Genomic DNA, 57,538 nt, shown 5'->3' on the forward strand with positions numbered 1-57,538 from the left:
GTATTGGCGCCGTGTGGGTACCGCTGAACCCCGACCACCCGACGGACGAGACCGCGCAGCTGCTCACACGCTTCGGCGTCGAGGTGCTCATCTACCACCCAGAGCTCGGCGATCAGGTGGCGCAGATTCGCGGTGCGGCACCGGACGTCAAGCATCTGCTGTCGCTCGGGCCGGCCCGCGATGACGTCGCTGACGTCGACCTGACTGCCCGGGCGGCGACGTATCCAGACACCGCGCCTGACTTCGACGTCAGCGCCGATGACGTCGCGGTCATCGCGCCGACGGGCGGCACGACGGGCCTGCCGAAGGGCGTCATGAACACCCACCGCAACGTGTCCGTGATGGTCGCGCACCAGATGCTCGCGCTGCAGTACGGGCAGCACGACAGGCAGGTGAATCTCGCCGCCGCGCCGATGACGCACTCCGCAGGGTTCTCGTCGCTGCAGGCATCAGCGCGCGGCGGGACGACCGTGATCATCCCGCGAGCGTCGACCGATGCTGTGCTCGACGCGATCGAGACGTACGGCGTCACCGAGCTCTTCCTTCCGCCGACCGTTATCTACCGGCTGCTCGATCGTCTTGAAGACGAAGCGCGGGAACTCTCGTCCCTGCGCTATCTGCTGTACGGTGCGGCCCCGATGTCGACGGAGAAGCTCCGGCGCGGCCTCGAGCTGCTCGGGCCTGTGTTTCTCGAGGTTTACGGGCAGATGGAGGCAGTCGCGGCGATCAGTTTCAAGCTCCCGCAGGATCACCTCACTGCGACCGGGGAGATCGCGGACGCCGAACGGCTCGCCTCCTGCGGGCGCCCGGGGCCGCTCATCCAGGTGTCGGTCCGAGACCCGCTCTCGTTCGTGGAGCTGCCCACGGGAGCGACGGGCGAGATCTGCGTGCGCGGCGATCTCGTCATGAAGGGCTACTACGAGGATCCTGAGAAGACCGCCGAGACGATCGTCGACGGCTGGCTTCGCACTGGCGACCTGGGCCACCTCGATGCTTCGGGGTTCCTGTTCATCACCGACAGGTCGAAGGATCTCATCATCTCTGGCGGTTTCAACGTCTACCCGAGCGAGGTCGAACAAGCGCTCTGGGGGCACCCCGCAGTGCTGGACTGCGCAGTGATCGGGGTGCCTCACCCCGATTGGGGCGAGCAGGTCACCGCCATCGTCGAGCTGCAGCCGGGAGGGAGCGCGTCGGAAGCTGAGCTTCGCGCCCACTGCCGAGAGCTCCTCGGAGGGGTGCGCACGCCGAAGCGGGTGTACTTCACCGAGCTGCCGCGGAGCGCGAACGGCAAAGTGCTGAAGAAGGAGCTCCGCAGCACGGGCGAATGGATCGCAGACACGGCCGTGCGCTCCGAGGCCGCAGCCGCTGAGGGCCGCAGCGCGCGGCGGAACGGAGACGCACATGCGAGACCTTGACGGGAAGATCGCGCTCATCATCGGCGCCGGAACCGTCGGCGACGAGATCGGAAACGGGCGGGCGACCGCGCTCCTCATGGCGAGGCACGGCGCGCACGTCGTGTGCGTCGACCGCGACGAGCGCTCCGCGCGCCGCACCGCGGAGATGATCGGCGCCGAGGGCGGGACTGCGGAGAGCTTCGGGGTCGACGCGACCGACGAGGCGGCCGTCGCGGGCCTCGCGGACTCGGTGATTCGCGCGCACGGGCGCATCGACGTGCTCGATAACAACGTCGGGATCAGCCTGCTCGGCGGGGTTACAGAGGCCTCCGCCGAGGACTGGGATCGCGTGCTCGCGGTGAACCTCAGAACCGCTGTCAACGCGATGAAGCATGTCATTCCGCACATGGTCAGGCAGGGCTCGGGAGCAGTCGTGAACATCTCCTCCATCGCCGCGCTGCGGTGGGGTGGAACCGCGTACGCGACCTACTACACATCGAAGGCGGCGCTCACGCACCTCAGCCGGACCACGGCCCTCGAGTTCGCGGCGGCGGGGGTCCGCGTCAATACGGTCTCCCCGGGCCTCATCAAGACGCCGATGGTCGCGAACACCGCCGGCCTCGCGCATGCGTACGGCGCGGAGAGTGTCGAGAAGATGTGGGCCGAACGGGACCGCCAGGTTCCCCTCGGACACATGGGCGAGCCGTGGGACGTTGCCGAGGCCGCGGTCTTTCTCGCGAGCCCGCGCGCGAAGTTCATTACCGGGGCGGACCTGGTTGTCGACGGCGGCATGACCGTTCGCGCCGCCTAGCCTCAGAACGCGAACGGGGTGCCTGGGCCTATGCCCGGCACCCCGTTCGCGCTCTCAAAGCGCCCCAGCTAGCTCGTCTGCGTCGCCTCGACCCAGGCGAGGTACTCTTCGTCAATGTTGCCGGCGATGTATTCGCCCGTGAAGCAGCTCTCCTCGAGCTTCGTGACGGTGTCCTGGCCCGCGAGGATCGCGCGGTTCATGCCCTCGACGGTCTGGTAGATGAGGTGATCCGCGCCGAGTTCCGCCGCGATTTCTGCTGGGGTGCGCCCGTGGGCGATGAGCTCGTCGCGTGATGGCATGTTGATGCCGTACACGTGCGGGAACAGCACGGGAGGAGCCGCGGAGGCAAAGATAACCGAGCGGGCACCTGCGGCGCGCGCCATCTCGACGATCTCCCGCGACGTCGTGCCGCGGACGATCGAGTCGTCGACGAGCAGCACGTCCTTGCCCTTGAACTCGATGTGCATCGCGTTGAGCTTCTGCCGCACGCTGCGCTTGCGCACCGCCTGGCCGGGCATGATGAACGTGCGGCCGACGTAGCGGTTCTTAAAGAAGCCCTCACGGTATTCGATCCCGAGGTTGCGGGCGAGCTGCATCGCGGCAGGGCGACCCGAGTCAGGAATCGGCATGACGACGTCGATGTTTACGCCGGGCAGTTCCTCGCGGATCCGCTCGGCGAGGACGTCACCCATCCGCAGTCGCGCGTCGTACACCGAGATGCCGCTGAGCACCGAGTCGGGCCGCGCGAGGTAGATGTACTCGAACGCGCACGGGACGAGGCTCGTGTTCGGCGCGCACTGCTGCGACACCATGGTGCCGTCGGCGCGGATCAGGATCGCTTCGCCAGGTTCAACGTCGCGCACGATCTCGTATCCGCCGGACTCGAGCACGAGCGACTCTGATGCGACGACCCATTCGTCTGAACCGCTTTCGGAGGTACGGTGACCGAGCACGAGGGGGCGGATGCCCTTCGGGTCGCGGAAAGCGACAAGCCCGTAGCCCGCGACGAGCGCGATCGCTGCGTATGATCCCTCGACGCGCTCGTGGAGCCTGGTCACGGCCTGGAAGACCTGCTCGGCGTCGAGCGACAGGCCCTTGATGCTCGTCTGGAGCTCGTTTGCGAGCACGTTGAGCAGGAGCTCGGTATCGGAGTGCGTGTTCAGGTGGCGGCGATCCACGTTGTAGAGCTCGGCGGTGAGCTCCCGGGTGTTCGTGAGGTTGCCGTTGTGGACGAGGATGATCCCGTATGGCGCTCCCACGTAGAACGGCTGCGCCTCTTCCTCGCGGGCGGCGTCGCCCTTCGTCGCGTAGCGCACGTGGCCGAGGCCGACGTTCCCCATGAGCTGGCGCATGTCGCGGGTGCGGTACGCCTCGCGAACCTGCCCCTTCATCTTTGACATGTGGAAGAAGTCGCCCTCGAGGGTGGCGATGCCGGTTGAGTCTTGACCGCGGTGCTGCAGCAGCAACAGGCTGTCATAGATTTGCTGGTTGACGGGTTCGGACGAGACGATACCGACGATGCCGCACATGTTGCGAGTTCGCTCCACTGGGTAGATGTTGGCGCCAGGCGACGCAGCTAATAGTTTCCCACAACTTCCGCCCTGTAAATGATGGGTGAATGCCGCGTGCGCGATCGGTGTGCCGAATCTCACGCCCGGGGCAGGGTACCCTTGTCGTGTGAGCGAAAACTCGTCGATCTATGCCCAGTCCGGTGTTGACACTGCCGCCGGAGACCTCGCTGTCGAACTCATGAAGTCGGCGGTCCAGCGCACCCACGGGCCGGAGGTGCTCGGCGGGGTCGGCGGGTTCGCCGGTATGTTCGATGCGTCTGCGCTGACCGGGTACAAGCGGCCGCTGCTTGCCTCGTCGACGGATGGCGTCGGGACCAAGGTCGCGATCGCCCAGGCGATCGACAAGCACGACACGATCGGTCAGGATCTCGTCGCGATGGTTGTGGACGACATCGTCGTTGTCGGCGCGAAGCCGCTCTTCATGACTGACTACATCGCCTGCGGCAAGGTTGTTCCCGAGCGCATCGCCGACATCGTTCGTGGTATCGCCGAGGCGTGCGAGGCGACCGGCACCGCCCTCGTCGGCGGCGAGACGGCGGAGCACCCGGGCCTGCTCGGCCCGGACGACTATGACGTCGCGGGCGCCGCAACCGGCGTTGTCGAGGCCGACCGCATGCTGCACCCTGGGTTGGTTCAGGACGGCGACGTCGTCATCGCGATGGCCGCTTCCGGCCTCCACTCCAACGGCTTCTCACTCGTGCGCCACATCCTGACCGACAAGGGCATCGGCTACGAACAGCACTCGGCGGAGCTTGGCGCCACCTACGGCGAGGCCCTCCTCACCCCGACCGCGCTCTACACGGCGCCGCTGCTTCGCGTGCTCGAGGACCCCTCGACCCAGGGCGCGATTCACTCGCTCAGCCACGTGACCGGTGGCGGGATCGCGGCGAATCTCGCGCGCGTGCTGCCCGTTGGCTCGTGGGTCGAGGTCGAGCGGTCGAGCTGGTCGCCGCTTCCCGTGTTCCGCCACCTCGCGGACCTGGGCGGCCACACGCTTGAGTCGCTTGAGGGCGCCTGGAACCTTGGCGTCGGCATGTTTGCGGTTGTCGCCGCTGACAAGGCCCCCCTAGTCGCCACCGCCCTCACCGCAGAGGGCCTCGACCCGTGGGTCGTCGGCACGGTCTCGACGGCTGCACGCGACTTCACCGGATTTGAGCAGGGCGCGAAGGGTGTCGACGGTGGCGCGGTCCGCCTCGTCGGTAGCTACAAGAACTAGCGAACTCACTCCCTACGATCAGGCGGGGCCGGGACTTCGGTCCTGGGCCCGCCTGATCGTTTTTGCGCGCACACCAGACTTATCCACAGATTCTGTTTTCCGGTCTCAGGCAGCACGCGCCCCTCGTAGCCTGGTGGCATCGCTCGTAAGCGACAGTCGGGAGCCGCCCGGCGCTGCGAACCAGGGGGCTCTTCGCAATCTGACAACAGATTGGACGTGCGAACATGGCGAACATCAGCATCTCGTATCAAGAGATGGAAGGCGCGGCGGCGCAACTCGGCGTCGGCCGCGATGAGATTACGGCAAAGTTGCAGCAGCTTCAAGGCCAGATTCAGGGGCTTGTCGGTTCCGGCTTTGTCACTGACACCGCGTCGAAACGGTTCGAGGCCTCGTACACCGAGTACACGGCGAGCGCGAACCGCGTCATCGAGAAGCTCACCGAGATTCAGCAGTTCATCACGCACGCCGCAGCCGCGCACCGGGCGATGGACGACGAGATCGCTGCCCGGATCCGCTAGCGACCGTGCGGGAGTGGACCGGTGGCAGACTCGTTGCGCTTCACGGGCGCCGCGCTTGACGAAGCAACGGAGCGCCTGGCGGGGGCAGTAATTGATATGCGGGAGAGCACACCTCTCCGGCACCGGGCGATGCCAACCCTGACCGGCGTCTCAGCGGAGATCGATCGGTTTGCGCAGGGGCTCGCGATCGCCCAGGCGGCCCTCAGCGACGCCGCACGCTCGGCCCTGGTGACGATTGCGGGGCTTCGCGAGAGCGGCGCCGACCTCGACGTGCTGCTTGCAGCCGCCCTCGCAGGCGGGCCAACCCTGGCCGGTGACAGCCGATGACGACCCACGTGCCGACGGTCGCTGACGTACTGAATGAGCGCGTCAGCGTTGGCGCGGCATCGGAAGCCCGGAGCATCGCCGGCGAGATCGCGAATGTCAGGAGGAGCGCCGACAGGTTTGGCATTGCCTGTGTTCAGGCCCAGGCAGCGCTGGAACAGTGCACCGGGCGCTCCGTTGGCGCGATTGCGCGTCGGCTGCAGGGGTCGCTGATTCCCGGAGCCGCAATTGTCTCGGATGCTGCAGCGAGCGCGGCGCGAGCGTTTGAACGCTACGCGGGCCGCATTTCGGAGCTTGACGATGAGGCTCGGCGGGTGCGTCAAGGAGTGGTCGCGTGGCTGGACAGCATATCGGGTGCCGTGACTGAGATCGAGCGAATCTGTGACGCGATCCTGGCCCCGCCCGACTTCTCCTGGGACCGGCCGCCCAGCCCAACCCTGCCCCAGCCTCGGCTGCGCGAATCCGTTGCGCGAGCGGAACCGGTGGACAGGGAGGCCGCGCTCGCGTTGCTCCAGCAGCATTACGAGGCGCTCTGGCGCAACACCGTGCTGTGCTGGCAAGGAGACGTGCACGACGTGCGGGCGGCCGCGGACCGATGGCGAGAGCTTGGGGCCGAACGTAGAGCGGCCGAACGAGCGCTCGCGGCCGCCCTCGGCGACACCTCGATCGGGCACCTTATCGCGGTGAGCCCTGCCGGCTTAGGCGAACGGGCCCGGGTGATCGCGGTCGGGTTGACTGGCGAATTCGCGAGCGTGCGCGCTCCTGCCGTTGCTCCCGGCATGGAGCACGAACTCCTCGCAGGGCTTTTCCCAACGACAGACGGCTCGAGCGTGTGGCATTCTCCGCCGGACGCGAAAGCTGTCGCCGCCTGGTGGCAGGAACTGGCGCCTGAGCAGCGGGCCGACCTCATCGCCTCCGTCCCGCTCGTCATCGGCAACTTGCCGGGACTGGCTGGCGCGGTGCGGGACAGCGCAAACAGACTCATGATCGAGTTCTATCGGACCAACCCTGGCCTCCTGAGTGTCGACCAGCTCAAGCTCGTGGCCGAGGTGCAGCGCATTCTCGACAGAACCGGCAACCAGGCGAGACCGCAGCCGCCCGTACACCTGTATTCCTTCTCGCTCACCGAGTCCGCCCCGATGGTCGCAATGAGCTATGGCGACATCGACAGTGCGACCCACGTCACCGTGCAGGTCGCAGGCATGGGCAACGACGCGCATGAGGGCCTCGCGACCTGGGATGTCGCTGCCTTGGAACTCTACGACGCGCAGCGGGCCCGGTTACGACGGGGCCTAGTGGGCGGCCCAGCAGTTGTCGCCTGGCTCGGGTATGACACCCCTGGGCTTCCTCCTCGACTCGACGTGCTGAGTTCGACGGCAGCGGAGGCCGGTGCCGGCCGGTTGCGGGCTGAGCTCGACGGAATCGCTGCGCTTCCGGAGACCGTTCCTCGGGCGACGAGCGTCGTCGCGCACTCATACGGGACCACGCTTGCGTCGATTGCGCTCACGAAGGTCGAGACCCCGGTGGATACGTTTGTGATGCTTGGTTCGGCCGGAATCGATGTCGCAGTGGTGCCGACGATTGATCGCCTACGCGTCAGGTCGCGGGGCGGGCAACCAGCGGTCTACGCCACCACGGCGCCCGCAGACAAGCTCGCGCCAACGGGCGCCGGGCTGTCCCGGAGAGCGCTCCCCGAAGCCGGAACCGTTGGGCTCCTGGGGGTGCAGCGGCGGTCGAGCGTGCTCGAAGGAGTCACGTCGTTTAAGTCCAGCGGCGACCCGGCCGCCGGATATGTGGGCACGGATGGGCATTCGATTATCGGCTCCGGCTCGGACACAGCATTTCTGGGAGCGTCCGCATCGACGGGGCGGGGGTACGGGGACCGGACCACTCAGGCGCTCGCCATGACCGCACAACTCACGACGCAGTCGGCGAGCCCACCAACACGCCAGCTTCGCGAAGCGGTCGCGTCCGACCGTCCTGTCGCGTCCGAAGTCTGTGCTGTGGGCGCCGAAACTGCGAGGAACCCTCAATGAGCCAGTCGCGGCGCGCACAGTGGGATTCGGTGTTCCTCAGACTTCTTGCTGTGCTGAGCGCGGTCGCAGTTGGCGTCGTCGGGTGCGCTCGTAGTGAGCGGCCAATCATTTCGGAACCCGACGACTACGGAGGCGGAACTCTGGTCGAACACCTGTTGTGGTTGGAAGAGGAGACTGACCGAGCGATCGCTGCGAGCGGCGTTGAGAGTGACTGGCTCTACCTTTTCGACGACGGAGAAGTCCTTTGGGGCGGTGGGCCGCGAGCACGTTTCGAGACGCTTGGTTCCATGTTGCCGCGAGCGTGTGGCGACGGCGGTCGGATCGTTAGTGATCTCATGGTTCGGGACGTGCCGAACGCGGCGTCCGCGGCGGCACGCGTCCGATCTGGCTGGGAGCAAGACGGATGGACAGTGACTGATGTGTTCGAGCCTGCGGCGAGTCACAGAGCGTACTTCCGTGCTGCTCGCGAGGATGGGGCGTTGCTCACCTGCGAGGCAACGAATAGTACGTTGACTCTGACGTTGGCCAGCGACTGCTCACTCGACCCCACGATGTCGCCGAGGCTTGAGGATCTGAGCGAGCGCGACGCCTTTCTGGAGCACATCATGATGGGGGAGCGCCCGTGAGACTGAAAGTGACCCTGACCGTGCCAGGCGGGCGCGACGAAGACGTCGAGGTCTCGTGCGATACGACAACGACGGTGCGAGAAGTCGCGCGGTCGCTGACGCTCACAGGCAGATACCCGTCGAGTGACCAGACGACGGCCCGACTGCGCCGACTTGGAGACCTCACACTCTCGGGTGGGCGGGAGCACGCCGAGGAGTACCTCCTTGACCCTGCGGCCGCGGTCGGCGAATCGGGGCTGCAATCGGGCTGGCGCATCAGGGTGACCAGAGAATTCGAAAGTAGCGCCACTCGGGTGCACCCGCTCGTTGGCATTGTCGAGGTACTGAGCGGACCACAGGCGGGCATGCGGGTTGGCCTCGTTGCCGGCGGGAACTCGGTCGGTCGTTCTCGGCACAGCCGTGTCGTCTTGCGAGATCGGAGTGTGTCGCGGCGGCATGCGGTGATTGAGGCGGGCAGCACGATGCTGCTCCGAGACCTCGCGTCTGCGAACGGTGTTGAGGTCGGCGGTGAGCTGGCCGAAGCCGTATCAATCGAGGGCCCGACCAAATTGCAGCTTGGCCAGGTCACGGTTCGAGTCGCTCCGCTCGGCAACGGCGTTGCGGTCGGAGGGTCGAAGCCGAGCCATCGGCACATCCATACGCGGTCGCCGGCGATGGACCCGCCGCCTCGCGAAGCGCTCTTCGAGCTCCCTGTCCCGCCGAGGCCGAAAGAAGGGCCACGACTTCCCGTGCTCGCGATGCTCGCGCCCGCGCTACTGGGCGCGGCGATGTTCGCAGTCACCCGATCCCCCTTGAGCCTCATGATGATCGCGTTCTCGCCACTCATGATGTTGGGGTCGTGGCTCGACGGCATGCTCAGCGCGGGGAAAGCCGGACGGAAGAACACGCGCAGATTCGCCGACCAGCTAGACCGGGAACTTGCTCGGGTTCGCGCCTCGCAGGAGAGGGAAGAGGCTGAACGCCTCGCGGAGGCCCCGAGCCTGGACACGGTGCGCGACGGGATCGCCCGCCGAACCCCCATGCTGTGGTCACGCGGGCCACGCGACCGGTCATTTCTCGCCCTACGGGTTGGCACTGGAAAGCTGCCGAGCAGAGCGCGAGTGGTGCTCCCCCAGCGAGGGGAGGCTGCCGCCACCCAGTGGGAGCTCCTGGAACGGGCCGAACGCGACTTTGCCTCTGTCGATCCCGTGCCCGTCACGGCACAACTCACCGACTGCGGCAGTCTCGCGATCGTTGGCGACGGCGAGACCACGGCGGGCCACGCGCGAGCGCTTCTGCTGCAACTCGCGGGGCTGCACTCGCCAGCGCACCTGGCCGTCGCAGCGATCGTCGCCGACGGAGGTCGTGCCGCAGCGTGGGAGTGGCTGAAATGGCTCCCTCACGTCGACGCGGCTGTCGGACCCACTCCCCGCGGAAGCGGGCGCGGGGGGACTCTCGCGAGCGACGCGGACGCCGTGAACAGACTGCTCGGTGACCTCGAAACCGCCCTCAAAGATCGCGAGGCGGCTCGGAATGGTCCTGCAACGAAGCCGGGGGCACCGCCCGGCAAGCGCGCCGCGGGCGGGCTTGCGACCGTGTCAGCTGCCGTGGTGCTCGTTGACGACAGCGGAATCGACCCCACCCACCGGGCTCGGCTCATCGCCCTTATCGAACGCGGAGCCGATGCCGGCATGCACGTGATCTGGCTGTCGACAGAGCTTGCGGGAGTCCCCTCAGGATGTCAGGTGATTGTCGAGGCGGACGCCGCCGGCGCGGAGGTGAGCTTCGTCCCCGAGGCACGGCGAGTCGCGCTCGCGAGCCTGGAGAGCGCGAGCGAGGAGATGGCCCACCAGACCGCGCGTGCGCTCGCACCGGTCGAGGACGCTGGCGCACTTGGGAATGACGAGAGCGATCTGCCAGCATCGGTAGCGCTCCGCGAGATTCACGCGGTTGACCTGTTGGGCGGGGCGCGGCCGTTCCTTGCACAGTGGGGGCGTAGCGGCAGCCTCAGATCGGGCGGGGAGAGCGGGGCAGCGGGCACCCCGATCCCGCTCTCTGCCGTGGTAGGGCAGGCGGAGTCGGGGCCGGCAGTCATTGATCTGCGCGCCGACGGGCCGCACGCACTCGTCAGCGGGACAACGGGGGCCGGAAAGTCGGAGTTCCTGCAGAGCTGGATCCTGAGCCTTGCCGCAAACGTCAGCCCGGAGCGGCTGACGTTTCTTCTCATCGACTACAAAGGCGGCTCCGCATTCGCCGAATGCGCGCGGCTGCCGCACGCGGTGGGGCTGGTCACCGACCTCTCGCCCCGCCTCGTGCGGCGGGCTCTCACCTCGCTCCGGGCAGAGCTCAGGCGCCGCGAGGAAATCTTGGCCGCGTGCGGTGCGAAGGATCTTCAGACGATGGAACAACGCTCAGACCCCGCGGCGCCTCCGGCGCTCGTCATCGTCATCGACGAGTTCGCTGCGCTCGCGCGCGAGTCTCCCGGGTTCGTGGATGGCGTCCTCGATATCGCCCAGCGGGGCCGGTCCCTCGGCCTCCACCTTGTGCTGGCAACGCAGCGGCCCGCGGGCGTTGTCACCGACAGCATCCGGGCAAACACGAATCTGCGGATCGCCCTCAGGACGGCCGACACCGCCGACTCCACCGACGTCGTCGGCGTGCCTGACGCCGCGCACTTCGATACCAGTTCGCCAGGCCGCGGGGTGCTGCGCGTCGGGCAGGGGGCTGTCGAACACTTTCAGGCCGGGCACCTCGGCAGTGCCGCAGCCGTCAGGTCGGCGGCAGGCGGGGTCGACCTGCGGACCCTCGGCTTCGCGCTCGTGCCGCGACGGCACGGCGAATCGGACGAGTGCTCGCGTGCGCAGCATGCGACGCCAGCGGCGGGAGCCCGCGCCGTCGCGGAAGGTGACGCACCCCGCATTATCGAGGGGCTGGCAGCAGCGGCGAAGGACGCGGGGATCGCACCACCACGAAAACCCTGGCTGCCCGAGCTGCCAGTTCGAATTCGGCTCGACGGTCTCACGAGCAAGGCGGCCGCCGCCGGATGGCAGGGGAGCGGCCTCGCCGTCGGCCTTGTTGATATCCCGGCCAGCCAGACCCAGAGCCTTGCGACCCTCGATCTCGCCGGCTCCGGCAACGTCGCGCTGTTTGGCGCGAGCGGTACTGGCAAAACCACTGCGCTCGTCACGGTCGCGATGGCGGCGAGCTCGGAGACCGTGTCAGACCCGGTGCACGTGTACGGGATCGAGGCGACCGACGGCGGCCTGTCCACCCTCGCCGCGTTGCCGACGGTCGGCGCTGTCGCGTCCATCGCGAACGGGGAACTGACGCGGCGCGTCATCGAGCACGTCTGGGGAGTCATGCGCGAGCGCGCGGCCCGCTTTGGTGCCGCGCACGCGGAGAGCCTCGCGGCGTATCGGGAGAGCGGAGTCCCTGGGGCCCCGACGGAGCCGAGAGTATTGCTGCTCATCGACGGCTTCGCGCAGTTGGCTGAGAGTCTCGAGGGACCTCGGCGGAGCGCGGTGGCCACTCAACTCACGGAGATCATGCAGCAGGGGAGGGCGAGCGGGGTACACGTGATCCTCACTGCGGACCGGCCGGCCGCGCTCTCGGGCGCCCGTGCCGCGAGCGTCCAGTTGCGGCTTGTATTTCGCCTTGCCACGGCTGCCGACTACGGTCAGTCCGGTGTCCCGGCGGACATCCTCGACGCCGCGACGGCAGGGCGCTGCGTCGCGTCGGGCACCACGAACGAAATCCAGCTGGCCAGCGTCGGGGAGACCCGCGAGAGCCAGTCGCGCGCGATCGGCGCGCTGGCAGCTCGACTGCGGGCCGCTGAGGGGCCGCTGCAGGGACGCGCCCCCACTCGCGTGCAGACCGCTCCGGACCGCGTGGCCCTCGCGAGCCTTGGCGCCGAAAGTGCGGGGAGACCAACCTACGGCATCGACACGCGCACGTTCCGCCAGGTTGGGCTCCCTGTCGCCGGGCTTGGCGTGATCGCGGGCCCGCCAGGGTCCGGGCTGTCGTCGGCGCTCACCACCTGCACGGCGGCGGTGAGTCGCTGGGCGACGTCCGTGGATCGCCCCGCCACCACTGTGCTGCTCAGTCTCGCGGGATCGGGCGGGGCGAGCCAGTGCGCCACCGCGGTGGCCTGGGATCGGGTCGCACGGGGAGAGGAACAGGTTGGCGCGCTCGCCGCCGAGCTCGCTGCCCGGCTGACTGCCGCAGCGGTGGCCGCCGCGCCAGATCCGGCCGCTGCGGAATCAACCGCACCCCCTGGCCATCTCATTGTCGCGGTGGAGCGGGCGAACGACGCCGGCGGCCCGGCGATCGCCAGCCTCGCCGCGCTCGCGCGTGCAGCTCGCCGGTCAGGATCCCTCGTGCTCATCGAGTGTGAGCTCGGTCGGGCGGGCGCGTCCTGGGAACTCCTGACCGCGCTCAAACAGCCAACGTGGGGGCTCGCGCTGCAGCCCGATGACCGGGACACGCAGACGCCGTTCCGAGAGGATCTCGGCAGGTCGTCTCAGGCTGACTCACCGCCCGGTCGCGGCTTCGCAATCGAGCGCGGGCGCGTGACACCGATTCACGTCGCGCACCTCTGACGGGCGTGTGCGCCCGAGCGCGCTATCTCGCGATGAGGGCCGTCGCGATCGCCGCGATCCCTTCGCCCCGACCGGTGAACCCGAGACGATCAGTGGTTGTTGCGCTGAGCGAGACCGGCGCGCCAACGAGCTCGGACATGACGCGCTGCGCCTCATCGCGGCGAGGCGAGAACTTCGGCCGGTTGCCGATGACCTGCACCGAGACGTTCACGGGGCGAAAGCCCTCGGCGGCGAGTTTCGCGAGCGCGAGCCGCACGAACCCGGTGCTCGCGGCGCCCTCCGTGTCTGGTTCGTCGACGCCAACCAGACCGCCAATATCGCCGAGCCCCGCGGCGCCCAGCAACGCGTCAACGATTGCGTGGCAGACGGCGTCGCCGTCACTGTGGCCGGAGAGACCCGGCTCGCCCGGCCAGAGCAGGCCGGCGAGATAGAGCGGCGCGTCGTCGTCGTAGGCGTGGACATCGAAGCCCGATCCCACGCGAATATCTGGGAGGTTTGTCATCGTGCGTCTCCGTTCTGGGCCGCGAGCAGCGCCTCGAGTAGGGCGAGGTCGCCGGGAGTCGTGAGCTTGTGGGCGAGGGACTCGCCAGGAACCGTGCGGACCGTCCCGCCCGCGCGCTGCACGACCTCCGCATCATCGGTCGGATGGTCAGCAGCGTCGTGCGCTCCGGTGCCGAGCCTGTCGTGTGCCGCGGCCAAGAGTTCTCGCGGAAAGCCCTGCGGCGTCTGCACCGCGACGAGCGGCGCGCGATCCACCGTCTCGTGAACGATCGAGTCCGCCCCCACTCGCTTCAGCGTGTCGACCACCGGCAGCGCGGGGATCACGGCGTCCGTCGTCCGCCGGACCTCCGCTGTGACCCGGGCGAACAGCGCGGCAGGCGTGAGCGGCCGCGCGGCGTCGTGCACAAGTACCACGTCGGCGTACTCCGGAAGCGCGTCGACGCCGAACTTCACCGACTCGTGCCGCTCGCGCCCTCCCGGGGTCACCGAGACCTCCCAGTTCGCACCCGTCGGCTCCGCTGCGGCGACGAGCCGGAGCGTCTCCCCGGCGAGGTGCTCGGGCACCACGATCACGAGGTGCCCGCCGCTCGGGAGCGAGGTCACCGTGCGGAGGCAGTGCTCAACGAGCGTGCGACCGCCAAGCTCGACGAAGGCTTTCGGCTTGCCGGCGCCGAGGCGCTCTCCGCGCCCCGCCGCGACAAGCACCACGCCGATCCGCGAGACTTCGTGTGGCTCGCCTGTCAACGGCTGGTGATCCTGGGCGCTCGTCATGCTGCAAGCGTACCGGGAGGTGTTCCCGGGCCTCGTGGGTTATCCTTATTCACTACCCGAGCGGGAAACCGCCGGGACATCTGAATAGACATCTCAATATCCAGGAGGACACCGTGAAGATCGATCTTGCCATGCTGCGAGGGCTCGAACGTGAGAGGGAGATTCCTTTCGAGGAGCTCGCTGAGATCATCGAGCAGGCGATCCAGACCGCATACGTGCGTCACGCCGAGAACCAGGCGCTGCCCGTTCCCGCGACTGAGGACGTACGCGTATCGCTGGACCGTAAGAACGGTGAGATTTCTGTGCTCGTGCCCGAGCACGACGACGACGGCAACGTCATTGGCGAAGCGTACGTGACGACGGACGAGTTCGGCCGCGTCGCCTCGAGCGCGGCGAAGCAGGTCATTAACCAGCGTCTCCGCGACCTCTCCGACGATGCCGTGCTTGGCCAGTTCAAGGACAAGGAGGGCCAGGTCGTCTCCGGCGTCATTCAGCAGGGCCCGAACCCCCGCATGGTGCACATCGACCTTGGCGAGGTCGAGGCGATTCTGCCGCCCGAAGAGCAGGTTCCTGGCGAGGACTACGCGCACGGCACCCGCGTGCGCGTCTACGTGACGAGCGTCTCGAAGGGGCTCAAGGGGCCACAGATCGTCGTCTCGCGCACCCACCCGGGCCTCGTGCGGAAGCTGTTCGAACGGGAAGTTCCCGAGCTCGGCGAGGGCCTCGTTGAGATCGTCTCGCTCGCGCGTGAGGCCGGCCACCGCAGCAAGGTTGCCGTCCGTGCCAAGCAGGCAGGGATCAACGCGAAGGGCACGTGCATTGGCGAGATGGGCAGCCGTGTTCGGGCCGTCATGAGCGAGCTCGGCGAAGAGAAGATCGACATCGTCGACTACTCGCCCGAGCTGCCCAAGTTCGTCGCGAACGCCCTCTCCCCGGCGAAGGTCACCGACGTCTTCATGATCAATGAGTCGCTCAAGCAGGTTCGCGCGCTTGTGCCCGACTTCCAGCTGTCGCTGGCGATCGGCAAGGAGGGGCAAAACGCCCGCCTCGCCGCGAAGCTGACGGGCGCGAAGATCGATATTCAGCCCGACTCGATCATGAACGACTAGGCCCCGCGCCAAGAAAACCTTGCGTGTCCCGGGCAGGGAGGCTGAAAAGCCGCCTGCCTGGGGATGCGCGCAGCGGGAAGCTGGTAAGATGGATCCGATTCGGACTTGCGTTGCCTGTAAGACACGGGCAACGCGCGCGGAACTCCTTCGAGTGGTAGAGCGTGACGGTCATCTGATTGTTGATGAGCGTGCGGTGCTGCCAGGACGAGGTGCCTGGGTGCACGAGACCGCAGAGTGCATGAATCTTGCAGTGCAGCGTGGGACCTTCACGCGGGCACTTAGAGCGTCGAGGAAACTCGATGGTCAATCACTAGAGAACAGGCTGAAAACGCTGATGGACAAGTAATGAGCGGCTCACGATGAGACCCGTCCGTTAATTTTGGTTCTCGCCTGTCTGGCGTGAACCCAGACAGGAGAAAAGTGGCTAACCCACGCGTAAGCGAGATTGCCAAGAAGCTCGGTATCGAGAGCAAGAAGGCAGTCGAAATTCTGAACGATGAACTCAACGAGTTCGTCAAGACCCCGTCCTCGACGATCATGCCGCCGACCGTGCGCAAGCTCGAGGCGTTCGTCAAGGACCACCCCGAGCTCGTGAAGAGCGACGAGGGTGCCTCCGAGGCTGCCCCTGCGAAGGCTGCAGCCCCGAAGAAGCCCGGTGCCGCGCCGAAGCCCGGCCGCCCCGGCCCGAAGCCCGGCGCGCCCGCACCGGCTGCACCGGTCGCGGAGACCCCTGCGGCTCCTGCAGCGCCCGCTGCCCCCAAGGCGACTCCAGCCCCGGCCGCTCCCGCAGCGCCCGCCGAGGCTGCGAAGCCCGAGGGCGGCGCAAAGCCCGGAGCTCCCAAGCCCGGCGGCGCCGCAAAGCCCGGCGCGCCGAAGGCCGATGGCCCGCGCCCCGGAAACAACCCGTTCGCCTCAAGCCAGGGCATGGGGATTCCCCGCCCGCCGCGTCCGGGAAACAACCCGTTCGCCGCGAACCAGGGCATGGGACGTAACCGTCCGAACCCCGGCAACATCCCGCGTCCCGCCGCTCCGCGCCCGGGTGGCGCTGGTGCGCCCGGCGGCCGTCCTGGCGGTCCCCGCCCGGGTGGCGCTCCCCGTCCCGGTGGCGCTCCGCGTCCCGGTGGTGGCGGCTTCAACCGCCCCGGTGGCGGGCCCGGCGGTGCAGGCGGCCCCGGTGGCGGCTTCGGCGCACCGCGCCCCGCAGGTGGATTCGCAGGTCGCGGCCGTGGTGGCCGCGGCGCTGGCACGGCTGGTGCGTTTGGTCGCGGCGGCTCCAAGAGCAAGGCACGCAAGTCGAAGCGGGCGAAGCGGGCAGAATTCGAGATGCGCGAGGCGCCGTCGCTTGGCGGCGTCAGCGTACCCCGCGGAAACGGCTCGACGCCGATCCGCCTGCGCCGCGGCGCATCGCTGTCCGACTTTGCGGACAAGATCGATACGAGCGCGTCGAACCTCGTGACTGTCCTGTTCCACCTCGGCGAGATGGCGACGGCGACCGAGTCACTCGACCAGGCAACGTTCGAGATCCTCGGCGAGGAGCTGGGCTACAAGATCCAGATCGTCTCGCCAGAGGACGAGGATCGCGAGCTCCTCGAGGCCTTCGACATCGACATCGAGGCTGAGCTTGAAGAAGAGGGCGATGACGTGCTTGAGGCGCGTCCGCCGGTCGTCACCGTCATGGGTCACGTCGACCACGGTAAGACCAGCCTGCTCGACGCTGTCCGCAAGGCAGACGTTGGCGCTGGCGAGGCCGGTGGCATCACGCAGCACATCGGTGCGTACCAGGTGCACACCGAGCACGAGGGCGTCGATCGTGCGCTGACCTTTATCGATACGCCGGGTCACGAGGCGTTCACCGCCATGCGTGCCCGTGGTGCGCAGGTCACCGATATCGCAATCCTCGTGGTTGCGGCCGATGACGGCATCATGCCGCAGACCATTGAGGCGCTGAACCACGCGCAGTCGGCGAACGTGCCGATCGTTGTCGCGGTGAACAAGATCGATAAGGAAGGCGCGAACCCCGACAAGGTTCGTCAGCAGCTCACCGAGTTCGGTCTCGTGTCTGAGGAATGGGGCGGCGACGTCATGTTCGTCAACGTCTCGGCGAAGAACAACATGGGTATCGACGACCTGCTCGAGGCAGTGCTCCTCACTGCGGACGCGGGCCTCGACCTCCGTGCGAACCCGAACAAGGAAGCCCGCGGCGTCGCGATCGAGGCGAAGCTCGACAAGGGCCGCGGTGCGGTTGCGACCGTGCTGATCCAGTCCGGTACGCTCCGCGTCGGCGACGCGATCGTTGCTGGCACTGCCTACGGCCGCGTTCGCGCGATGCACGACGAGAACGGCGAGCCCGTCCTCGAGGCGCTCCCGTCGCGTCCGGTGTCGGTGCAGGGCCTGTCGTCGGTGCCGCGCGCTGGTGACACCTTCCTCGTCACCTCCGAGGACCGCACCGCACGCCAGATCGCTGAGAAGCGTGAGGCAGCGGAGCGCAACGCGATGCTCGCGAAGGCACGCAAGCGCATCAGCCTTGAAGAGTTCACGAAGGCGCTTGAGGATGGCAAGGTTGAGTCGCTCAACCTCATCATCAAGGGTGACGTGTCGGGTGCCGTCGAGGCGCTCGAGGAATCGCTGATGAAGATCGAGGTGGACGATTCGGTCCAGCTCCGCATCCTGCACCGCGGCGTCGGCGCGATCACCGAGTCGGACGTGGATCTTGCCACGATCGACAACGCGATCGTCATCGGCTTCAACGTGCGCCCCGACGTCAAGGCTCGCGAGCGCGCTGCGCGCGAGGGCATCGACATCCGCTTCTACAACGTCATCTACAACGCGCTTGATGACATTGAGGCATCGCTCACGGGCATGCTCAAGCCAGAGTACGAAGAGGTCCAGTCGGGCGTCGCGGAGATCCGCGAGGTCTTCCGCTCCTCGAAGTTCGGCAACATCGCCGGCGTCATCGTGCGGTCGGGAACGATCACGCGAAACGCGAAGGCACGCGTCATCCGCGAGGGTGTCGTCATCGCCGATGGCCTCGCCATCGAGTCGCTGCGTCGCTTCAAGGACGACGTCACCGAGGTGAAGACGGACTTCGAGGCTGGTATCGGCCTCGGCAAGTTCAACGACATCCAGCCCGGCGACGAGATCGAGACCACCGAAATGGTCGAGAAGCCGCGCGGCTAACACGTCGCTGAATTGGAGAGGCCGGGGGAGCGAAAGCTTCCCCGGCCTCTCGCGTCTCTGAGGGGTCTCGGCGAGCCCTATGCTCGAAGCATGAACGAATCTGAACTTGCCACCCGTGTCCGCGCGCTCGTCGAGACGATGTACGGCGGATACATCGGGGGCGACCGCGACGCGATCGACGCGCTGCTTGATCCTGACCTGACGATGTTTGACTCCGCGAGCCCCGCGCTCATCAGCGGAATGGATGAGCTCAATGCGGTCCGCGCGGCGCGGGGAAACCCGTCCGACGACGCTCCGGCGGCACACACCGAGACCGGGCTCACTGCGGGGCTGTTCACCGCGCGCCGCATCGGCGACGTGATCTCCGCGACGTGGTGGCTGCGCATCGACGCGGTTGACGCGGCCGGCGCTCCCGTGATCCCGGAGGTGGTTCGCAACTCGGCCGTGCTTGTTGACACGGACGGCCCGCTCCGCATCGTGCAACTCCACGAGGGCGTCGTCCAGCACTTCGGGGGTCCCGAGGTCGCCGGGTTGCCAACGGTCTGACTGGTCGCCCGATGCAGCCGAGATGGCGTCAACGCGGGTAGGCTTAGAACATGAGTAATCCACGTGCAGGGAAGGTCGCCGAGCGGATCCACCAGATCATCGCTCGCCGGCTCGACAAGGGGCTTCGCGACCCGCGGCTCGGGTTCGTCACGATCACGGATGTGCGAGTGACGGGCGATCTGCAGAGCGCCAGCGTGTTCTACACCGTCTACGGCGATGACGCGACCCAGACGGACACCGCGGCCGCGCTTAAGGCCGCCACTGGCATGCTGCGCAGCGAGGTCGGCAAGCAGCTCGGGACGAGGCTGACGCCAACGCTCGAGTTCATCCACGATGAACTGCCGTCTTCCGCGGAGCACCTCAACGAGCTGCTCGCGGAAGCGAAGCGGCGAGACGATGCAGCGCGCGAACTCGCCGTTGGCGCGAACTACGCGGGGGAGGCAGATCCGTACGAGAAGCCGCGTACCCACGAGGACGTCGCCGAGACCGACGATTTCGATGACGAGGACGACGACACCGAACTCGACGACGACTTTGACGAGGAAGACGAGGACGGCCTCGACGAGGAAGAACTCGAAGACGACGAGGAGCGCGCCTAGCGTTTCACTCTCGGATCGGCCCCCTGGGAAGCACCAGGGGGCCGATCTGCGTTCCGGGGCCCAGCCCAGTCAGACGCTACGTGCCGATCTCATTCTCTTCGCCAGGCTCGACGTAGCTCGCGATGCGTGAGACGCCGATGACAGTGTCGTTCTGCAACTCCAGCTTGGACCGGAGAGCGCGGCCCGCGAATCCCGCTCGGAGGTTCACCCGATCCCACTGCTCGTCCATGATGAACACCGTCTCGGTCGATTTGATGCAATCCCACTTTGCGAGATTCGTCGCGACGAGTTCGTGGATCGCGGCGACGTCGGCGGCGCGCACGAGCAACATGCCGTCGTGGCTTCCGGCCGTCACCGCGAAGTACTCGAGCTCCTGAACTGTGGGCAGTCGCTCGCGGAACTCCTGCCAGCGCTGCTGCTCAAGCGAGACGAATACGAGCGCCGCGACCCCGAACCCGGCCGCCCGGAAGTCGAGCGTCGCGGTGAAGCCTGTAATGACGCCGGCCTCGACGAGCGCGTCGTAGCGCTGGTAGGCGTTCGAACGGGAGACCCCCAACTGCTCGGCCATCGCGGCGATGGACAGTCGCCCATCTCGCCGCAGCAGATCGACCATTTGAATGTGGATGTCATCGAGTTGCATTCTGTACTTTCCGTGTCGTCCTGCGTCGTTGCAAAGTGGAACTTCTGCACAATATACATGCTGAGGGTGGACGGATTTCGTCTGGGGCTTTTCAAGTTGACACAATAATCGCGGATCGCGTAATTTCTGTAAAGAGTTATCCAAAGAGGGATAGCACGATGGAAGGCCACAAATGAAGCACTCGATGAAGCGCGTTTTCGCCGCGACCGGCCTGGTCGCCGCAGCTGCGCTTGTCCTCTCCGGCTGTGCCGGGGGCGCACAACCCACTACCGGTGAAGCAGCGGGAGGCGGCAAGTCGATCGTCGTCGATGCGTCCTTTGACCTGAAGACCGCTGACCCGGGCCGCCAGTACGAGACGACCGGATCGATCGTCGCGAAGGCACTGTACGAGACCCTCCTCACGTTCAACGGCGAGGACGTGACGAAGCCCGTCGATGGGCTCGCGAGCTACGAGATGAACGAGGACAACACTGTCCTGACACTCACGATGAAGCCCGGCGCGAAGTTCTCGGACGGTAGCGACGTGACCGTCGACGACGCAGTCTTCTCGCTGACCCGCGTGCAGGGCATCCTCGGAAACCCGTCGTTCCTGCTCGAGGGCGTCACCGTTGAGAAGACCGGCGACGACACGCTGACGCTGACCTCGGAGACCCCGAACCCGGCGCTGCCCTTCATCCTGCCCAACCCGGCACTTTCTGTGCTGAACCAGGAGGTCGTCGAGGCCAACGGCGGATCGGCAGACGAGTCGGATGGAGCCGAGGCGTTCCTCAACGGCGAGTCCGCGGGGTCCGGCCCGTACATGCTCGAGTCGTTCGACGCTGCGGCCCAGGTCGTCTTCAAGGCTAACCCGGAGTACGCGGGGGACAAGCCCGCATACGACCGCGTCGTGCTGCGCAACGTCGAGGGTCCCACGCAGAAGCTCAACGTCGAGAAGGGCGAGTCGCAGGTCGCGCTCGACCTTAACCCCGATCAGGTCGCGGAGCTCGCAAGCGCTGACGTGAAGGTCGTCTCGAACCCGTCGCGCTACATGATCTTCCTGCTGCTCAACCAGAACCCCGAGATCAGCGAAATCACGAGCAACCCCGACTTCCTGCAGGCTGTGAAGCTCGGGCTCGACTACGACAAGATCGTCAGCCTCGCAGGCGAGGGCTCGGTGCGCCCCGGCGGGCCGATCCCCTCGCTCTTCGTCGGCGCGATCGACGCGAAGCAGGGCAACCAGCGCGATGTCGACGCCGCGCAGGCCGCGCTCGCCAAGTCGGGCTACGCTGGCGAGAAGGTCACGCTGAACTTCCCGAATGACATCACCGTGCAGGGTCTCTCGCTCCAGAACGTTGCGGAGGCGGTGCAGGCGCAGCTCAGCGAGGTCGGCATTGAGGTCGCCCTCGCGCCGGCACCGGTCGCGACCGAGCTCGACGCGTACCGCAACGGCACCGAGACCATCGGTCTCTGGTACTGGGGCCCGGACTTCCCGGATGCATCGAACTACACCGTGTTCTCGCCGGGCGAGCTCGTTGGGCTGCGCTCCGGTTGGGCCGCAGACGCGAACGCGAAGGTCACCGAGCTCTCGAACGCTGCGAAGGCTGCGACCGGCGACGACCGCGCTCCCGCCTACGAAGCGTGGCAGGACGAGCTGAACGCGAGCGGGCCGTTTGTGCCGCTGCTCCAGCCCGCACAGAATGTGGTGACGTCGCCGTCGATCGAATCGATCACGACGAACCCCGTGTGGACTGTGGATCTTGCCCTCATCAAGTAACAACAGCACCGTCGCGATCCGGACGGCCGAACGTCCCACACGGCGGGGTATCCCCCCGTTCGTGCGGTACGTGGCCGTCCGGCTCGGCCTGACGGTCCTGCTGATGTTCGGGGTGACGATTGTCACCTTCGTGCTCACCAACCTCGTGCCCGCCGATCCGGTGCAGGCTGCGCTTGGTGAGCAGGCAGCAGCGAACCCCGAGATCGTCGCGAAGTTCCGCGCTGAGAACGGCCTCGATCAGCCGCTCATCGTGCAGTACTTCACGTACCTTGGCAACGTACTGCAGGGCAACCTTGGCGTCTCGACGCAGACCCGGATGCCCGTCGCAGACGAGCTCGCCGCAGCATTCCCTGCGACGATCGAGCTCGCGCTGTCCGCGATCGTGTTCTCCGCCCTCATCGGGATTGGCCTCGGACTGTGGGCCGCGCTCAAGCGTCGCACATTCGTCGACCAGGTGATCCGAGTCGTCAGCCTCATCGGACTGAGCTGGCCGACGTTCTGGCTCGCGCTCGTCGTGTACTACGTCTTCTTCTTCGTGCTCGGAATCTTCCCGGGGTCCGGCCGGCTCGACCCGACGGCCATCGCTCCGCCGCACGTCACGGGCCTGTACACGATTGACTCGGTGCTCGCCGGCCAGTGGAGCACGTTCTGGGACGCGCTCTACCACCTCGTCCTCCCGGCGTCGGTACTCGCGCTCTATACGATCGGCCTGCTGACCCGCTTTGCGCGTTCCGCGGTGCTCGAGGTCCTCGACATGGACTACGTGAAAGCGGCAACCGCGAAGGGCCTTCCCCGGCGCACCGTGGTGTTCGGCTACGTGCTCCGCGGCGCGATGGTGCCCATCATCACCGTGCTCGGCCTCGCGTTCGGCTCGCTGCTGTCCGGCACCGTGCTCGTCGAAAAGGTGTACTCCTGGCACGGCCTGGGCGAGTACTCGTTCTCGGCCGCGACCAAACTTGACCTGCCCGCGATCATGGGCGTCGGCCTCGTCGTCGGCATCGTCTACATCGGACTGAACTTCCTCGTCGACGTCCTGTACGGCGTCATTGACCCGAGAGTGAGGGTCGCATGAGCACCGACATCCTGACCGAGCGCGCCAAGCGGCGCCGCTGGCTGAAGATCTCGCCGGCGTTCCGCACGCCGCTCGCGATCACGGGCGTCTCGATTGCCCTGATCTGGCTAGTGATCGCGATCTTCGCGCCGATCATCGCCCCGTACGACCCGCTCGCCCAGGCATTCGAACGCCTCCAGCCGCCGAGCGCCGAGCACCTGTTCGGCACCGATGCGGTCGGCCGTGATGTCCTCAGCCGAGTGATTAGTGGCGCGCGGATCTCTATGCCGCTCGCGCTCTCACTCGTCGTCGCATCGATGGTTGTCGGCGGCACCCTCGGGGCGATCGCCGGGTACTTCGGTAAAGCCGTTGACGAAGTGATCATGCGCATCGCCGATCTCGTATTTGCGTTCCCGACGATCATCCTGGCGATGGTCATCACCGCGGCGCTCGGCCCGAGCCTCACAAACGCTGTCATCGCGATGCTGATCGTCTCGTGGCCCGCGTACGCTCGCGTCACCCGCTCGCTCGTGCTGTCGGCTCGCACGCAGGAGTACGTGATCGCCGGTCGGCTGCTCGGCAACGGCCCGTTCACCTCGCTGCGGCGAGACATCCTGCCGAACGTACTCTCACCAGTGTTCGTGCTCGCGATGCTCGACGTTGGGACGGCGATCCTGCTACTCGCGGGCCTGAGCTTCCTCGGGCTCGGCGCCACCCCGCCGACGCCGGACTGGGGCGCGATGGTGTCTGACGGCGTGCAGCAGTTCTCCTCCTGGTGGATCGCTGCCTTCCCCGGCCTCGCGATCTTCACCGTGGTCATGGCATTCAACTTCATTGGGGACTCGCTGCGCGATTCCCTCGATCCGCGCGCACAGGACGCGGTGCAGGGGAGGGCAATGTGAGCCACTCAGCAGTTACCCACGACGGAGCCCGCGAGGTCTCGGTTGATGACGGCCTCGCGATCCGCGACCTCACCGTGGCGATCGGCGAGCGCGAGATCCTGCACGGGATCAGCCTCGACCTGATCCCCGGGCAGATCACGGGCCTCGCGGGCGAATCGGGATCGGGCAAGTCAATCACCGGGCTTGCAATGCTCGGGTTGCTTCCCGCGAATGCTCGCACGGGCGGTGAGATCAGGTTCGGCGGGCGCAACGTGCTCGCCCTGCCCGAGCGCGAGCTCGGTAAGCTTCGTGGCCAGCGCATCGGCATGGTGTTCCAGGACCCGACCGCGAGCCTGCATCCGATGCTCACGATCGAGCGCCAGCTCACCGACCACCTCCGCGCCCACACTGGGGTGTCGAAGGCCGAGGCACGCGAGCGCGCGCTCGACGTGCTGAACAAGGTCAAGGTGCCGCTGCCGGAGACGGCGCTGAAGAAGTACCCGCACCAGTTCTCGGGCGGGCAGCTGCAGCGCATCGCGATCGCCGTCGCGATCATCTGCGAGCCCAGCATCCTCATCGCCGATGAGCCGACGACAGCGCTCGATGTGACCGTGCAGGCAGGCGTGCTGCGCTTGCTTCGCCAGCTCTGTGACGAGATGGGCCTCGCCGTGATGCTCATCACCCACGATCTCGGCGTCATGTCGAGTCTCGCGGATCGGATCGCGGTGCTGCGCCAGGGCGTGATCGTCGAGGAGGGCACCAGGTACGACGTGCTGCGAAACCCTCAGCACGATTACACCCGCGCGCTCATCGATGCCCTTCCCAGCCACGACGGTGCGGGTGCAGGGCCGGCCGTTGGTGCCGTCGACGAACAGGAGACACGCAATGACTGAGGCCAGCGCGCAGCTCGCGAACCCCGCCCTGCTCAGGCTCGACTCGCTGTCGGTGCAGTACAAGCTCCCCGGTCGGGGCGTTCTGACCGCCGTGAACGACGTGAGCTTCGAGCTTCCGACGCAGCGGGTGCTCGGCCTCGTCGGCGAGTCCGGCTGCGGGAAGTCTACGCTCGCACGCGCCGTGTGCGGTCTTGAACCAATCCACTCGGGAAGCATCCGATTCAACGGCGAGCCGATCCGTACCCTCGGGATGCGCACGCGCCCGAAGGAGCTGCTGCGCATCCAGATGGTGTTCCAGAACCCGTATGCGTCGCTCAACCCTCGCCGCACCGTCGGCGCCCAGATCGCGGATGGACTGCGGATCAACCCGCAGAAGGACTCATGGTCGGTGTCGGGGCTGCTCGACGAGGTCGAGCTTCCCGCGGACGTCGCGAGCCGCTTCCCACATCAGTTCTCCGGTGGCCAGCGTCAGCGCATCGCAATCGCTCGCGCGATCGCGTCGGGCCCGCAGCTGCTCATCGGTGACGAGCCGATCGCATCGCTCGACGCGAGCCTGCAGGCCAAGGTGGCGAGCCTCATGCGACGGCTTGCCCTCGAGTCCGGGGCGTCAATGCTCTTCATCAGTCACGACCTCGCGGTTGTGCGCACCATCGCCGACGAGATCGCGGTGATGAACAAGGGCGAGATCGTCGAGCACGGTCCCGTCGAGCAGGTGTGGCGCTCGCCGCGAGATCCCTATACGCAGCGGCTACTCGCGGCGATCCCAGCGATCGACGGGTTGGGTACACTGCCCGGTCTGCCCGACGCCGCGTAGCCTGCGGTGAGGCCTGGGGAGGACGCGGTCCTTCCCGGGCCTCACGGCTATCTTGCCTTAGAAGCGAATCACCTGACGCAGCGCGTCGCCGGTGGCGAGGTCATCCATCGCCTCGTTGATTCCGTCGAGTTCGATCGTGGCTGAGATGAGCGACTCGAGCGGGAGCTTGCCGTCGCGCCAGAGCTGCGCATAGCGCGGGATATCGCGACTGGGAACTGCCGAGCCGAGGTAGCTGCCGATCACCGTGCGCGCCTCGGCGGTCAGGCTGAGCGGCGAGATCTCGCTCAGTTGTCCGGGAGCTGGCAGCCCGACGGTCACCGTGCGGCCGCCCGGGGCTGTGGCCGCGTAGGCGGTTTCGAACGCCCGCGGGTGGCCAGCGCATTCGACGACCACCGGAAAGCGGAGGCCGCGTTCCATCACCTCTTGCGGGGTCATGCACTCAGTCGCTCCAGCCGCGATCGCGGCCGGAAACTTGTGCTCATTGGCGTCGATGCCGACGACCTGGTGGCCCTCGGCGAGAGCGACGAGCACCGCCGCCATACCGACCCCGCCGAGGCCAATCACCGCGACGGTGTCGCCGTCGGCTGGCCGTCCCGCGTTGACGACGGCACCGCCACCGGTCAGCACCGCACAGCCGAGGAGCGCAGCGATGTCAGGTGGCACGTCATCGTCGACCGCGACGACGGAGCGTGCATCAACGACCGCGTGGGTGGCGAACCCTGAAACCCCGAGGTGATGGTTGATTGATGCGGTCCCGTCGGTGAGGCGGCGGTCGCCGTTCATGAGCGTGCCGGCACCGTTCGCAAGACTGCCGGGCTCGCAGGGCAGCAGCCCGTCGGTGAGGCAGGCGGCGCAGCTCCCGCAGCGAGGAAGGAACGTCATCACGACCCTGCGCCCGATGAGCGCCGTATCCGCTTCAGAACCGACCGCTGTGACTCTGCCAGCCGCTTCGTGCCCGAGCAGCATTGGAAGTGGGCGCGGCCGCGAGCCGTTCACGACGGAGAGGTCGGAGTGGCAGACGCTCGCGGCCTCGATGCGAACGAGTAGCTCTCCCGGACCGGGATCTTGCAGCTCGAGTTCGCGCACCTCGATAGGCCGAGACTCGCTCCACGGCTGAGTGCTGTCGGAGGTGGTGAGGACTGCGCCACGGATATTCGTCATTGAGAATTCCTTCGGGTTCGGAGACAACGTACGCGACAGTGCGGGAGCCGAACAGCAGCAATTCCGCTCACAGTGCACGCACGAAAGAATGAGACGCGTGAATCTGGAGGTCTAGAACGCTGATCCCATAGTACGAAACTTATGAGCTCGAGGAAAGCCTGTGGAATCGCATTTGGAATTGACGACGGCAAGCATTGGGTGCTAACTTCAGGGCAACAGGGCAAGAATCAAAGAATTCCTGGTATGGAGTCTTTGTCTTGCCCTCTTTCTGTTGTGACCCCTTGCCAGGTATGACAGAGAGGTCATTCACATGGCAACACACGTTCTACGGGGCATCGGCGACGTCGTCTCGTACATCGATTCCCGGACGCGGATCAGCGGCCGAGCTGGCTGGATCTGGTGGCTCGCGCTCGGCGGCCTATTCCTCGACGCTTTCTCGAACTCCGCGCTCTCGGCCGGGCTTGGCCCGATGACGCGAGATCTTGATCTCAGCGCTGGCCAGATCGCGCTCCTCACGTCGATGGCGTCGTGGGTCGCGCTCGTGTTCAACCCGATTGGGGGCTGGCTCGCTGATCGGTTCGGTCGTGTTGGCCCGCTGCTCGTCGCAAAGGTACTCGCGCTTGCGGGCGCGTTCATCGCGGCCTTCGCGCCTACGTTTGAGCTTGTGGTCGCCGGCCGTTTCTTCGTGGGCGCCGCATACGGCATTGACTTCGCGATCGCCATGGCGCTGCTCGCAGAGTTCACACCGGCGAAGTTCCGCAGCCGCATCAACACCTGGCAGGGCATCTGGTACACCGCGGTGTCATCGAACCTCATCCTTGCAATTGGCTTCTGCAAGATGAATGTCGGCGACTCGATCTGGCGCTGGGCGGTCGGAGCGGCCGGGGTCGTCGCGCTGCTGTTGTTCATCGGACAGGCGACCAAGCTCGTCGAGAGCCCCAGCTGGTATGCACGCAAGGGCAGGCTCGACGATGCCGCCCGCTCGATGACGAAGATCTACGGCGAGACCTTCCAAGCCGCACCAGAGGGGGACCGGGTGCCGCTTGAAGGTGTTGCGACTAAGGGCATCGGCAATGTCGCGCTGATCTTCCGCGGGATCTACCTCCCGCGAACGATACTCGCGTCGACCGTGCAGATGGGCCAGTCACTCCAATACTTTGCCGTCGGCTGGTACCTGCCGATCATCTCAATTGCGATCTTCGGCGAGGGCGACTTCGTTCTCGCAACAGTTGGGACACTCGTGTTCAACCTGTTCGGTATCGTCGGTGGCTTCGCTTCGCCAATCATTGCGCGTAAGCTCGGCCTGCGCCGCGCGTCGGCCATTGGCTTTTCGCTCGTATTCGTCATGCTCGTGGTGCTCGGCCTATTCTTCGACACGATGCCGCTGTGGCTCGCCTTCATCGTTCCGTCGTTGTTCATCCTGTTCCACTCGGGAGGACCCGGAGCGAATGGCAAGAGCCTCTCGACGCTCTCGTTCCGCAGCGAACTACGCGCGACAGCGAATGGATTTATCGGCGCGATCGGCAGCCTCGGGGCCGCGCTCGGACTCGTCGTGTTCCCGATCCTCAAGGAGGACCTCGGCCTTGGGCCGACGTTCCTCATCCTGTCGGCAGTGCCGTTTATCGCCGCCATCGTGTGCTGGGTCATCAAATGGGAGCCAAGTCGAGCTGATTTCAACCCGGATGCTGAGCCGGAGGCGCCGCAGTTCCGCGACGCAGACATCGTCCGGTAGCTAGCGCAGCCAAACGAACGAAGGAGTATGCGGTGAAGCAGGCGATTCTCGCAATTGACGAGGGCACAACAGGAACACGTGCAGCCTGGGTGACCGCCGACGGTGACGTGGGCGGGCTCACCTACGAGCGATTGACAGTGAGCTCGCCACGCCCCGGGGTTGTTGTACAGAGTGCAGCGGAGATCCTCGAAAAGACGGTGCGAACGCTCAGGTCGGCGTACGCTTCCGCCGTCGATCACGGTCTTGAGGTGACTGCCGTCACCATCGCGACTCAGCGCGCGACAGCGACGTTGTGGGACACGGAGACGGGCGAGCCAGTCGCGCCATCAATGGTGTGGCAGGACACGCAGTACGCTGACGAGCTTGCGAACATGGCGGGTGCCTGGGACGACACCTTATGGCGCAGCATCGGCCGCCCCACTGGCGTGCGCTCCGTCTACCTCTGGGCAGCTAAGACTCTCGCCGACCCCGCGCAGACGCGCGCCAGGGAGTGCCGCCGCAAGGGAACTCTTGGGTTCGGAACGGTTGACACGTGGCTGCTTTGGTCGCTGTCGAACAGACGAGAGTTGAGCGTGACTGCCACGAATGCTGTGAGCTCGGGTGCGTACCTGTTGACCGATCACGCCTACCACACTGGGTTCGTCGAGGCGCTTGGGTTCCCCCTTGAGCTCCTGCCCGAGCTGCGAGATGACTCAGGCGACTTCGGCACGCTTCGCCCCGACATCCTTGGCATCGAGCTGCCCATCGTCGCCGCGGCCGGCGACCAGCACGCTGCGATGATCGGGCTCGGGGTGATCGATGCTGGCGACGTGATGTGTGTCCACGGAACGGGGTCGTTCGTCGATCTCAATCTCGGCACTCACCTGCCAGACAACGACGGCCGCTACCAGGGTGCGCTGAGTCTGGTCGCGTGGCGCACCGGGGGAGTATCGCGCTACTCGATCGAGACATTTACCTCGACAACCGGCTCCGCAATTGACTGGCTCGTCGACAAACTCAGACTCTTTGAGTCGGGCGCGCACATCAGCGAGCTCGCCGCACGGGGTACACGCGGCGCAGTGCACTCTGTTCCCGCACTCACGGGCGTGAGAATGCCCCGTGTGAACGCGGGCGTTGGTGCCCTGATCGGCGGCATGAGCATGTCCACGACGCGAGAGGACGTCGCTCTCGCCGTGCTCGAGGGAATCGCCCAGTCGGTGGCCTGGAGCATAGACGCCGACCAGGAGGTCGCGGGAATCGAGATCGGCAAGGTGAACGTTGGGGGCGGACTCTCTGGTTCCGACCCCCTCGTGCAACTGCAAGCTGACATCACGGGCGTGCCACACTACCGATTCCGCGACACCGACAAGGCCTCGCTGCGGGGGATCGCGTTCCTCGGCGGAGTCGATCTGGGGATGTGGGACTCGCTTCACGACACCCGAGAGCTCCTCGGAACCCCCGACGTCTTCGAGCCGACGATTGGCGCCGACGAACGTGAAGAACGGGTGGACTGGTGGCGCCGCCGCGTGCTCACTGAAATGGACCTAGCCGATGCAAGAAAGGATTCGACGACGGAATGAAGTTTCCTGAAAAACGTGCGAACAAACAACGCCAAAGCCTCTCGCCTATTGACGCGCCGAGGCTCAGCAGGGCGACCGCGCTACGCCGCATGGAAGACGAGGTATTCGACCTCGTCGTCGTGGGTGGCGGGATCACCGGTGCCTACACGGCGCTCGACGCGGCGCTCCGCGGACTCAATGTCGCATTGATTGAGAAGGAGGACTTCGCCTCCGGGACATCGAGTAAGTCCTCGAAGATGATCCACGGTGGGCTCCGCTATATCGAGCAGGGCAACCTGCCACTCGTGCGGCACTCGCTTCTCGAACGCCAGCGGCTGCGCCGTAACGCTGGCCATTTGGTCCAGCGCCTCCCGTTCCTCTTTCCGATTCTCTCCGAGGATGGGATCTTCGACCGCAGGCTCGCCTCCGGGTTTGAAGCCCTGCTCTGGACGTATGATCTGGCGGGCGGTTGGCGCGAGGGGGTGCTGCACAAGAAGCTTTCGCGGGAGGAAGTGCTCGCGCAAAGCCCGCTGTTTGATCCGAAGAAGCTCGAGAGCGGATTCATGTACTACGACTCGCGTGCCGACGATGCCAGGCTCACGACCAACATCGCTCGGACGGCGGCGTTCCACGGTGCAGCCATCGCAAACTACGCGAAGGCGACAGCCGTTGTACGCGAGCGGGGCAAGGTCGCGGGTGTTGTCGCCGAAGTAGACGGCCGGGAGCTTCGGATCCGAGGACGCGCTGTGGTTATCGCGGTTGGGTCATGGCTGCGTGACTGGGACGGTACGACACCTGGAACTGACAAGCCGAACATCCGGCCGGCAAAGGGCGTGCACGTCTCTGTGCCGTGGACGAAGATCCAGAACTCGTGCACGATCACGATCCCGATCCCCGGGCGTACTCGACGGGCGACTATTACGAGGTGGGGCGATACTGCCCTGCTCGGCACGACCGACGAGGATTACCAGGGGAACCTCGACGATACCCACTGCACGCGCGCGGAGATGGACTTTCTGCTCGAGGGAGCAATGCACGCGCTGCGAACTGAGATTTCCCCCGATGACGTGCTCGGCTCGATCGCCGGCACTCGTCCACTCGTCGCCGCGGCCGGCGGTAAAACTCTTGATGTGAAACGCAATCATGAGATTCGCACCGACTCCGACGGACTCGTCACTGTCGTCGGAGGAAAACTCACCACGTCTCGACACATGGCAGAACAGACCGTCGACGCCGCCATGAAAGTACTGGGTAGGCGCGGCAAGGCTCGGACGAAGAATGCCTACCTCCTCGGAGCCGCGGGTTACGACGGCCAGGCTGCCACCTCGTCAGGCGGGCTGCCGGCGCATCTCGCCGAGCGGTTTGGCACGGAGACGCGCTTTATCTCCGAGATGCTCGCGGAGCGTCCTGAGCTTTCCACGCCGGTCGTGGCGGGACTGCCCTACATCGAGGCGGAGGTCGTGTTCGCAGCCCGCTTCGAGATGGCGCACACCGTCGATGACGTATTGAGTCGACGCACGCGCGCACGACTCATGGCCCGCGACGCGTCCAGTTCGGCCGCGGCTCGGGTCGGCGAGATCCTCGCGGTCGAACTGTCGCTGAGCGCGGCGGAGGTCGCCGCGCAGGTGACCGACTACCAATCCAAGATCCAGAGAGAAAAATCAGTGCTGATGGGAGGCACATCGTCATGATGAGTCGGGAAGCGGTTCGCCGCGGATACAACAAGCGGAACTACGTCGTGGGAGCACACACTCCTCCAGGCTGGGCGCCCGCGGTCGTCGAAACGGAGACTACGGTGGGGTCACTCCAGTATGACGTCGTCGAAGTTCCGGACGGCCTTGTCGAGCAGCTGCGCGGCATCGCCGTCGCTGTCACCACGGCGCCGGCGGACATTGTCTCGAACACGCGCGACTGGTGGGCGCGCACGATGATTGCAGAGACTGGCGGCGAGCCTGCGGTGATCGCAGGGGTCTGTGCCGAGGTCGACTCGGTGGAACAGGTGCAGGCGGTTATGCGCCTCGCGAGCGAGCACAACATCCCTGTTACGGTCTCGGCGGGCCGTTCCAACGTGACAGGCGCTGCGCTGCCGCTGCGCGGCGGCATCGTGCTCGATGTCTGCCGTATGAACCGCGTGCTCGGCTACGACGCCGAGAGTCAGATCGTGGAAGTCGAGGCGGGCATGTTTGGCGACGTGTTCGAGGAACACGTGCAGAACGAATACAACATGACGTCAGGACACTGGCCGTCGTCGTTTGGGATCAGCACGGTTGGCGGCTGGGCCGCATGCCGCGGAGCCGGTCAGTTGTCGACGCGCTACGGGAAGATCGAAGACATGGTCGCCGGGATGGACGTCGTGCTTGCTGACGGCTCGTTCATCACCGTCGGTGCAGCCGGCCGCTCCGCGGTCGGAAGTGACTTGCAGCAACTCTTCGTTGGCTCGGAGGGCACGCTCGGCGTGATCACCTCGTTGAAGATCAAGCTGCATCGCCTCCCCGACTACACGAAGGCGATTGCATTTGGGTTTCCGAGCTTTAAGGTCGGCCTCGATGTGTGCCGCGAGATCCTGCAGCGCGGCGCCACTCCCGCCGCGCTTCGCCTCTACGACGAACTCGAGAGCGGCCTGCAATTCGACCGACCAGATCAGAACGTGGTCCTGATCGCGGACGAAGGCAACCCCAAGATTGTTGACGCCGTGATCGCGATCGCTGAGGAGGTGAGCCGGGAGTTCGACGGCGTCGAACTCGACGGGGATGCACTCCTCGAGCGCTGGTACGAGACTCGTTACCTCACCGGTAAGAGCGCAGAGGGCTTCACGCGCAGCGCCGGTTTCGTCGCGGACACACTCGAAATGAGTGGGCCATGGTCGGCACTCGCCGATGTGTATTCCGAGGTTGTGGAGGCTGTGCAGGCGCTGCCTGGCACGCTCCGCGCTTCGGCGCACCAATCGCACGCGTACACGGATGCCGGGTGCGTGTACTTCTCGTTCCGCGGCGAGGTCGAGGACCCGGCCACCCGGGCGGACTGGTATCGGGCAGCCTGGGACGCGGCCAACGAGGTCATTGTGCGACACCACACGACGTTGAGCCACCACCACGGCGTTGGCCTCGTGCGCGCGCCGTACATGGCTGACTCGCTCGGCGGCGGACTCGATGTGCTGCGCGCGATCAAGGCTACGCTTGACCCTCAGGGGATCCTCAACCCCGGAAAGCTGGGGCTCTAACCACGATGACCGCTTCAAGGCGTGAGGCACAGAACGATCCGGCGCGGCGTGCGCGTCTGAAGGAGCTCGTCGGTCTGCACACGAGACCGGTGATTGCCTCTGTGCTCGATCGCCCGCACCTTGAGGCGTTCATTGAGTCGTCCGCACAGTTTTGCTTTCTCGCGCAAACTGACCTGATCGAACTCGAGACCGCCATTGCCCGAATCCATGATCGGCCACGCAAAGTTGTGTTCGTAAACATCGATTCGATCGTTGGTCTCGCCCAGGACCGGGGCGGCGTCGACTACCTTGCCAGGCTGGGCGCAGACGGCCTCCTGACGACTCGTGGATCGTTGATTCCGAGGGCGCAGGAGGCCGGTCTGCTCACGGTTCAGAAACTGTTCATCACCGACCGCTCGAATATCCAGCGCGGCGTCGCCGCGGTGCATGGAGCAAAGCCTGACCTGCTGCAGCTCATGCCAGCGCCCGTCCTCCCATTCGTGGCTGGCCACGAGATCATGCGTATCCGACCTGTCGTGGCCTCAGGCTTCGTGACGTCACCCACCGAGGTCGAGGCAGCGCTCTCGCACGGCGCTGTCGCGGTTTCGACGAGCACGCCGAAGCTCTGGGAGTACGAGCACGCGAGTGAGCAGCGGACCCGTCCGCAACCTTCCCGAGAATAGGAGACCTATGTTTACCGTTATTGCCCGCTATTTTGCATCACCCGAGACTGCCGACGAGGTGGCCGCGCTGCTGCCGCAGCTCGCCGCCGGAAGCCGTACCGAACCAGGCAACGTCTCGTACACGATCACCCGTGACCTCGAGCATCCCGAGCGGTTCGTGATTGTCGAGGAGTACGCATCGGCTGCGGACTTCGCTGCCCACCGTGAGACTTCGCACTTCCAACAGATCGGACTCGGCTCGATCATCCCGCTGCTCGTCGAGCGCAAGGTAATCACGCTCGCACCGACCGAGTAGGAGCGCCAGCGGGCCCGGGCGAAGACCGCAGTTTTCGCCCGGGCCCGTGTCTCGCGCTAGGACTGACGGATGCGTCGCGCTGCCAGCAGCGCACCGCCCGCGGCGAGCGCCACGACGGCGAGCGCACCGACGCCCGCGAGGACCGCCGAGCCGGTGTTCGCTAGCGAGTTGCCGCCTGCCGTGCTTCCCGGCTTCTCTCCTGCGCCCTGGCCGTTGGAGGCGCCGGTCCCTGGGGTCGCGCCGGTGCCGGGATCAGTTCCGGGCCCCGTGCCTGGGTCAGTGCCGGGTTCGGTGGACGCCTTCCACGCGGTCACTGCCTGGGTCAGTTCCTCGGCCGCGGCGTCGAGTGCGTTCTGCGCGACGTTCAGCGTCTCCTGGAGTTCCTCTGCCGCTGCGAGTTCGGCCCGCAGCGCGCGCTCGGTCTCGTCGCCGGACGCGGCCGCGCGGGTGCGCGCCGTGTCGGCGGTGTCAAGCGCCGAGCGGGCTTCGGCGATCGCGGTGGCGAGGCCGTCGCGGTCCACCGGTGCGAGGTACGCGGCGAGTGCGTCCGCTGCGTCGGTGATTGCCCACGCCGTCGCATCTGCCACGTCCTGCGTCGCCGGTGCAGCATCGAGCTGCGACCGGAGTTCGGCTGCAGCCAGCTTCGCGGCAGGCACATCCGCGACGACGAAACCGAAGTCGGCGTCCTCGGCGGGGGTGTGTGCACCGATCACGCGCTCGACCCGCTCCAACACTGGGGTCGCGGTGGCCGCCGCCGCCTCAATCCCGCTTCGGTCGATCTCGCCGGCGGTGAACGTGAAGCTGCGCGGGGCGCTTGCATTGCCGTACGAGTCGTACGCGGTCAGCGTCGCCTCGTAGCTGCGACCGGACTCGAGTGTCCTGTCGATCGGCTGGCCCACCCGGTCCCCGGCGCGCACGGCGAGGGGTATGTCGAGCACGGCTGGTTTCGGCGCGACGACGTAGTCGGAGTAGATCCGCCCGTTCGCGGGCACGAGCGTGGTCGTCGCCCCAGTCTGCGCGTCCTTCACGACGAGCGTGTATTCGGAGGTGAACTGGTCGTCGCCCGCTTGGGGGAGACGCAGCACCGGCCCGGACTCGGTCTGCCGTACCGTCGGCTGCGCCTCGCCCCATGCCGGTGCCACGGCGTTCCGGTTTGCCTGAGTGTAGGTGAACTTCGCCTTGGTCTCGGCAGGGGTTGCCCCGCGCGCCACCGTCCAAGTCGGGCCGGCGAGCGAGCCGGAAGAGTTGAACGGCGGCTTCTCCTGGAAGCTCCATACGCCGTCGTCGGTGTAGGTCCTACCCGGGTCTGCCGCGTAGTTGATGCGGTCGATCTCGATGCGGTCCGCGTACACGTCGACGACAACGGATTGCGCTGTCGGGATCGTGGCGTCGCGAGCCAGGCCAGGGCCGAATACCTGGAACTTGCCGTCGTTCTCGCCATAGGACATGGATCCCTCGTTCACCGAGGTGAAGTCTTGCTGGTGAATCGAGCGTTCGTCAGTGATGTTCAGGTGCGAGTGCCCCGAGAAGTACACGACCTGTGGGAAGGCGCTGAGGTTCTGCTTGAGGCCGGAATTCGACGACTGCGCGCCGTCCCACACCGTCGCTGGGATCGGCCGGTGGCCGAACACGAAGATCGGCTGGCCCTGCGTCGCCGGATCCTTCGAGAGCGCCTCGAGCCTGCCGTACAGCCAGCTCGCCTGCGTCGAGTTCCACGCCTCCGTATTGACGACGAACGCGGGGAAACCACTGATCTCCGTCTCGTAGTAGCCGGTGTCGCCGGGGAACCAGGCGTCAGGGTACTGCTCGGCCATCCGGTACACCCGGTCGTCGTGGTTGCCGAAGGACATCATGACCTTCGTGTCGCCCATTCCGGTGCGCGCGAGGTTTTGCTCGAGCATGGTCCGGGGGTACTGGTGGTCCGACGCGGTGTTGAAATTGTTGTCGTTGATCTGGTCGCCGTTGGAAATGATCGCGTCAGGGTTTGGCATGATGCGCTTCAGCGTGTCGAAGTACCCGGTCCACTTGTCCCACGCCGGTCCGGCACCCGTCGAGAGGTGGATATCGCTCATGACGGCGAACTGCGAGAGCGGCTCCTCAGCGGTCTTCACGAGGATGCCGCGGATCGTCGGCAGGCTCTCACTCCGGTCGGTGAATGCGACGGCGGTGACATTGGCGGTGCGCTCGACGGTGATCGGTCCGGTTGCGAGCGGGCTCTGCCTGGTGGGGTGCGTGCCGTCGAGTGTGTACCTGATCTCCGCGCCGGGGTCAGCCGTAAAGGTGATGGTTTGGGCGCCGACGTAGCGCCCGCTCTCGAGGCTCGCCGCTGGCGCCGCGACCTCGCTCTGGGTGACCGCTGCCGCGGCGGTCGACGGGGGAAGCGCGGCCTGCGCTCCCAGCAGTGCGACGCCCGCGAGCGCAATTCCCGCAATTCTGCCGATTGACATGGATTCCTTCCTTTTGTGCGCCGCCTGAGGCGCCCAGGTATCCAAGTTGTCTATACAGCGTTGCCGGAGCTCGACGACCGCGTGACCGTGCCATGAATTCTGCTTCACTCGCGGTTCACCGCCGCGACTTAGGGGAGGCGGAGCCGACCCTCAAACTCGACGACGAGACCGTCTGCGATGAGCGAGTCAAGGGCCCGCTGGGGCTGCGTCGCGTCGCGGGTCGTGCCGCCGCTGCTCCCCTCGGCCGCGGCTTCGAGGGCCGCCACGGGATCGACGGCGGCTGTCGCGGCACGCAGCAGGTGCATGATCTTGCCGCGCGCCTGCCTGTCGCTGCCCTCGAACGATGCCTGCTTGGGCCGCTTCGCCGGGGCGTTCTCGGGGTATCCGGCTCCCCGCCACTCGCACAGCTCAGCGATCGGGCAGTCGCCGCACTTCGGGGCCCTGGCCGTGCACACCGTCGCGCCGAGTTCCATCGCCGCCGCGTTGAACACGGCCGCCGCCTCGCGCTCGCCCGGCAGTAGCGCGGTCATGTCGTCAAGGTCGCGCGCGGCAGGCATGCCAGCTGCGGCTTTTCCATGCACGGCGCGCGCGATCACGCGGCGCGTGTTGGTGTCCACGACCGGGTGGGTGTCGCCGAAGGCAAACACGGCGACGGCCCGCGCCGTGTACGGGCCGATCCCGGTGAGTGCGAGCAGCGCATCGACGTCGGCAGGGACTTCATCGCCGTGCCGCTCGGCGATTTCGACCGCGGCCCGATGCAGCCACAGTGCGCGGCGCGGATAGCCGAGCCGCTTCCACGCCCGGACGGCCTCGCCTGGCTCGTCGGCGGCGAGCGCGGAGGGCGTTGGCCAGCGCTCCATCCACTCGAGCCAGTGTGGGATCACGCGCTCAACCTGCGTCTGTTGCGACATGAACTCGGACACGAGGATGCCCCACGCCGACGTCTCGGGGGCCCGCCACGGCAGATCGCGCGCGGCGTGGCCAAACCAGTCGATGAGCGCGCCGCTCATGGCCACCTGTTTCGCGTCTGGCTCCCGAACATTTCCCACCCCACGAGTCTACGAGGCGCGGCGATCCTGGGCTGTGCGCCAGCGTTAGGCTTGGGGGGTGAAGTTTGCAGATATGCCGCAGGGTGCGATCCTGCTCGTCGATAAGGTCGAAGGCTGGACGAGCCACGACGTCGTCGCTAAGAGCCGCCGCGCACTCGGCACCAAGAAGGTCGGACACGCCGGCACGCTCGATCCGATGGCGACGGGGCTGCTCGTGCTCGGGGCGGGCCCCGCGACCAGGCTGCTGACGTATCTCGTCGGCCTCGACAAGACATACACGACAACGATCCGGCTCGGGCTCTCGACCGTGACCGACGACCGCGAGGGCGACATCACGGCTACCGCCCCGGCGGGGCTCGTCGCCGAGGTGTTCGCGGATCAGGATCGCATCACCGCCGGCGTCGCGAACCTCACCGGCCCGATTGAGCAGGCGCCGAGCTCGGTCAGCGCCATCCGCGTCGACGGCAAGCGCGCCTATGACCGTGTGCGCGCCGGCGAGGAGGTCGTGCTGAAGAAGCGCCCGGTCACGATCCACGGCTTCGATATTGGTGAGCCGCGGATCCTGAGCGTGCCAGGACCCGACGGCGAGCCCGTCGAGGTCATCGACATCGACGCCGTCGTGCGCTGCACCACCGGCACCTACATTCGCGCGCTCGCGCGCGATCTCGGTGAGGCGCTGGGCGTCGGCGGCCACCTCACCGCGCTCAGGCGCACCGCCGTGGGGCCGTTCTCGGTCGACGCGGCGACGCCACACGCCAGGCTCGTTGGCGATGGCACGGAGGCTGGCGATCCGGGCAGGCTGTACTCGCCAGCGGACATCGCGCGCACGCTGTTCCCGGTCCTCGAGCTCGGCGCCGACGAGGCGAAGGATCTCGCGGACGGGAAGCGGCTGAACATCGATCCTGATCGGCATGCTCCAGCCCCGCTCGTCGCTGCGATCCTGCCGGGCGGCGATGGCGGCTCCGGCAGCGACAGGCTCGTCGGGCTCGTTGTCATCAAGGGCGGCCGCACCCACATCCTCACGAACTTCCCGTCACAGCAACCCGGAGGGGCAGCATGATTGCCTGGTTCAGTTACCTCACGATCGCCGTGTCACTCATCGCGGCAGTGATGTGTGCGGTGCAGGGGCTGCGCAAGCACGCCCCGAACGACTACACGATGGGCGCGACGGCACTCGTCGCGGTGCTGCTGGTGGTGCAGGTCGTGATCTCGATCGTGGCTCCACTGACGGGCAACACCCCCGTCGGCGACGCGCTCGAGTTCTGGATGTACCTCATCGTCGCGCTCGCCCTGCCCATCGGCGCGGGCTTCTGGGCGCTCATCGACCGCACGCGGTTCGCGAACCTCGTGCTCGCGGTCGTCGGGCTCTCCGTTGCGGTCATGACGTACCGCATGCTCGTGATCTGGGGATAGCGGGCGAGTACACTCAAAGGGTGAGTAACGTGCGAACTAGTGCAGAGACAGAGCAGCGCAGCGAGAAGATGAGCGGGCTCGGGCGGGTGCTCATCACCGTCTACATCATCCTCGCGATGGCGGCGACGTTCCGTTCGGTCTACCAGATCATGACGAAGTTCGATGAGGCGCCGCTTGCCTACATCCTGTCCGCCGTGTCCGGTGTCGTGTACATCGTCGCGACGATCGCGCTGATTCGCCGCGGCCGCGGCATCTGGCGTCCGATCGCCTGGGCGGCGCTGCTGTTTGAGCTCGTGGGCGTGCTCGTCGTCGGCACGTTGAGCATCACGATGCCGCAGCTGTTCGGGCACCCGTCAGTCTGGTCCTTCTACGGGCAGGGCTACGGCTTCATCCCGCTCGTGCTCCCCGTCCTCGGCCTCATCTGGCTTTCCAAAGAGAAGCAGACCCTCTGATGCAGCTATTTACCTCCATCGACGAGCTCGATCCCGCAGGATTTGCGACGGGATCCGTCGTCGCCGTCGGCAAGTTCGACGGCGTGCACCGCGGGCACCAGGCCATCATTTCCTCGCTCCTGCGCAAGGCGCGCGCGGAGGGGCTCCACTCGGTCGTGTTCACGTTCGCGAACAACCCCCTCAGCCTGCTGCGGCCCGAGATCTGCCCGCAGCCGCTCGCGAGCCGGTCGCAGCGGCTCGAACTCGTCGAGCACGCCGGCGTCGACACCTGCGTCATGGTGCAGTTCGACGAGGCATTCGCGTCGATCCCCGCGACGGAGTTCGTTGAGCGGGTGCTCGTCGGCCAGCTAAACGTGCGACACGTGCTGCTCGGTGAAGACTTCCATTTCGGCCACCGTGGGCTTGGCGACGCAGCGCTGCTGCGTGAGCTCGGGCCGAAGCTCGGCTTCACCGTCGAAGTCGTCGCAAGCGTTGGGGACGACGAAGACGAGGCGGTGTCGTCAACGATGATCCGCGACGCAGTACTGTCTGGAGACCTCGTGACGGCCCGCGCGATGCTCGGCCGGTGCCACGCAGTGCGCGGCGAGGTCGTGCACGGCGACGCCCGTGGCCGCGAGCTCGGATTCCCGACGGCGAACCTCGGCGGAGACGTCGAAGGGCTCGTGCCGGCGCACGGGGTGTACGCCGGGTCGGTCGTCATCGACGGGGTCGAGCACGACGCGGCGATCTCGGTCGGCGTGAACCTGACCTTCGAGCCCGAGGGTGAGCCTCGGGTCGAGGCGTACGTGCTGGATTTTGCAGGCGACCTCTACGGCAAGCAGATGGAGGTGCGGTTTGCGAAGCGTATCCGCGAGATGCTGCCGTTCAGCTCGGTCGAGGCGCTCATCGAACGGATGCACGAGGACGTCGCCGAGACCCGCGCGATCCTCGCCGCCGTCAGAGAGGGCTGACTTCCGAGGGAAGTTCGCGCTTCCCGGGCGCGCCCCAAGTATCGAGTGGTAAGATCGACGCATAGTCGAGAGACGTGTCACTCGAATCCCGTGCAACGCACGGCTCAGATTCTTCACGCTCGACCGGCTTCGCCCCGAACTTGTGTAGGGGCGCGCATGCTACGTGTCGCCCCAGTTCGGTGTGTCACGCCCAGATCCTCCAGGAGAGCAATTGGCAAGCAGCACTGCCACCCGCCAGCCAGCAAAGCGTCAGCGTTCCGGCGGCGCGCGGAAACACGCGCACAACGAGGGCATCATTCCGCTGCTCGCGCGCGCGGTACGCGAGGTCGAAGCGTCCGCGCAGCGCGGCAAGGCGAGCCCGCAGAATCGGACCAAGTTCCAGGTCATCGCCCTGCTGATGCGCGAGGAGCGCGCCAGGGTGAAGACCGAGGAAGGCGTCAGCGACACCGAGCGCGCAGAGACGCTGAAACGACTCGACGGCGTTGCCGCGATCCTCGCGAAGACCGCGGCCCGCGACACGAGCCTGATCACTCTGCTCGAGCCGGGCGCGACGATCACCGACGCGACCAGGCAGCTCAAGCGAAAGATGCTCGTGCAGGCGGGCATCGAGGTCCCCGAGGAGTCGCCAGCCGAGGCGGAGCCCGCGAAGACCCTCGTGCCGCCGGAGCTCGCCGAGCGCCAGGTCGAGCCCGCGCGGATCCACTCACGCATGCTCGCCAACCCCTTCCTCGCGCCGTCACTCGACGCCCCCAAGCAGCCGACCCCGGTCGTGCGTCTCGCGAACTGGGAACTCCTGAACCCCCTGCTGAAGGCGTTCGAGCAGGGCGGCGGCGGTGCCGCCTGCATGGAGCTGCCGGAGGCACCCGTGCCCGACCGCCTCGCGCCTCCCGGTCGTGAGCTCATGCCCCACCAGGCACGATTCCTCGCGAGCGTTCGTGAGGGTCACCGCAGCTTTCTGCTCGCCGACGAGCCCGGCCTCGGCAAGACCGCCCAGTCGGTGCTCGCCGCGTCGGTTGCCGACGCCTACCCGATGCTCGTCGTCGTGCCCAACGTCGTGAAGATGAACTGGGCGCGCGAGGTTGAGCGGTGGACTCCGCAGCGGCGCGTCACCGTGATCCACGGCGACGGCGAGAAGATGGATGCCTTCGCCGACGTCTTCGTGGTCAACTACGACATCCTCGACAGGCACCTCAGCTGGATCTCGCGTTTCGGGTTCAAGAGCATGGTCGTCGACGAGGCGCACATGATCAAGAACACGCAGTCGCAGCGCTCGCGTAACGTGCTCACGATCGCCGAGAGCATCCGCGAGCGCACCCGCGGGTCGCAGCCACTGCTCGTCGCGCTGACGGGTACGCCGCTCATCAATGAGGTCGACGACTTCCGTGCGATCTGGCGCTTCCTCGGCTGGACCGACGCTGAGAAGCCCGGGCCTGAGCTCATGGCAAAGCTCGAGAACAACGGGTGGACGCCGGCCGACCCGCCGTTCTACCCCGAGGCGCGGCAGAGCGTCATTGAGATGGGGATCGTCCGTCGCCGCAAGATCGACGTCGCGAAGGATCTGCCCGCCAAGCGGGTCGTTGATCTTCCGGTGGAGCTCGACGACGAGGCGGGACGCGGTATCCGCGCAGCCGAGGCGAAGCTCGCGCAGAAGCTCTACGACCGCTTCGCGGCGGTCAAGGCCGGCAAGCTCGGGCAGAAGCTCTCGGACGAGGCGATCATTCGCATGGTTGCTGCCCAGGAGCTCGAGGAGTCGAACGCCTCTGCAGACGGCCTGAACGTCTTCACGATGGTGCGCGAGATCGGCGTTGCGAAGGCGGGCCTCGCCGTCGACTACACCGCGCAGCTCGCGCGTTCGGTCGGCAAGGTCGTGTTCTTCGCGAAGCACATCGACGTCATGGACCGTGCCGAGGCGCAGCTCGCCGAGGCGGGGCTGAAGACGGTCTCGATTCGCGGCGAGCAGAGCGCGACGTTCCGGCAGGAGCAGATCGACGCGTTCAACAACGACCCCGAGGTCTCGGTCGCGGTGTGCTCGCTGACGGCGGCCGGCGTTGGCGTGAACCTGCAGGCATCGTCGAACGTCGTGCTCGCGGAGCTGAGCTGGACCGACGCGGAGCAGACGCAGGCGATTGACCGCGTCCACCGCATCGGCCAGGAGGAGCCCGTGACCGCGTGGCGCATCATCGCCGCGCAGACGATCGATGCTCGGATCGCCGAGCTCATCGACGGCAAGGCCGGTCTCGCCGCACGCGCGCTGGACGGCGCGCCCGCCGCCGAGGAGAACGCCGATCCCGTGCAGTTGCTGGCGCTCATGAGCGTGTTGTCGCGCGCCGTCGCAGCGGCGGAGACCGACTAGGGCTCACGGCGCGCGGGGCCTGGCTGTTCCGCGCGCCAAAATGGCGCGAATGTATGTGTCTGTAGCATTCGTGCCACCGCTACGATGATGAGCATGCGTATTGGTGTGCTCTGCTCGGGCGGCGATAGCCCGGGCATGAATGCTGCGATCCGTGGCGCGGTGCTTCGCGGCGTCGACGTTCACGGCTTCGAGATGATTGGATTCATCGACGGTTGGCGTGGGTTCCACGACGGCGAGTTCATCGAGCTCGACCGTCCGACGGTGCGTGGCCTCTCGCCGCTCGGCGGCGTCTTCATCGGCACGAGCCGCGTTCCACCGTGGCAGGCGCCCGTCACGCCCGAAGCGCTCGACGCGCTGCGGGCAAAGATGGCCGACTACGGCCTCGACGGTCTCATGCTCATCGGCGGCAACGGGACCCAGACGGTCTCGTCGATCCTCTGGGACGCTGGCGTGAACGTCGTCGGGCTCCCGAAAACGATCGACAACGATCTTGCAGGCACTGACTACACGTTCGGGTTCGACACCGCAGTGTCGATCGCGTCGGAGGCGATTGACAGGCTGCGCACGACCGGCGACTCCCACCGCCGCTGCATGGTGCTCGAGGTGATGGGCCGCGACGCCGGCTGGATCGCGCTGCACGCTGGCATGGCCGGCGGCGCCCAGGCGATGCTGCTCCCCGAGTTTCCCGAGAGCCTCGACCAAGTGTGCGCCTGGGTCGCAAACGTGCGCGACCGCGGGCGTTCCGCGCTCATCGTCGTCGCTGAGGGCTTCAAGCTTGAGGGATCTGAGGACGCCGTCACCCGCGAGGGGCTCGACGGCTTCGGCCGGCCGCGCCTCGGCGGGGTGGCAGACATGCTTGCACCGCTGATCGAGGAGCGCACCGGTATTGAGACCCGCTCCACCGTGCTCGGCCACGTGCAGCGCGGCGGCTCGCCCACGGCGTTCGACCGCGTGCTGGCGACCCGCTCGGGCATCGCCGCAGCCGACGCGGTGCTCGCGGGGGACTGGGGCAAGATGGCGGGGCTTCGCGGCGACCGCATCGAGCTCGTGCCGTTCTCGGAGGCTGTCGGCAAGCTCAAGACCGTGCCGGACGCCCGCTACGCCGAGGTCCGCCTCAACTTCGGCTGACGCGGCCGCCCTGCAGGCCCCGGGCCCCAACGCGCTGCGGGGCAGCCAGGCCACCACCCCGGTGCCCCGCGGCTGGCCTTGGCGCCTCGCGCACTCGTGGGCCCCGGGCCCTGCACGCTCGCGGCCCCGCGCTCTGCCACACCCGGCCACCACCCTAAATCGCGGCCCGATGTACACGGTTCCTGCGACTGCACACGGTTTCTACCCATAGATTTCGTGTACTTCGGCAGGAGCCGTGTACATCGGGCGGGGCGGGGCTTGCCGTGGGGATGGGCGGGGCGGAGTCGAGCTGGGCTGGCTGTCGGGCCGGGCTTGCAGCCGGGTCGCCGGTTAGGGCAGGCCACGCAAGAACTCGGCGACGCGCGGGCCCCAGCGCTTGCTCGGTCTTCCGGGCACCTGCACCCCGTGCGCCGCCAGGTGCGCGCCGAAGCGCTCCCGTGAGAACGCCTCGGCGGAGCCCCACCGGATGGGGCGCAAGCCGGTGGTCCCCGAGATCCAGTCGGCGCGGCGCTTCTCGGCGAGCACGACCTCTGCCGGGGTCTTGTCGTGGCGCAGTGCGGCATCCGAATACTTCTGCTTGCCGTCTGCTTCTCCCCAGAACTGACTGCCCGTCAGCTGGAAATCGAGATAGGCCGGGGCTCTGCCCGCACTGCGCACCGCGACCTGCAGGTCAACGTCGACGCCGAGCTCCGCGAATCGCAGCCGGGAGAGGCTCTCCAGCGGCGAGTCGGCTCGCGGATCAGCCAGTACCGCGACGGCTTCGACAGCGTGACTGCCTGGTCTGCCGCGTAGGGACGCTGCCCGTCGAAGCATCCCGTCTCGCCAGTCTCGCACCGTGGCGTCGTCAATGAGCCGCCCCACCCGTGCGATCTCCCGGAGGTGGGCGTCTGCGCTTGCGAGCGCGACGGTGAACGGCCAGGCGCGTGCGAGGTCCGCGAGGGTCCGCTCGGCCGTCGTTCGCCGGAACCCCTCGAAGGTCTCGACGTCGTTCGCGGCGAGGTCGGCGCGATGCCGGACGATTGTGGCGCTCGGAGACGCGGGACGTGTCCGCGGGACCGTGACTGCGACGACCCGTGAGCTCGCGTCTGGACCCGCAGGCGTCTGCCGGCGACCCGCGTCACGCAGCCACCGAGACAGCGCCGGGAATCCGTGCAGCACCGCTGCGCTGCCATGCGAGAACACCGGAGGACGCACAGCGCTGCCATGCGCGGCGAGCAAAGCGGCCACGTGTTGAGTCTCAACCGTCGCCGTCTCCCAGAAACCGCCGCGGACGTACCAGCCTTGCCGCAGCCGAACGAGTGACGACGACCGAACAGCCGCGGCGATAGCGTGTTCGCTCGTACCCGCGCGCCGCAGATCTGTGGCGCGGAGCAGCTCAGCGGCAACGGCGTCGAGCTGGCGTGAAGATGGCACGAGGGTAGCTTGCGCGATGCACCCTCGTGTCAGCCGGATATCCACAGACGGTGCACCACATCCGCGGAGCGGGGGCGGTGTTGACGAAGCCCCGACGCCAGGGAAGGCGCCGGGGCTGTGCGATCGTCGGTCTGGTTACAGCCCGAGCTTGGCCTTCACGTCGTTGAGCGACGGGTTTGTCGCGGTGGTGCCATCCGGGTAAACGACCGTCGGAACGGTCTGGTTGCCGCCGTTGACGTGCTCGACGAGCTCTGGCGTTCCCGGGGTGTTCTCGATGTCGACCTCGGTGAACCCGATGCCGGTCGCGGAGAGCATCGTCTTGAGACGCTTGCAGTACCCACACCACTCGGTCGAGAACATCGTGATGGACCCCGCCTCGGGGGTGAAATCTGAAATCTGTGCGGTGCTCATTGCACCCTCCTCAATCTGGTCGCGAGCGGCTTCGCCTACCCACTCCAACATACGCCGTCCGGGCGATATTCCGGCGGGGGAGTGGAAAGGTGAACGGGAGGTGAACGAGTAGGGCCTAGCTTGACCGAACCATGACGAGGTGCCAACATTTAGTTAGCGCGCGCGTGAACGGCACGTAAACCGTTGTGAGCGAGCACGCGAGGAAACTCATCAACATATAACGCCGAACGGAAGGCGCCGGTGGAATTCACCCTCATCGTGCTGCTAGTTATTGCGCTGGCACTCTTCTTTGACTTCACGAACGGCTTTCATGACACGGCCAACGCGATGGCAACTCCCATCGCGACTGGCGCGCTCAAGCCGAAGACCGCTGTGCTGCTCGCAGCCATCCTCAACCTCATCGGGGCATTCCTGTCTACCGAGGTCGCCAAGACGATCTCGGGCGGTCTGATCCGCGAGGGGGCCGACGGCGGGGTGCTGATCAGCCCCGAGATGGTCTTCGCGGGCCTGATTGGCGCGATCGTCTGGAACCTCGTGACCTGGCTTTACGGCCTGCCCTCGAGCTCGTCGCACGCGCTGTTTGGCGGGCTGATTGGCGCCGCGGTTGTCGGCGCCGGGTTCTCGGCGATTGACGGCGGCGTCTTCATGTCGAAGATCCTGCTGCCCGCCCTGGCGGCGCCCCTCACCGCGGGCCTCGTCGCGTTCGCCGCGACCCGCGTGGCGTACGCGATCACGCGCAGGCACGACGGGCGCAAGGACGGCCGTGGCCGGTTCCGGTACGCCCAGATCGCCTCGTCGTCGCTGATCGCCCTCGCGCACGGCACGAACGACGCGCAGAAGACGATGGGCGTCATCACCCTCACGCTCGTCGCGGCAGGGCTGCAGGATCCCGGCACCGGCCCGCACTTCTGGGTCATCGCGACCTGTGCGATCGCGATCGCGCTGGGCACGTACTCCGGCGGCTGGCGCATCATCCGCACCCTCGGCGCAGGCCTCACCGATGTGAAGCCCGCACAGGGCTTTGCCGCTGAGACCTCGACGGCCGCAACGATCCTCGCGTCGAGCCACCTCGGCTTCGCGCTCTCGACGACCCAGGTCGCCTCGGGCTCGGTCATCGGCTCGGGCCTCGGCCGCAAGGGCTCGACGGTTCGTTGGCGGACTGTCGGCCGCATCGCGTCGGGCTGGCTGTTTACGCTTCCCGCCGCGGCCATCGTCGGCGCCGTCGCTGCGCTCATCGCGCACCTCGGGACCTGGGGCATCATCCTCGACGCCGTGCTCGGGCTCTTCTTCATCCTCTTCATCTTCTGGCGCTCGCGTCGCAACAAGGTGGACGCGGGTAACGCGATTGCGGTGCCCGATGTTGCCGAGTCCGGCTACGCCGTTCGCATGGGCAAGGGGCGCGTCAAGAAGGTTTCGACGAAGACCGGAACCGTTCCGCCGCTCACACCCGTCGCCCAGTCCGCCGTGCGTTCGGACAAGGCGAAGCGGGCCGCTGAGAAGGCGAGGCGGGAGGCCGAGAAGGCCGCACGCAAGGCCGCGAAGAAGGCTGCGGCGAAGAAGCAGCGCGAGGGAGACAACGCATGAGCGATATCAACTGGATGGCGTTCCTCACTGTCTTCGGCGCTGCGCTGTTCGCTGCGGTGTTCGTCGTCGCGCTGTACTCGCTCGGCATTCGCTTCCTCGCGACCCCGCCCAGGCCCGCACGTCGGCCGGACGGCACGATCGAGCCCGTCGGCCCGGACCGCGACGACGAGGACGACGACATTGACGAGGAGGCCGGACGTCCGCTCTGGGCGACCATCGCCGCCAACACCTGCTTCGGCCTCTCGGTCGTGGCTGTACTCGTCGGCATCTACCTGATCGTGCCCGCGCTGCACGGCTAGCCCGAGCACAGCGAGCTGCGCCCCTGGACCTGTTGAAGGCCCAGGGGCGCAGACTATTCTGGGCGCATGAGCTTTACCGCAATTGATCGCATCCCCGGGATCGTCGCCGGGCTCCGCTACACGTTCGACCAGGGTGTCACCCGCCCGGAATCGTGGCGGCGCGAACAGCTGACCCGGCTGCGCGACCTCCTGCTTGAGCGCGGCGCAGACTTCGAGCGGGCACTGTTCGACGACCTGGGCAAGGCCGGCACGGAGGCGCAGCTCACCGAGATCGGCTTCCTTGTCGCAGAGATCGATCACGCGCTCGCGCACCTCGGGCGGTGGCTGCGGACGCGGCGGGTCGGGCTGCCGTTGGCACTGCAACCCGCGCTCGGTAAGGTCGTGCCGGAGCCGCTCGGCGTCGTCTTGGTGATCGCGCCGTGGAACTATCCGCTCATGCTCGCGCTGTCGCCGGTGATCGGCGCCATCGCCGCAGGCAACTCGGTCGTCATCAAGCCGAGCGAGCTCGCGCCTGCGACAGCCGCGCTGATCTCGCGGCTGCTCCCCGACACGCTCGACAAGCGCGCCGTCGCCGTCGTCGAGGGGGCGGTGCCCGAGACGACCGCGCTGCTCGCTGAGCGATTCGATCACATCTTCTACACCGGTAACGGCAAGGTTGGCAGGATCGTCGCGCATGCGGCCGCCGACAACCTCACCCCCGTGACGCTCGAGCTCGGTGGGAAGTCTCCGGCGTACGTCGACGACTCGGTGCCGCTCGACGAGGCAGCGAAGCGACTCGTCTGGGGCAAGTTCATGAACGTCGGCCAGACCTGCGTCGCGCCCGACTACGTGCTCGGAACGCGCGCGGTGCTCACTCGCCTCGCGCCGTTGCTCGCTGACGCAATCCACGAGCTGTACGGTTCGGCGACCCAGCAGAACCCCGACTACGGGCGCGTCGTGAATCGCGCGCAGTTCGACAGACTCGTCGGGTACCTCGGCGACGGCGAGGCGGTGGTCGGCGGCGACTACGACGCAGCCGAGCTCCACATCGCTCCGACGGTGCTCACCGGTGTTTCACGTGAAGCGCGGGTGATGCAGGAGGAGATCTTCGGACCGATCTTGCCGCTCGTTGAGGTCTCGGATCTCGACGACGCGCTGCGCTTTGTCACCGGCAGGGACAAGCCGCTCGCCGCCTACGTGTTCAGCGACGATTCGGCCGTCCGCGCGCGCTGGGAGCGCGAGACGAGCTCCGGCGCCCTCGCGTTCGGGGTGCCCGTGATGCACCTCACCGCCCCCGAACTGCCGTTCGGCGGGGTGGGGGAGAGCGGCATGGGCGCCTACCACGGCGAGCTCTCGTTCCGGGTGTTCAGCCATGAGAAGGCGGTGCTCGCCAAGCCGCTCCGCCCCGACACGCTCGCGGCGACCGTCATGCCTCCGTACACGGCCGCGAAGGACGGCGTCGCGCGGAAGTGGCTGCGCAAGCTGCTCTAGTCGCAGCGCGGCATTCCTGGTCGCGCTACCACGTAGGCGTATATAGCGCTCAGTAGACTGTGCACGTGGAAGAGTCAAACAAGACCCCGGAGACGGTGTCGCCGACCGAGCGCGCCGAACAGGAGCTGCCGCTCGGCATCCGCGTCGCCGCCGCGTGGTCCTGGCGGCTCATCATCATCGCGATCGCCGTCGGCGCCCTGATCTGGGGCATCGTGCAGGTGCGGATCATCGTGATTCCGCTGCTCATCGCGATCCTGCTCACCGCGCTCCTGAATCCGGTCGTCGACTGGTTCATCAGGCGCGGGCTGCCCCGCTGGTCGGGCGTGGTCGGTGCGCTGGGCGTCTTCATCGCAGCGCTGTGGGTGCTGATCTGGCTGATCGTCACGCAGTTGCGTGACGGCTTCGGCGACTTCTCGAAGCGGTCGGTTGAGGTCTGGAACGAGATCCTCGACTGGGTGCAGCACAACACCCTCGGGATCCCCGTCGATCAGCTCGACGACCTCATGAACCAGGCGATGCAGCTGCTCGAGAACAATCAGGGCACGCTGTGGACGGGCGCGCTTGGCGTCGCGACGACCGCCACCCAGGTCGCGACGGGCCTGCTGCTCACGATCTTCTCGCTGATCTTCCTGCTCATCGATGGCAAACGCATCTGGTACTGGGTGGTTGGGTTCGCCCCCGCCCGCGCCCACGCCGCGTTCGACGCCGCTGGCCGCGCCGGCTGGGTGTCGGTGGGGCAGTACGTTCGCGTGCAGATCTTCGTGGCCTTCGTCGACGCCGTCGGTATCGGCCTCGGCGCGACGATCCTGGGGGTGCCGTTTGCGATCCCCGTCGCGATCCTCGTCTTCCTCGGTTCGTTCATTCCGTTCCTTGGCGCGATCGTGACGGGCGCGCTCGCCGCGTTCATCGCGCTCGTCTACAACGGCCCCGTGACCGCGCTCATCATGCTTGGCGTTGTCGTGCTGGTGAACCAGATCGAGGGCCACGTCCTGCAGCCGCTCGTGATGGGCAACGCAGTGCGCGTGCATCCGCTCGGCGTCGTGCTCGCGGTGACGACGGGTACCCTGCTCGCCGGGATCCCCGGGGCGCTCTTTGCGGTGCCGATCGCGGCGGCGGCGAACACGATTGTGAGCGTGCTCGTCAAACGGCAGTGGGAATCGGGGACCGACCCGGCGGCAGAGTTCCATCGAAGAGACCAAGTCCATCGCGTCGCGAGAGCGCGCGCGAAAGAAGCAGCGAAACACGCGCGGAAAGGAAACATCGCATGAGCGACGCCTACACGGCCCCAACGCTTGACGACTTTGAGCGAGCCCTTGAGCGGGTGCATCGAATTACGCAGCGTACGCCGCTTGAGACGTCGCGATTCCTTGCCGGGATTAGTGGTGCGCCGCAGGTCTACCTGAAGTGCGAGAACCTGCAGCGCACGGGCGCGTACAAGCTCCGTGGCGCCTACAATCGCCTGCTGCAGCTCACCGACGAGGAGCGGGCGCGCGGCGTCGTCGCTGCCTCCGCGGGCAACCACGCGCAAGGCGTGGCGTTTGCCGCGCGCGAGCTCGGGATCAAGGCCACCATTTTCATGCCGAAGGGTGTCGCCCTGCCGAAGCTGCAGGCGACCCGCAACTACGGCGCCGAGGTGCAGCTGGCTGGCGATATCTTCGACGAGACCGCGGTCGCCGCGCAGGAGTTCGTCCGCGAGACCGGCGCGGTCTTCATTGCGCCGTTCGACGATCACGCCGTGATCGAGGGCCAGGGCACTGTCGCGCTCGAGATCCTCGAGGCCGCTCCCGATGTCGAGACCATCATCGTGCCAATCGGCGGCGGTGGCCTCATCTCCGGTGTCGCCGCCGCGGCGAAGCAGTGGGCGGCCAAGCGCGGCACGCCGATGCGGATCATCGGCGTGCAGGCCGAGAACGCGGCTCCGTTCCCGGTCTCGCTCGAGGCTGGCGAACCGGTCACCGTGAAGACCTCGCCTACGATCGCGGACGGCATCGCGGTCGCCAGACCAGGATCGCGAAACTTCGAGGCGGTGCGCGAGTACGTCGACGAGATCGTCACCGTCAGCGATGACGACATCGCACGCGCGATCGTGCTGCTGCTCGAGCGTGCGAAGCTTGTCGTTGAGCCGGCCGGTGCGTCGGGCGTCGCGGCGATCATCGCAGGCAAGGTCGAACTCACCGGGCCGACGTCGGTGATCCTGTCCGGCGGGAACATCGACCCGCTGCTGCTGCAGCGCGTCATCGGGCACGGACTCGCCGCATCGGCGCGCTACACGAAGCTCCGCATCCTGCTGCCCGACGTCCCCGGCCAGCTCGTGCGGACCGCCTCGATCGTCGCCGAGCAGGACGCGAACGTGGTCGAGGTGATTCACACGCGGCACGCGACCGAGCTCCCCGTCAGCGAGGTCGAGCTCGAGCTGCACATTGAGACCCGCGGGGCGGAGCACGGCGAGGCCGTCGCCCAGGCGCTGCGCGACCAGGGGTATCAGGTGCGCGTCGGCGAGCGCTACTAGCGCGTACGGAACGCACAGGGCCCAGGAGCTGCGCAGCTCCTGGGCCCTGTGCGTTCCGAGCGCGGGCTAGGCGTACGTGTCGACCGCGAGCACCTTCACCGGGATCTCCTTGCCGTTGGGCGCGGTGTAGCTCGCCTCCTCGCCGACCTTCAGGCCGAGAATTGCCGCACCGAGCGGGCTCTCCGCGCTGTAGACGTCGAGGTCCGAGCCGTCGGCGAGGTTGCGGTTGCCGAGCAGGAAGCGCTCTTCGTCGCCGAAGACCTCTGCGGTTACGACGGTGCCGACAACGACGACGCCGTTTGCCTCGGGGGCCTCGCCAACTGTCGAGTGCTTGAGCAGCTCGGTGAGGTCGCGGATGCGGGCCTCCATCTTGCCCTGCTCGTCCTTAGCGGCGTGGTAGCCGCCGTTCTCCTTGAGGTCCCCCTCCTCGCGGGCCGCCTCGATGCGAGCCGCGATGTCCTTTCGGCCCGCGCCAGAGAGTGCGTCGAGCTCAGCCTGCAGGCGGTCGTATGCCTCCTGCGTCAGCCAGGTCTGCGTGGTCTCGGCCATGGTGTCCTCGTTTCTTGGGGGAAGGTTCGCCCACCGAGGGAGAGCGAACCCGCTGATCTATGACGAACGCCCCGTCGAGCAGGGCGTACCGATCTAGGGTATCAGTGCAGCTTGTGGAGGCTAGGGTTCGACAGGCCAGCACGCCTTCGCGTGCGCCGCCGTCGCCGGCCCGAGCGTGACGATGTCGACGCTCGCGGTCTGCGAGCGGCCGTCGATGACCGGCAGGTCGACGATCTTCCATCCGACGGTGGCCTTTGACGTGTTCAGCGCCTCGACGGCGCAGCTCACCTGCACGCCGGGCTCCGCTGTGACCTCGAAGCGAGTGTTCGCGCTGTAAGTCTCTCCGGCGGCGACCTCGTTGTGCAACGTGAAGCCGATGTTCTTGAACTCGGTCGTGCTCTGCCGCCAGTTTCCGAACACGATCACCAGCAGGCCGACCAGAATTGCGACCGAGGCGAGCGACCAGCCGATACGCCGATCCCACCGCTTGGAGCGGCTCGCGCCGTAGCGGTCGGCTACGGTGGCGCTGGCGGTTTCGGTCACGGGGAACCTCCGGTGTGTGCTGGCTAGACTAGTCCCGTGCCAGCGTATCGGGATCGCATGATCGCTGCATGTGAAAGGACGCCCATGACGCTCAGATTGATCGCCGTACACGCGCATCCCGACGACGAATCGAGCAAGGGGGGCGGCACCTACGCCCACTACCTTGACCGCGGTGTCGAGGTGCTCATCGTGAGCTGCACCGGCGGAGAGCGCGGCGACGTGCTGAACGAGCTCGCCGCGCGCGACCCGCGCAGCCGCCGCGACCTCGCCGGTCTGCGCCGAAGCGAGATGGCGCGGGCGCAGGAGATCATCGGCTTCGACCACACCTGGCTCGGCTACGAGGATTCTGGGCTCCCTGGCGAGGGTGAGGAGATCCCCGCCGGATCCTTCGCTGACGTGCCGAAGGACGTGTCGGCCGAGGCGCTCGTGCGCGTGATCCGCGAGTTCAAGCCGCACGTCATGATCACCTACAACGAGCAGGGCGGCTACCCGCACCCCGACCACATCCGCACCCACGAGATCAGCATGATCGCTTGGGAGCGCTCGGGAGACGCGAGCGCCTATCCCGAGGCGGGCGAGCCGTGGGAGATCGGGAAGATGTACTACGAGGACATCTTCAACTCCGAGCGCGTGAAAGCGATCCGTGCCTGGCTTGTCGAAAACGATCCGGATTCCCCGGTGCTCGCGCGCATCGACGAGATGAGCGAGTGGCTGCTCCGGCGTGGCTACACCGGAACGGCCCGCGTCAACGTCGGCCCGTTCCTCGACAAGCGCGACGACGCGCTTCGCGCCCACGCGAGCCAGGTGTCGCCCGACAGCTCGTTCTTCTTCTGGCCGAATGAGGTGCAGCTGCAGGCGTGGCCGTTCGAGGACTACCGACTGGCGGGCTCCCGAGTCGAGACCAGCGAGTTTGAAGCAGATCTGTTTGAAGGAATTGAGGAGAACGCACGATGAGTGTTGTTTCGAGCGTGGCACTTGCCGCGCAGTCGTTTGTTGCCGATGCCGTGATCGCGCTCGCCGCGAAGGACGGCGAGACGTTTGACCCCGATAAGGTCACCCCGGGCCCTGAGGGCTTCATCGCGACCGCGGTATTCGCCGCCGCCGTGATCCTGCTCGGCTTCCTGCTGGTGAAGCGCCTGCGCCGAAACAGCTACCGCCACGAGATCCGCGAGGACATCGCCGCGGAGCTCGCCGACGCGGGGACCGCCGGGGACGCGGGCGCCAAGGGTGCGGCGCCGGAGGAGACGCAGCGTGGCGAGGACAGCGACGACAGCGGATCCCGCGGCACCGGAGCCTGACCGGATGACGGGCGTGGTGCGCGACCCGCACGAGATCCTCTCGGGGATCTTCGGGTACAGCGAGTTCCGTGGCGAGCAGGAGGCGATCATTCGCCACGTCGTCGCCGGCGGGGACGCTGTCGTGCTCATGCCAACGGGCGGCGGCAAGTCGCTCTGTTACCAGATCCCCGCGATCGCGCGCGAGGGCACCGGCATCGTGCTCTCGCCGCTCGTCGCCCTCATGCACGACCAGGTGATGGCGCTGCGCCTCGCGGGTGTACGCGCAGCGGCGCTGAATTCGTCGCTTGCCCCGGAGGAGCGCCGGGCCGTTGAGGCCGCCTATCTGGACGGTGAGCTCGATGTGCTCTACCTTGCGCCCGAGCAGCTCGCGGTGCCCGGCACCGTCGAGTTCCTGAAGCGTGGCCGGGTGGCGCTCTTCGCCATCGACGAGGCACACTGCGTGTCGCAGTGGGGCCACGACTTCCGCCCCGACTACCTCAGGCTCGGGGGCCTCGCGACCGAGTGGCCCGACGTGCCACGAATCGCGCTCACGGCGACGGCGACGCCGGAGACGCATCAGGAGATCACCGAGCGGCTGTTCCTCGGCAACGCCCGCCACTTCGTGTCGAGCTTTGACCGCGCGAACATTCGCTACCAGATCGTGCCCAAGCAGAACGTGCGCGCCCAGCTGCTCGCGTTCATTCGGAACGAGCACCAGGGCGAGGCCGGGATCGTGTACGCGCTGAGTCGCAAGCGCGTCGAGCAGACGGCCGCGGCACTGCGCGATGCCGGGATCGACGCCGTCGCCTACCACGCGGGCCTGCCTGCCGACGTGCGGCTGGACGCCCAGACCCGCTTCCTCCGCGAGGACGGCGTCGTGGTCGTCGCGACCATCGCGTTCGGCATGGGGATCGACAAGCCCGACGTGCGGTTCGTTGCCCACATCGACCTGCCGAAGTCCGTCGAGGGCTACTACCAGGAGACCGGCCGGGCCGGGCGCGACGGCGCGCCGTCGGAGGCCTGGCTCGCGTACGGCCTCGCCGACGTCGTGCAGCAACGCCAGTTCATCGATTCCGGCGACGGCGACCAAGCGACCCGCGCCAACCAGACACGTCATCTCGACCACATGCTCGCGCTGTGCGAGAGCGTCACCTGCAGGCGCAAGTATCTGCTGGGCTACTTCGGGGAGTTCGACGCCCCCGAGAACTGCGGCAACTGCGACGTGTGCCTCGACCCGCCGAAGCTGTGGGACGCGACGGTTCCGTCGCAGATGCTGCTGTCGACGATCATCCGAACGCAGAACGAGCGCGGCCGCACGTACGCCGCGGGGCAGCACATTGACGTCCTGCGCGGCGTCGGGTCGGAACGCGTCACTCAGATGCGACTCGACGAGCTCTCCACCTGGGGCATCGGCACCGACTGGACGGTTGCGCAGTGGCGCGGCGTCGTGCGCCACCTCGTCGCTGTCGGGCTGCTCGAGGCGCGAGGCGAGTGGGGCGTGCTCTGGCCGAGCGAGGCCGCGAAGCCGGTGCTGCGCGGAGAAGAGCAGGTACTCATGCGCGAGGAAGTCATCTCGCGCGCGACATCGTCTCGCTCCTCTGGCGGCGGGGCGAAGCGTTCGGCCGCCGCCGCGGATCTCACGGCTGAGCAGGCCGAGGTGTTCGACAGGCTGCGGGCGTGGCGCGCGGCCGAGGCCAAGGAGCAGGGCGTGCCAGGCTACGTCGTGTTCGGGGATGCGACGCTCGCGGCGCTGGCGGCTCACCAGCCCACCAGCGACGAGGCCCTGCTTGCGATCTCGGGGATCGGGCAAGTCAAGCTCGAGCGCTACGGTGAGGCTGTGCTCAGGGTCCTCGCAGCCCAGTAGTCGGTGCGGGCGTCCGCGGCGGCCCGGGGCTACCTCAGAGAGATGGGGTCGAGCGCGAGGAGCAGCGCCGCGGCCCAGTGGCAGAGAAACGCGATCACGGTGAGCGAGTGGAAGATCTCGTGGAAGCCGAACACGCCCGGCACCGGGTTTGGCTTCTTGAACCCGTAGACGACGGATCCCGCCGTGTAGAGCAGGCCGCCGACGATGACGAGCACCATCGCGGCGAGGTTCGCGTGGGCGATGTCGACGATGTACATCATCGCTGCCCAGCCGAGCAGCACGTAGAGGGGGACGTAGAGCCACCGCGGGGCGCCGATCCAGAACACCCTGAAGCCGATCCCGAGGAGCGCGCCCGCCCACACGAGCACGAGCAGTAGGACGCCCTTCGACGGCGGGAGTGCGAGCAACGCGATCGGTGTGTACGTGCCGGCGATCAGCAGAAAGATGTTCGCGTGGTCGAGCCGGCGGAACAGCTGCTTCGTCTCGGGCTTCCAGTCAATGCGATGGTAGAGCGCGGAGACGCCGAAGAGCAGCATGCTCGTGAGCATGAAGACTGCGGATGCCCACTTGGCGAGCGCGCCGTGCGCGAGCGAGATCAGCACGATACCGCCCGCAACCGCGATCGGGAACGTGCCCGCGTGGATCCAGCCGCGCCATCTCGGCTTCACCTCTGCGGCGTTCGGGTCTCCCCCGTCGCCGCCGTGCTCCGCCTCGTGGTCGAGGGCGTCGTCAAGGAGGGGGAGCGCGAACCGTTCTGCCCCCTGGTCGCCGTCGACCTCGTGAGCGGGCTGGGCAGCGTCTCGGGGATCCCGCGGCGCGTCCGCCGCGTCCTCGGCATTGGATACGGTCATCCTTCGAGTGTATGTTCCCGACAGATCCAGCAGGGTATATGTGTAGCCCATCGCCACCCTCGGGGCGGCGAGACTGATGAAACACCCGGCCGGGGGAGACGGTGCATCGCTAGACTACCCAGGTGACTTCCCCGCCCAAACCGCCGCGCACCGGCCTGCTGTACCGCCTGTACCAGCAGCGCCTGCGGCGTGAGATCGTCGACGCGCGCGTGCCGCACCACGTTGCCGTCATCGTCGACGGCAACCGGCGCTGGGCGAAGCAGCGCCTTCAGGAGCGAGCGGCGTTCGGACACCGCGCCGGCGCGCGGAAGGTTCCAGAGTTTCTTGGCTGGTGTGAGAATGCCGGGGTCAAGGTGGTCACGCTCTACCTGCTCTCGGCCGACAATCTGAATGCGCGGGGCAGCGACGAGCTCGAGGACCTGTTCGGGATCATTGCCGAACTCGCCACCGAGCTCGCGCGCAACCCCGCCTGGCGGGTGCAGCACGTCGGGTCGTGCGAGGGCCTCGCCCCGGAACTCGCGACGGCGCTCGCCGCAGCCGAGGAACGCACCAGGGGCAAC

The 57,538-nt window shown here is 67.1% G+C and carries 51 protein-coding genes (2 of these 51 cut by a window edge); 39 read left to right on the plus strand and 12 right to left on the minus strand.

Going from position 1 to position 57,538, the window contains the following annotated elements:
- Together BJ960_RS01770 and BJ960_RS01775 are read left to right on the plus strand one after the other, a co-directional pair.
- Positions 1-1,415, plus strand: partial view of a class I adenylate-forming enzyme family protein gene (locus BJ960_RS01770; protein WP_185986012.1) — the 3' portion only. It extends 220 nt beyond the left edge of the window; the window shows 1,415 of its 1,635 coding nt (coding positions 221-1,635); the start codon falls outside the window, past its left edge; it ends in the stop codon at positions 1,413-1,415.
- Positions 1,402-2,205, plus strand: a complete 804-nt coding sequence (locus BJ960_RS01775; protein ID WP_185986013.1) for an SDR family NAD(P)-dependent oxidoreductase — start codon at positions 1,402-1,404, stop codon at positions 2,203-2,205. Before BJ960_RS01770 ends, BJ960_RS01775 begins: the two co-directional genes overlap by 14 nt.
- Positions 2,206-2,273: 68 nt before the next feature.
- Here the strand turns inward: BJ960_RS01775 and purF are convergent, their stop codons facing one another.
- Positions 2,274-3,734 (minus strand): amidophosphoribosyltransferase, encoded by a 1,461-nt coding sequence (gene purF / locus BJ960_RS01780; RefSeq protein WP_121073822.1) that lies wholly within the window; start codon positions 3,732-3,734, stop codon positions 2,274-2,276.
- 148 nt (positions 3,735-3,882) lie between these two features.
- On the opposite strand from purF, the gene purM reads away from it, so the two are divergent.
- From purM to BJ960_RS01810, 6 genes are all read left to right on the plus strand, one after another.
- Positions 3,883-4,992: a phosphoribosylformylglycinamidine cyclo-ligase gene (gene purM / locus BJ960_RS01785; RefSeq protein WP_185986014.1), complete on the plus strand. Its 1,110-nt coding sequence runs from the start codon at positions 3,883-3,885 to the stop codon at positions 4,990-4,992.
- A 224-nt stretch (positions 4,993-5,216) separates the two neighbouring features.
- Complete coding sequence (locus tag BJ960_RS01790) at positions 5,217-5,510, plus strand: WXG100 family type VII secretion target (RefSeq protein ID WP_185986015.1); 294 nt, start codon at positions 5,217-5,219, stop codon at positions 5,508-5,510.
- Positions 5,511-5,531: 21 nt separating this feature from the next.
- Positions 5,532-5,837, plus strand: a complete 306-nt coding sequence (locus BJ960_RS01795) for a hypothetical protein (protein ID WP_185986016.1) — start codon at positions 5,532-5,534, stop codon at positions 5,835-5,837.
- Positions 5,834-7,870, plus strand: coding sequence for an alpha/beta hydrolase (locus BJ960_RS01800; protein ID WP_185986017.1), 2,037 nt, complete (start codon positions 5,834-5,836; stop codon positions 7,868-7,870). Before BJ960_RS01795 ends, BJ960_RS01800 begins: the two co-directional genes overlap by 4 nt.
- Entirely contained in the window at positions 7,867-8,496 is a 630-nt protein-coding gene (locus BJ960_RS01805; protein ID WP_185986018.1) for a hypothetical protein, read from the plus strand. The genes BJ960_RS01800 and BJ960_RS01805 overlap by 4 nt, the downstream gene beginning before the upstream one ends.
- On the plus strand, positions 8,493-13,073 hold the full coding sequence (locus tag BJ960_RS01810; RefSeq protein ID WP_185986019.1) for a type VII secretion EssC family protein: 4,581 nt from the start codon (positions 8,493-8,495) through the stop codon (positions 13,071-13,073). Before BJ960_RS01805 ends, BJ960_RS01810 begins: the two co-directional genes overlap by 4 nt.
- Positions 13,074-13,095: 22 nt before the next feature.
- Here the strand turns inward: BJ960_RS01810 and ispF are convergent, their stop codons facing one another.
- Together ispF and ispD are read right to left on the minus strand one after the other, a co-directional pair.
- On the minus strand, positions 13,096-13,575 hold the full coding sequence (ispF, locus tag BJ960_RS16550) for a 2-C-methyl-D-erythritol 2,4-cyclodiphosphate synthase (RefSeq protein WP_237463733.1): 480 nt from the start codon (positions 13,573-13,575) through the stop codon (positions 13,096-13,098).
- On the minus strand, positions 13,572-14,345 hold the full coding sequence (gene ispD / locus BJ960_RS16555) for a 2-C-methyl-D-erythritol 4-phosphate cytidylyltransferase (RefSeq protein WP_237463734.1): 774 nt from the start codon (positions 14,343-14,345) through the stop codon (positions 13,572-13,574). The genes ispF and ispD overlap by 4 nt, the downstream gene beginning before the upstream one ends.
- A gap of 113 nt (positions 14,346-14,458) precedes the next feature.
- Here ispD and nusA point away from each other — a divergent pair, with 113 nt between their 5' ends.
- The 5 genes from nusA to rbfA all read left to right on the plus strand — a co-directional run bounded on the left by nusA (position 14,459) and on the right by rbfA (position 19,776).
- Positions 14,459-15,454, plus strand: coding sequence for a transcription termination factor NusA (gene nusA, locus BJ960_RS01820; RefSeq protein WP_121073800.1), 996 nt, complete (start codon positions 14,459-14,461; stop codon positions 15,452-15,454).
- Positions 15,455-15,542: 88 nt separating this feature from the next.
- Positions 15,543-15,800, plus strand: a complete 258-nt coding sequence (locus BJ960_RS17330; protein ID WP_121073797.1) for a YlxR family protein — start codon at positions 15,543-15,545, stop codon at positions 15,798-15,800.
- Positions 15,801-15,874: 74 nt separating this feature from the next.
- Positions 15,875-18,631 (plus strand): translation initiation factor IF-2, encoded by a 2,757-nt coding sequence (gene infB, locus BJ960_RS01830; protein WP_121073794.1) that lies wholly within the window; start codon positions 15,875-15,877, stop codon positions 18,629-18,631.
- 90 nt (positions 18,632-18,721) lie between these two features.
- On the plus strand, positions 18,722-19,177 hold the full coding sequence (locus tag BJ960_RS01835) for a nuclear transport factor 2 family protein (protein WP_185986020.1): 456 nt from the start codon (positions 18,722-18,724) through the stop codon (positions 19,175-19,177).
- A 50-nt stretch (positions 19,178-19,227) separates the two neighbouring features.
- The gene (gene rbfA / locus BJ960_RS01840) at positions 19,228-19,776 is read left to right on the plus strand and encodes a 30S ribosome-binding factor RbfA (protein ID WP_121073789.1); all 549 of its coding nucleotides are present in this window, start codon (positions 19,228-19,230) and stop codon (positions 19,774-19,776) included.
- Positions 19,777-19,852: 76 nt separating this feature from the next.
- Here rbfA and BJ960_RS01845 read toward each other — a convergent pair whose 3' ends face one another.
- The gene (locus tag BJ960_RS01845; protein ID WP_121073786.1) at positions 19,853-20,416 is read right to left on the minus strand and encodes an Lrp/AsnC family transcriptional regulator; all 564 of its coding nucleotides are present in this window, start codon (positions 20,414-20,416) and stop codon (positions 19,853-19,855) included.
- 184 nt (positions 20,417-20,600) lie between these two features.
- Between BJ960_RS01845 and BJ960_RS01850 the strand changes: the two genes are divergently transcribed.
- The 5 genes from BJ960_RS01850 to BJ960_RS01870 are packed head-to-tail and all read left to right on the plus strand — an operon-like array spanning position 20,601 to position 25,808.
- A complete protein-coding gene (locus tag BJ960_RS01850) occupies positions 20,601-22,169 on the plus strand; it encodes an ABC transporter substrate-binding protein (RefSeq protein ID WP_202229209.1) in 1,569 nt (522 codons plus the stop codon).
- Positions 22,153-23,241 carry an ABC transporter permease gene (locus BJ960_RS01855; RefSeq protein ID WP_221936259.1) on the plus strand — a complete coding sequence of 363 codons (1,089 nt, stop codon included), beginning with the start codon at positions 22,153-22,155 and terminating at the stop codon, positions 23,239-23,241. Before BJ960_RS01850 ends, BJ960_RS01855 begins: the two co-directional genes overlap by 17 nt.
- Entirely contained in the window at positions 23,238-24,122 is an 885-nt protein-coding gene (locus BJ960_RS01860; RefSeq protein WP_185986022.1) for an ABC transporter permease, read from the plus strand. The genes BJ960_RS01855 and BJ960_RS01860 overlap by 4 nt, the downstream gene beginning before the upstream one ends.
- Positions 24,119-24,994 (plus strand): ABC transporter ATP-binding protein, encoded by an 876-nt coding sequence (locus BJ960_RS01865; protein ID WP_185986023.1) that lies wholly within the window; start codon positions 24,119-24,121, stop codon positions 24,992-24,994. The genes BJ960_RS01860 and BJ960_RS01865 overlap by 4 nt, the downstream gene beginning before the upstream one ends.
- A complete protein-coding gene (locus tag BJ960_RS01870; protein WP_185986024.1) occupies positions 24,987-25,808 on the plus strand; it encodes an ABC transporter ATP-binding protein in 822 nt (273 codons plus the stop codon). The genes BJ960_RS01865 and BJ960_RS01870 overlap by 8 nt, the downstream gene beginning before the upstream one ends.
- Before the next feature lie 57 nt (positions 25,809-25,865).
- On the opposite strand, the gene BJ960_RS01875 is transcribed toward BJ960_RS01870, so the two are convergent.
- Positions 25,866-26,969 carry an alcohol dehydrogenase catalytic domain-containing protein gene (locus BJ960_RS01875; protein WP_185986025.1) on the minus strand — a complete coding sequence of 368 codons (1,104 nt, stop codon included), beginning with the start codon at positions 26,967-26,969 and terminating at the stop codon, positions 25,866-25,868.
- Between the two features lie 310 nt (positions 26,970-27,279).
- Between BJ960_RS01875 and BJ960_RS01880 the strand changes: the two genes are divergently transcribed.
- From BJ960_RS01880 to BJ960_RS01905, 6 genes are all read left to right on the plus strand, one after another.
- Positions 27,280-28,701, plus strand: coding sequence for an MFS transporter (locus tag BJ960_RS01880; RefSeq protein WP_185986026.1), 1,422 nt, complete (start codon positions 27,280-27,282; stop codon positions 28,699-28,701).
- Positions 28,702-28,733: 32 nt separating this feature from the next.
- Complete coding sequence (locus BJ960_RS17125) at positions 28,734-30,260, plus strand: FGGY family carbohydrate kinase (protein ID WP_185986027.1); 1,527 nt, start codon at positions 28,734-28,736, stop codon at positions 30,258-30,260.
- Between the two features lie 89 nt (positions 30,261-30,349).
- Positions 30,350-31,930, plus strand: coding sequence for a glycerol-3-phosphate dehydrogenase/oxidase (locus tag BJ960_RS01890; RefSeq protein ID WP_237463735.1), 1,581 nt, complete (start codon positions 30,350-30,352; stop codon positions 31,928-31,930).
- Entirely contained in the window at positions 31,927-33,459 is a 1,533-nt protein-coding gene (locus BJ960_RS01895) for an FAD-binding oxidoreductase (protein WP_185986029.1), read from the plus strand. Before BJ960_RS01890 ends, BJ960_RS01895 begins: the two co-directional genes overlap by 4 nt.
- A 5-nt stretch (positions 33,460-33,464) precedes the next feature.
- Positions 33,465-34,121: a glycerol-3-phosphate responsive antiterminator gene (locus tag BJ960_RS01900; RefSeq protein ID WP_185986030.1), complete on the plus strand. Its 657-nt coding sequence runs from the start codon at positions 33,465-33,467 to the stop codon at positions 34,119-34,121.
- 7 nt (positions 34,122-34,128) lie between these two features.
- On the plus strand, positions 34,129-34,416 hold the full coding sequence (locus BJ960_RS01905) for a putative quinol monooxygenase (protein WP_185986031.1): 288 nt from the start codon (positions 34,129-34,131) through the stop codon (positions 34,414-34,416).
- Positions 34,417-34,472: 56 nt separating this feature from the next.
- Here the strand turns inward: BJ960_RS01905 and BJ960_RS01910 are convergent, their stop codons facing one another.
- Positions 34,473-36,863, minus strand: a complete 2,391-nt coding sequence (locus tag BJ960_RS01910) for a chitobiase/beta-hexosaminidase C-terminal domain-containing protein (protein ID WP_185986032.1) — start codon at positions 36,861-36,863, stop codon at positions 34,473-34,475.
- Positions 36,864-36,991: 128 nt separating this feature from the next.
- On the minus strand, positions 36,992-37,873 hold the full coding sequence (locus tag BJ960_RS01915) for an HhH-GPD family protein (RefSeq protein ID WP_221936355.1): 882 nt from the start codon (positions 37,871-37,873) through the stop codon (positions 36,992-36,994).
- Positions 37,874-37,985: 112 nt separating this feature from the next.
- On the opposite strand from BJ960_RS01915, the gene truB reads away from it, so the two are divergent.
- The 6 genes from truB (at position 37,986) to BJ960_RS01945 (ending at position 44,208) form a co-directional block, all read left to right on the plus strand.
- Entirely contained in the window at positions 37,986-38,972 is a 987-nt protein-coding gene (gene truB / locus BJ960_RS01920; protein ID WP_185988100.1) for a tRNA pseudouridine(55) synthase TruB, read from the plus strand.
- Positions 38,969-39,325: a hypothetical protein gene (locus tag BJ960_RS01925; protein WP_185986033.1), complete on the plus strand. Its 357-nt coding sequence runs from the start codon at positions 38,969-38,971 to the stop codon at positions 39,323-39,325. Before truB ends, BJ960_RS01925 begins: the two co-directional genes overlap by 4 nt.
- A 68-nt stretch (positions 39,326-39,393) precedes the next feature.
- On the plus strand, positions 39,394-39,777 hold the full coding sequence (locus tag BJ960_RS01930) for a hypothetical protein (protein ID WP_185988101.1): 384 nt from the start codon (positions 39,394-39,396) through the stop codon (positions 39,775-39,777).
- Positions 39,777-40,727, plus strand: coding sequence for a bifunctional riboflavin kinase/FAD synthetase (locus tag BJ960_RS01935; protein ID WP_121073760.1), 951 nt, complete (start codon positions 39,777-39,779; stop codon positions 40,725-40,727). The genes BJ960_RS01930 and BJ960_RS01935 overlap by 1 nt, the downstream gene beginning before the upstream one ends.
- A gap of 211 nt (positions 40,728-40,938) precedes the next feature.
- The gene (locus BJ960_RS01940; protein WP_121073757.1) at positions 40,939-43,080 is read left to right on the plus strand and encodes a DEAD/DEAH box helicase; all 2,142 of its coding nucleotides are present in this window, start codon (positions 40,939-40,941) and stop codon (positions 43,078-43,080) included.
- 93 nt (positions 43,081-43,173) lie between these two features.
- Positions 43,174-44,208 carry a 6-phosphofructokinase gene (locus tag BJ960_RS01945; RefSeq protein WP_202229210.1) on the plus strand — a complete coding sequence of 345 codons (1,035 nt, stop codon included), beginning with the start codon at positions 43,174-43,176 and terminating at the stop codon, positions 44,206-44,208.
- A 330-nt stretch (positions 44,209-44,538) separates the two neighbouring features.
- On the opposite strand, the gene BJ960_RS01950 is transcribed toward BJ960_RS01945, so the two are convergent.
- Positions 44,539-45,621: a hypothetical protein gene (locus tag BJ960_RS01950; protein ID WP_185986035.1), complete on the minus strand. Its 1,083-nt coding sequence runs from the start codon at positions 45,619-45,621 to the stop codon at positions 44,539-44,541.
- 135 nt (positions 45,622-45,756) lie between these two features.
- Complete coding sequence (locus tag BJ960_RS01955) at positions 45,757-46,032, minus strand: mycoredoxin (protein WP_185986036.1); 276 nt, start codon at positions 46,030-46,032, stop codon at positions 45,757-45,759.
- A gap of 240 nt (positions 46,033-46,272) precedes the next feature.
- Here BJ960_RS01955 and BJ960_RS01960 point away from each other — a divergent pair, with 240 nt between their 5' ends.
- The 5 genes from BJ960_RS01960 to ilvA all read left to right on the plus strand — a co-directional run bounded on the left by BJ960_RS01960 (position 46,273) and on the right by ilvA (position 51,894).
- Positions 46,273-47,616, plus strand: coding sequence for an inorganic phosphate transporter (locus BJ960_RS01960; protein WP_121073745.1), 1,344 nt, complete (start codon positions 46,273-46,275; stop codon positions 47,614-47,616).
- Complete coding sequence (locus BJ960_RS01965; RefSeq protein ID WP_121073742.1) at positions 47,613-47,915, plus strand: hypothetical protein; 303 nt, start codon at positions 47,613-47,615, stop codon at positions 47,913-47,915. Before BJ960_RS01960 ends, BJ960_RS01965 begins: the two co-directional genes overlap by 4 nt.
- Before the next feature lie 66 nt (positions 47,916-47,981).
- Positions 47,982-49,385 carry an aldehyde dehydrogenase family protein gene (locus tag BJ960_RS01970; RefSeq protein WP_185986037.1) on the plus strand — a complete coding sequence of 468 codons (1,404 nt, stop codon included), beginning with the start codon at positions 47,982-47,984 and terminating at the stop codon, positions 49,383-49,385.
- 65 nt (positions 49,386-49,450) lie between these two features.
- Positions 49,451-50,653, plus strand: a complete 1,203-nt coding sequence (locus BJ960_RS01975; RefSeq protein ID WP_185986038.1) for an AI-2E family transporter — start codon at positions 49,451-49,453, stop codon at positions 50,651-50,653.
- Positions 50,650-51,894, plus strand: coding sequence for a threonine ammonia-lyase (gene ilvA, locus BJ960_RS01980; RefSeq protein ID WP_185986039.1), 1,245 nt, complete (start codon positions 50,650-50,652; stop codon positions 51,892-51,894). Before BJ960_RS01975 ends, ilvA begins: the two co-directional genes overlap by 4 nt.
- 66 nt (positions 51,895-51,960) lie before the next feature.
- On the opposite strand, the gene greA is transcribed toward ilvA, so the two are convergent.
- Both greA and BJ960_RS01990 read right to left on the minus strand, forming a co-directional pair.
- The gene (gene greA / locus BJ960_RS01985) at positions 51,961-52,443 is read right to left on the minus strand and encodes a transcription elongation factor GreA (RefSeq protein ID WP_121073730.1); all 483 of its coding nucleotides are present in this window, start codon (positions 52,441-52,443) and stop codon (positions 51,961-51,963) included.
- 120 nt (positions 52,444-52,563) lie between these two features.
- Positions 52,564-52,986, minus strand: a complete 423-nt coding sequence (locus BJ960_RS01990) for a DUF4307 domain-containing protein (protein WP_183075268.1) — start codon at positions 52,984-52,986, stop codon at positions 52,564-52,566.
- An 84-nt stretch (positions 52,987-53,070) separates the two neighbouring features.
- Between BJ960_RS01990 and mca the strand changes: the two genes are divergently transcribed.
- Genes mca through recQ form a run of 3 tightly spaced genes read left to right on the plus strand, consistent with a single transcriptional unit; the run spans position 53,071 to position 56,127 of the window.
- Positions 53,071-53,940, plus strand: coding sequence for a mycothiol conjugate amidase Mca (mca, locus tag BJ960_RS01995; protein WP_185986040.1), 870 nt, complete (start codon positions 53,071-53,073; stop codon positions 53,938-53,940).
- The gene (locus tag BJ960_RS02000; protein WP_185986041.1) at positions 53,937-54,284 is read left to right on the plus strand and encodes a hypothetical protein; all 348 of its coding nucleotides are present in this window, start codon (positions 53,937-53,939) and stop codon (positions 54,282-54,284) included. The genes mca and BJ960_RS02000 overlap by 4 nt, the downstream gene beginning before the upstream one ends.
- A 4-nt stretch (positions 54,285-54,288) precedes the next feature.
- Entirely contained in the window at positions 54,289-56,127 is a 1,839-nt protein-coding gene (gene recQ, locus BJ960_RS02005) for a DNA helicase RecQ (protein WP_185988102.1), read from the plus strand.
- 29 nt (positions 56,128-56,156) lie between these two features.
- On the opposite strand, the gene trhA is transcribed toward recQ, so the two are convergent.
- A complete protein-coding gene (trhA, locus tag BJ960_RS02010) occupies positions 56,157-56,978 on the minus strand; it encodes a PAQR family membrane homeostasis protein TrhA (RefSeq protein ID WP_185986042.1) in 822 nt (273 codons plus the stop codon).
- Positions 56,979-57,100: 122 nt separating this feature from the next.
- Here trhA and BJ960_RS02015 point away from each other — a divergent pair, with 122 nt between their 5' ends.
- Positions 57,101-57,538, plus strand: the 5' portion of a protein-coding gene (locus BJ960_RS02015) for an isoprenyl transferase (protein WP_185986043.1). It continues 348 nt past the right edge of the window; only the first 438 of its 786 coding nucleotides appear in the window; it begins with the start codon at positions 57,101-57,103; the stop codon falls past the right edge of the window.

The organism is Leucobacter aridicollis (assembly GCF_013409595.1).
Lineage (GTDB): Bacteria > Actinomycetota > Actinomycetes > Actinomycetales > Microbacteriaceae > Leucobacter > Leucobacter aridicollis.

Bases quoted from the DNA above. Each gene is read 5' to 3' on its own strand.
- BJ960_RS01945 (WP_202229210.1), top strand. From the start codon at position 43,174: ATGCGTATTGGTGTGCTCTGCTCGGGCGGCGATAGCCCGGGCATGAAT.
- rbfA (WP_121073789.1), top strand. From the start codon at position 19,228: ATGAGTAATCCACGTGCAGGGAAGGTCGCCGAGCGGATCCACCAGATC.
- greA (WP_121073730.1), bottom strand. From the start codon at position 52,443: ATGGCCGAGACCACGCAGACCTGGCTGACGCAGGAGGCATACGACCGC.
- BJ960_RS01835 (WP_185986020.1), top strand. From the start codon at position 18,722: ATGAACGAATCTGAACTTGCCACCCGTGTCCGCGCGCTCGTCGAGACG.
- BJ960_RS01875 (WP_185986025.1), bottom strand. From the start codon at position 26,969: ATGACGAATATCCGTGGCGCAGTCCTCACCACCTCCGACAGCACTCAG.
- ilvA (WP_185986039.1), top strand. From the start codon at position 50,650: ATGAGCGACGCCTACACGGCCCCAACGCTTGACGACTTTGAGCGAGCC.
- BJ960_RS01910 (WP_185986032.1), bottom strand. From the start codon at position 36,863: ATGTCAATCGGCAGAATTGCGGGAATTGCGCTCGCGGGCGTCGCACTG.
- purF (WP_121073822.1), bottom strand. From the start codon at position 3,734: ATGTGCGGCATCGTCGGTATCGTCTCGTCCGAACCCGTCAACCAGCAA.
- BJ960_RS01965 (WP_121073742.1), top strand. From the start codon at position 47,613: ATGAGCGATATCAACTGGATGGCGTTCCTCACTGTCTTCGGCGCTGCG.
- BJ960_RS01805 (WP_185986018.1), top strand. From the start codon at position 7,867: ATGAGCCAGTCGCGGCGCGCACAGTGGGATTCGGTGTTCCTCAGACTT.
- BJ960_RS01845 (WP_121073786.1), bottom strand. From the start codon at position 20,416: ATGCAACTCGATGACATCCACATTCAAATGGTCGATCTGCTGCGGCGA.
- ispD (WP_237463734.1), bottom strand. From the start codon at position 14,345: ATGACGAGCGCCCAGGATCACCAGCCGTTGACAGGCGAGCCACACGAA.
- BJ960_RS01915 (WP_221936355.1), bottom strand. From the start codon at position 37,873: ATGAGCGGCGCGCTCATCGACTGGTTTGGCCACGCCGCGCGCGATCTG.
- mca (WP_185986040.1), top strand. From the start codon at position 53,071: ATGACGCTCAGATTGATCGCCGTACACGCGCATCCCGACGACGAATCG.
- BJ960_RS01880 (WP_185986026.1), top strand. From the start codon at position 27,280: ATGGCAACACACGTTCTACGGGGCATCGGCGACGTCGTCTCGTACATC.
- BJ960_RS01890 (WP_237463735.1), top strand. From the start codon at position 30,350: ATGGAAGACGAGGTATTCGACCTCGTCGTCGTGGGTGGCGGGATCACC.
- BJ960_RS01935 (WP_121073760.1), top strand. From the start codon at position 39,777: ATGCAGCTATTTACCTCCATCGACGAGCTCGATCCCGCAGGATTTGCG.
- BJ960_RS01925 (WP_185986033.1), top strand. From the start codon at position 38,969: ATGATTGCCTGGTTCAGTTACCTCACGATCGCCGTGTCACTCATCGCG.
- BJ960_RS01860 (WP_185986022.1), top strand. From the start codon at position 23,238: ATGAGCACCGACATCCTGACCGAGCGCGCCAAGCGGCGCCGCTGGCTG.
- BJ960_RS01905 (WP_185986031.1), top strand. From the start codon at position 34,129: ATGTTTACCGTTATTGCCCGCTATTTTGCATCACCCGAGACTGCCGAC.
- truB (WP_185988100.1), top strand. From the start codon at position 37,986: ATGCCGCAGGGTGCGATCCTGCTCGTCGATAAGGTCGAAGGCTGGACG.
- BJ960_RS01895 (WP_185986029.1), top strand. From the start codon at position 31,927: ATGATGAGTCGGGAAGCGGTTCGCCGCGGATACAACAAGCGGAACTAC.
- ispF (WP_237463733.1), bottom strand. From the start codon at position 13,575: ATGACAAACCTCCCAGATATTCGCGTGGGATCGGGCTTCGATGTCCAC.
- BJ960_RS01955 (WP_185986036.1), bottom strand. From the start codon at position 46,032: ATGAGCACCGCACAGATTTCAGATTTCACCCCCGAGGCGGGGTCCATC.
- BJ960_RS01870 (WP_185986024.1), top strand. From the start codon at position 24,987: ATGACTGAGGCCAGCGCGCAGCTCGCGAACCCCGCCCTGCTCAGGCTC.
- recQ (WP_185988102.1), top strand. From the start codon at position 54,289: ATGACGGGCGTGGTGCGCGACCCGCACGAGATCCTCTCGGGGATCTTC.
- BJ960_RS01970 (WP_185986037.1), top strand. From the start codon at position 47,982: ATGAGCTTTACCGCAATTGATCGCATCCCCGGGATCGTCGCCGGGCTC.
- BJ960_RS01900 (WP_185986030.1), top strand. From the start codon at position 33,465: ATGACCGCTTCAAGGCGTGAGGCACAGAACGATCCGGCGCGGCGTGCG.
- BJ960_RS17330 (WP_121073797.1), top strand. From the start codon at position 15,543: ATGGATCCGATTCGGACTTGCGTTGCCTGTAAGACACGGGCAACGCGC.
- BJ960_RS01800 (WP_185986017.1), top strand. From the start codon at position 5,834: ATGACGACCCACGTGCCGACGGTCGCTGACGTACTGAATGAGCGCGTC.
- BJ960_RS01790 (WP_185986015.1), top strand. From the start codon at position 5,217: ATGGCGAACATCAGCATCTCGTATCAAGAGATGGAAGGCGCGGCGGCG.
- BJ960_RS01850 (WP_202229209.1), top strand. From the start codon at position 20,601: ATGAAGCGCGTTTTCGCCGCGACCGGCCTGGTCGCCGCAGCTGCGCTT.
- trhA (WP_185986042.1), bottom strand. From the start codon at position 56,978: ATGACCGTATCCAATGCCGAGGACGCGGCGGACGCGCCGCGGGATCCC.
- BJ960_RS02000 (WP_185986041.1), top strand. From the start codon at position 53,937: ATGAGTGTTGTTTCGAGCGTGGCACTTGCCGCGCAGTCGTTTGTTGCC.
- BJ960_RS01930 (WP_185988101.1), top strand. From the start codon at position 39,394: ATGAGCGGGCTCGGGCGGGTGCTCATCACCGTCTACATCATCCTCGCG.
- BJ960_RS01775 (WP_185986013.1), top strand. From the start codon at position 1,402: ATGCGAGACCTTGACGGGAAGATCGCGCTCATCATCGGCGCCGGAACC.